Here is a 55022-nt window from a genome sequence, read left to right on the forward strand (position 1 = left end):
CCCGGTCCGTGGTACTCATGGCATGTCCCTCATGCGACGCGGCCGGGCGACGAGGCCGGCGAGCAGCCGGCCGGCGGTCGCCGCAAAGTGCGGCCGTCTATACGGTTCGATGGCGGCCGGGTCGACCCGTCCCCTGTCGAGCATGGCCAGCACCGCCTCGACGAGGGCCTGACGGTCCCGGGGGTCGACCAGCAGCCCGACCCGCTCGTCCGGCACCGCATCGCGGCTGCCGCCACCCGCGCCGCCGACGACGCGCAGGCCGCAGGCCGCCGCCTCGAGGTAGACGACCCCGAATCCCTCTTCGGCGCTCGGCATGACATAGAGGTCGGCCAGCCGGTACAGGTCGGGCAGCTCGGCGTCGCTGACGTAGCCGAGGAAGCGGACGGCGTCCGCCTCGCCGGCAAGCTCCGCCGCGCGACGCTCCAGCCGGGCGCGGTCGTCGCCCTCGCCCGCCACCAGGTACACCAGGCCCGGATGACGGGCTCTCAGTGCCGGCAGGGCCGAGAAGACCAGCTCATGGCCCTTGTAGCGCTCGCTTGCCGCCAGGCGGCCGACGGTGAGGAGCAGCGGTCCCGTGCCCACCTTCAGCCGGTCCCGCAGGGCCGCCGGGGGCGGCCCCGGCGAGAAGCGATCGTCGACCGTGTTGGGCAGCACCCGGACGCGCTCGGGCGCCAGATCGACCCATTCGAGGAGACGCTGCCGCGTGGCGCGGCTCACCGTGGTCACCATGTCGGCGCTCTCGATGGCACGGCGGATAGAGTCGCGCCGATCGCTCCAGATGTCGATGCCATGCGCCTGCAGCCAGCATCGCGCGCCCGTCAGGCGCCCGACCAGGATCGCGAGGGGCGCCATGAACACATGGCCGCAGAAGACGATGTCGACCGGGCGGCTGCGCCAGGCCTCCGACAGTGCCGCCAGGGCGAACCGCAGCCGGCCGAGGATCGCCGGCCGCTGGGCCACGCCTGCCGGCAGGGCCTCGCGCGTCGCATCGCCGATGCGCGGCAGGACCAGGATCTGCGCCCCGGTCCCCGCCAGAGCGCCGAGCAGGTCGCGATTGTAGCGGGCGATGCCGCCACGCGCGCCGTAGCCGTCGGTGACGAGAGCGAGAATGCGCACGGTCATGGACGTCTCAGGCCGTCACCGGACCCATCCAGCCGTGCTGCCAGACCCGATGGGCCCATCGCCGCGAGGCGGCGGAGAAGTCGGTGGTTGCCGGCAGTGGGCCGCCGGCCACCGAGTCCAGCCAGCGCCCGACCGGCGTCACGAAGCCGGTCTTGCGCCTGTTGCGGACGGCCGGCGGCAGCGCCGGGCTCGGCACTCCCCCCACCGAGGCCTTGGCATCGATGCGCGCCAGCACCTCGCCCGGCGGCAAGGCCGCCAGGAAGAAGGGATCGACATAGGGCACGCGGATCTCCAGCGAGTGCGCCATGCCTGCCCAGTCGGCGTCGCGCAGCAACTGGTTGCGCATGTACAGGGTCGACTCGAGGGCCGCCACCCGGTCGAAATCGCCGAGCGCCCGGCCCGCCCGCAACTCGGAGGCGATGTGACTGAGCGGCGCGAGACGCCGCAACCCTTCGCGCAGCATCTCCGGGTCGAGCAGCGTCTCGAGCTCCCACGGCATGTAGATGCTCCGCCGCAGCAGATAGGCGCCGGCCCAGCTGCCGCCATACTCGAGCACGCCCGGCGTCTTGGGGTGCATGGCCACGCCGGCCCCACGGGCCGCCGAGAGCGTCCAGCGCGCCGCCTCGCCCAGGCCCGGAATCCACGACAGCGGCCGCAGCCAGTGGACGCTGCGCGGCACATCGGTGAAGGACGGATAGCCGCCGAAGCACTCGTCGGCACCGAGCCCGCTCAGCGCCACCTTGATGCCCGCCTCGTGCGCCGCCTTGGCGACGAACCAGGTGTTGATTCCGTCGATGGTCGGCAGGTCCATGGCATCGAGGATGGCGGGCAGGTCGCGCTCGAACTCGGCGCGGTCGACGGTGCGGACGACATGACGGGCGCCATACTGACGGGCGACCTCGGCGGCCAGCGGCGCCTCGTCGACGGGAAGGTCCTTGAACTCCGCGAAGGACAGGGTGACGGCCGTCACCGGTCCCGCGCCCAGCTCGGCCATGGTGCCGAGCAGCGCTCCCGAATCGAGCCCCGCGGACAGGAAGACCGCTACCGGCACGTCGGCCACGAGATGGTGGCGGACGGAGTCGCGGAGGGCATCGGCCAGCCGCCGTCTCGCCGCGTCCTCCCCGCCCCGCCCCTCGGCGTCGGCGGCGCGGTCCGCCAGCGCGCCGGCAACGTCGTAGTAGCTCTGCGGCGTCCCCGGTCCCGCGGCATCGACCGTCAGCGTCGTGCCGGCCGGCAGCGCCCGGATGCCGCGCCATACTGTGAAGGGCTCGGGCACGCTGCCGAACAGATGGAATCCCACGATGCCGGCCGGATCGGGCTCGCGATCGATCGCGCCTCCGGCCAGAAGCGCCTTCGCCTGGGACGCGAAACGCAGCGTCCATCCGTCGTCCGCCCAGTAGAGCGGCTTGATGCCGAGCGGATCGCGGGCGAGGAACAGCGACCTCTTCTCGGCATCCCAGATCGCGAAGGCGAACATCCCGCGCAGCCGTCCGACCATGTCGGCGCCGGCGTCCGCGTAGAGTTCGAGCAGAACCTCCGTGTCCGACTGGGTGCGGAACCGCCGCCCGCTTGCCTCGAGCTCGGCGCGCAGTTCGCGGTAGTTGTAGATCTCGCCGTTGAAGGTGATGGTGAAGCGGCCGCAGCCGCTGTGCATGGGCTGCGCGCCATTGGCGCTGAGATCGATGATCGCCAGCCGGCGGTGGGCGAAGCCGATGCGCCTGTCGGCGTCGAACCAGAATCCATCGCCGTCAGGCCCACGCGGGGCCATGCGCTCGTTGATCCTGGCCAGCTCGCCGGCGTCGACGGGGGGCGCGACGCCGAGATAGGCGTGGATACCGGCTATGCCGCACACGGGACCGCTCCGTCGAATCGGGTCACCGCGCGCCCGTGCCGCGGAAGACCACGGCAAAGGTCCGCAGGACGATCATCAGGTCGAGCCACAGCGAGCAATGCTTCAGGTAGTAGAGATCGTATTCCAGCTTCGAGCGCATCTCGTCGTGATCATGCGCGTAGCCCTGGTTGATCTGCGCCCACCCCGTCACGCCGGGCCGCACGATGCTGCGCAGCGCGAAGTACTCGATCTCTCGCACATATCCGCGCTCCAGCGATTCCGCCTCCGGCCGCGGCCCGACCCAGCTCATGTCGCCGCGCAGGACATTGACGAGCTGCGGCAGCTCGTCGAGGCGGCAGCGGCGCAGGAAATGGCCGACCCGGGTGATCCGCGGATCGACCGTGGTGGTGAAGCTCGGGCCGCCGGCGCCGTGGAACATGGTGCGGAATTTGACCATGCGGAACGGCTGTCCGCGCCGGCCGATGCGCGTCTGCATGAAGAAGACAGGTCCCGGACTGTCGAAGCGCACGACGGCCGCCACGCCCAGCAGCAGCGGCAGGAGAAGCGGCAGCAGCAGGATCGTGAACAGGAGCTCGATGCCGCGCCGGACGAGCAGGTACTGGCGGGACGGCAGCAGGGCGCCGAACTCGTTCGGCGTCAGGCCGCCCAGCGGCGTGCGACCGGTCAGGGTCTCGACGATGTAGCGGCGGTCCAGCACCGGGACACCGGCGATCGCCGCATCGGCGAGGGCCGACAGCCGTCCGGGCCCGAGCTCGGCGGAAAGATCCGCCACGATGGCGTCGACCCGCAGGCCGCGGGCGCGAACGTCGTCGAAATCGAGCCAGCGGCAGGTCGCCAGCTCGGGCATCTCGTGGATCGTGCTGCGCGGCATCACGGCATAGGTACGGACGAGAAATCGGGCCCGCAGATGGGTCACGCTCGCCATCCAGAACAGCGTGAGAATGCCCGATCCGATGAACTGGACACGGGAATAGTCGGCGCGCACCAGCAGGAGCAGCGCCGCGATCAGCCCGTAGGTCAGGATCGCCACCGGCGCGACGTAACCCATGTTGCCGCGCAGGGAACCGCGCGGAAAGGCGTCCAGCCTGCGCCCGCAATACCAGACCACCGAGTAGGCCACGGCGGTGGCGATGATCGTGAACTCCGTGCCGGCCATCTCGTGCTCGAACGGCCGGCCCGTCGCGTAAAGCGGAATCGGGAGAATGACGCAGAAGAGGAAGCCGACCGCGGCCTCGATCCAGATCTCGAGAAAGCGCTGGGGTGCCGATCGCAGACCGCGTCCCCGCGACGGCGACGAGTCCGCTGCTGCGGCGACAGAGCCGCGCGCCATCGATCTGTCCACGTCCAGCATGGTTCCTCGCCGGCCCCCCAAGGGCAGGGCGAACCTTCCCGCCTCTCGAAAAGAGGCGGAACAGCCCGCGTTATTGAGGCATGTCTCCGAGCCCACCACCAGCCCGGACATTCCTTGCACCCTCGATGTGTATAGTTGAACTAGGCCCAGGGTGCAAAGTCGGCTCCTTCGCTCTGCCTGCGACCGAATGCCTGAGTCCAACCCATCCCGAGCACGGCACTCACCACGAAGGCGATCGCCGGCATCTGCAGGCTGAAGTCGATCATCGAATGGAGGATCGGCACGGCCGACACGCAGAAGGCCGCCCCGGGCAGGTAGCGCCGGGTGCGGCGCCGGAACAATGCCCCGTACAGGCTCACCCCCCAGGGGATGAGGACGATGGCGAACCCGACGCCCGCGGCGACGACGCCCACCTCCACCACGGTCTCCAGAGGGGTGGAGTGAGCGAGGTCGTTGGGAAGCGGGATGCTGATCGGCTGCAGGATGGCATAGATGTCGGCGTAGCTCCCGAGGCCCCATCCCAGCCATGGCGACAGGCCGACCGCCTCCAGGGAAGTCATCCAGATCACCACGCGATTGTACGAGTCCGAGGCACCGATCGCCTTCTGGAGAATCGTGCCCCCGGCGATCAGAATGACGACCACGACGATCACGGCGACGACGACGAACAGGCGGACGAGATCGGGCCTCGCCCGCCAGCGCCCCCGCATCATCAGGAAGGCGAGCATGCCGGCGCTCGCCACGGTCGCGGCAAAGCCCGCGCGGGATGCCGAGAACAGCAGGCCCCCCAGGAAGAACAGGCTGATGGCCAGCATCGAGACGCGAAAGCCCGTCAACGAGGCCAGAAGCCCGTCCTGCTCCTCCTCGTCGAAGCCGTAGGGCATCTCCGCGCGGCGCCGACGGCCTGCGAACGTCAGCGCCATCGCCGCCACGATGCCCATGCCGCAATAGCTCCCGAAGGAATTGCTGCTGGCGAAGGTGCCCGACATGGCGCACCAGTCGTAGGGTGCGTTGTAGTCGCCGGCCTTCTTCAGATAGCTGCCGACATAGCAGGAGTGGGTCGTCACCTGAGCGACGAAGGCGTAGAGCACGACCAGCGCCACGCCGGCGACGAAGATGAGGAGAAGCAGGCGGGCGCGGGCGCGATCCCGGCACAGCGACCGGGCGATCAGGAAGATGGCGCCGCAGGTCAGGATCTTGAGCAGCGCGTTGCGGGCAGCGTCGATCGCGAGGTCCGGCACCGGGGCGTGCGCCTTGCCGAGGATGCGCGTGGCCGCTTCGTAGAGCCAGGCGCTCCCCGACAGGGGCGCCAATGTCGACATCTGGAACAGGCCGAACAGCACGAACGCGGCGAAGCAGGCGATCAGCGCGATCAACGGCCGCCGTTCGGCGGCGTGGACCTCGAAACCGCCGCGCGAGCCTGCGCCCGCGGCAACCGCCACGGCCATCAGGCCGACGATCACGGCGATCGGCGCCCACGCCCAGTCGCGATTGCCGCCCATCGGGACCGCAGCCAGGGCAACCAGCGCGAAGAACAGCACGGCGACCGTCCAGTCGACGGCGTGCCGCAGCAGCGACAGGGCCCGGCCGGATCGCGGCCGCGCTTCGTCGGCGTCGGAGACTAGTCTTTCTTCCGACGCTCGAGCCATTTGGTCAGCTCCTCCTGGGCGTTCGGCTCGTCACGCACGAAGTAGCGCACGAAGAGCTCGTCGATGGGCGAGCGGATCGCCTCGGCGAACCACCGGCGGTCGGCGCTGGCGCGCCACGTCATCGCCACGTAGGTGGCGATCCGGGCGCGTTGCTCGGGCGTGAAGAATTTCCAGTTGTCGAGGATCAACTGCATCCGCGCCGGCCACAGCGATTCCATCGACGGCGCGGTGTCGAGCGACATCATGATCGGGGGGATCACGCGCTCCGACGTCCCCCCGAGGGCCTGGTACACCGCCGCCAGCCTCGCCCAGGCGACGCCCCGCGCGGGGGCATTGGCAAGGCCGAATTCGAGATCGGAAAGGGCGACCTTGAGCCATTGCGTTCGCTGTTCGGGCGTGAGCGGCAGGTCGAGCCTGAGGGCAGCGCCCACCAGGAACTCCGACCGTCCGATCCGCCGTCCGGCCACGGGATCGGCGGCGACGGCGCGATCGAGCGCCCGCGCGGCCGCATCCACCGCCGCAACGTCCAGCGGCCGATTGGTCCGCAGGGCGTAGACCACGGTATCGGCCTTCTGGGCCTGCCAGGCTCCCTGGGCGACCGGCCACGCCACATACGCGAGGACGGCACCACCCAGACCGAGCAGTCCGCGCAGCATCCAGCTTGTCGCAGTCAAACGCCTTGTCCCTTCCCGAGCGCCATCGCACGGCGATGGCTGCTGCCCCCTAGCTTATCGCATTCTACCTGTGATCAATGCCGAAGGCGCGCCCTTCTGCGTCGTCGGCCCTTCAGGCGGCGTTGGCCGCCGGCGGGGACGGTCCATCGGCCGCCTGAACAGGCGCCGCGGCGGGGGGAGTGGCAGCCTCGAGGCGCGGTCCCTCGATGTCCGGTCCGACCAGGGTACGCACCTGCACGTCGACCAGGGCGGTGACGACGACATCGGCCGGTCCCGTGAACGTCCCCTTGATCGGCATGGCCTGCTCGGGATTGCGGGCCACCGCCACGCGGATCAGCCTGTCGGACCCGATGATGCCGTTGGTCGGATCGAACTCGACCCAACCTGCGCCCGGCAGATAGACCTCCATCCACGCGTGGGGATGGGCGGGGGTCGCCGCGCCGCCGGCCGCCTCATCGCGGCCGGATCGTAGAGGTAGCCCGTGATGAACCGGGCGGCGAGTCCGAGGGAGCGGGCACCTTCCATCATCAGCAGGGCGTAGTCGCGACAGGTCCCGCCGCCACTCTCCAGAGTCACCGCCGGCTCCTGGGTGCCGACCTCGAACCGAATGGCGTAGTTCAGCTGTTCGCGAATGCCCGTGCACATGCGCGTGAGGGTGGCGAAGGTGTCCGCGCCGCCCTCCCCCTCGAGGAACTGCCGGGTCCAGCCGCTCACCGCCGCCTTGGGATCCGGATAGTGGCGCTCGACGTAGCGCGCGAGGTCCGGCGCCTCCTCGGCCAGGTAGCTGAACGGCAGGGTGCGGGCATACTCCTCGATCGGCGGCAGGTCCGGCGGCAGCCCGAAATGCTCCAGCCGTATGGTGCTGACCAGCTCCAGCGCGTCGGTCGTCCCCTCGAACTGCGCGATCGCGATCGAATTGCCGAACGGATCGTGGATCCATCGCACGGAGCCTGCGGGATCGATGAGCAGGCCGGTGTGGAGCAGGCGCAGGTCGTGGCTGTCGCGCGGCCGGAACATCAGCCGGTGCTCGCCGAGCGTCACCGGCGCCGAGTACTCGTAGCGCGTACGATGAACGATCTCGAGAGTGCGCATGGGCGGGACAATGCACCATCGCGTCGATGGTTGCAGCAACGCCCCGACGGTCAGTCCTGCGCGTCCCCCGGACGCGCGTGCAGCGCGAGGCCACGGCGGCCGGCCGGTGTGATGGCATAGACACCGCGTTCGACGCGCTCGAACCAGCCGTACACGTCGCTGCGCAGGATGCTTGCCGCCCGCGGCGAATCCGCGCCGGTGCGCACGGCGGCGAGCTTCGTCGGCCCGTTGCTGGCGAGCAGCGCCGCGCAGCGCAGAGCCTCCTGCCGATAGGCGGTCATCAGCGGCGCCCGCATCGCCATGCCGCCGAGGTTCGGATCGCCGACTCGGCGCCGGTGCTCGCCCAGCAGGCGCCCCGCCTTCCGCTTGTTGAGGCGCGGCCGGTAGGGCAGCGGATCGAGCGCGACATCGGCCCGCCCCTTCGTCACCACCAGCAGGCCCAGCCCGAGGCGCCGGCAGAGCTTGCGGATGTTCTTCATCTGCCGGGGCCACTGGCCGACCGCGAGATAGACCCGGTCGCTGAGCGCAAGGCGATCGATTCCCTGAAGCACCAGCGCCAGCCCGAAGGACTGCTTGAGCTCGACGATCACCGGCGGCTCCTCGCCGCGCACGCCGACCACGTCGCAGCCGCGCACCTCGCCCTTGACGACGTATCCCTGTTCCTCGAACAGCGCCTTGACCGGCCCGTAGAGGTCGCTCTCCAACGGCATGACGCCGCACCGTATCATGCTATGAAGCACGCGACGGGGGATAAGCATGACAAGGCCGATGGATCATGAAGCACAGGCGACCGCAGCGACGGTTCGCCCGAGCCGCGCACGCGATCGCAACGGTCGATGACGGCCCCGTTTGGCGTCGACTGGACGGCGCTCCTCATCACCGGCGGCGCCACGGCCATCGTGGCGGTCACCCTGCGTCTCTACCTGGAACGGCGGCGCCGGCGCCCCGTGGAGCATGTCCATGCCGCGTTGATGAGGCGGGCCGCTTCGGTCGCCGACCGCAGTCCCTTCCTGCGCAACGTGTGCCGCGAGTTCGAGGCCAACGGCCATATCTCGGAGCGCCAGGCCGAGGCCGTGCGCAAGGCGATGGCTCGCCTGGAAGCCCGCGAGACGCCGAGGGGACGCAATGCCGTGGCCGACTGAGCCGCCCGCCGCTGCCCGACGAGCCGGCCGACCGATTGCGATGCGGAAGCTCCTGGCCTGGATGCCCGCGCTCCTCCTCTGCGTATCGTCCATCGACGCCGCCGCCCAGCAGTTCGGCGGCGCCCGTCGCGTCGAAGAACCGATGGCCTATCCCTACTCCGCGGTCGGCAAGTGGATTTCCGGCGGCGGCGGCGGCCGCGGACTCTGCACTGCCTTCCTGGTGAACGGCTGCACGCTGGTTACTGCATCGCGCTGCGCCCAGGGCGGATCGGGGCGCTACACGTTCGAGGCCAGCGACGGCCAGCGCTTCCGCGTGCGCAACATCGTGTACGAACCCGGGCGCTACGCCGCCGCCGCCGGCGAGGCGGGCGACGCGGCGAAGAAGAGGACGAACAAGAGCAAGAAGACGACGCACGGGGTGCCGGGCCTGGACGTCGCCTTCGGCCAGATCGCGCCCAAGCCCGGCAAGCCGCTGCCAGGGGACCAATATGGGCGCTTCGGCTTCGATCCACAGGATCGGGTCACCGAGGTCGCCGGCTTCACGCCTCACTGCAGCTTCGGCTTCAGCCTCAACGAGGAGGGCAAAGGCGGCCGCGGAACGCTGGATCCCGACGTCTACGTATGGGGTCCGCTGCGACGCAACGCACCGGGGAAGGCCTCGTCGGACGAATTGTTCCTGCACATGGCGAACGGCGTCTACGGCGCATCCGGCAGCCCGATCTATCGCTGCGAACCCCGCTTCGAGGACGGCAAGCTGGTCGACGTGCAGGTTTCGGCGCCGGCCCGCCTGATCGGGGTCTTCGTGCGGCTGACGAACGACAGGGACAACCTGAAGTTTCCCGACCGTCTGCGCGTCGATCCCGACGACATGGCGCTGGGGATCGGCGGACAGGAATTCTATCCCCAGCTCGCGGACTACGTTCGCGAGCATCCCTGCGAAGACTTGCAGTAGGACTCGCCCGGTCGAGAGCATGGCCCGCCAATCGACGTCCCTCTCTGCCTCGCAGGCCCGCAGGATCGCACTCGCCGCGCAGGGCTTCGACGTCGGCCGCCCCGCCCGGCCGCCGAATGCCGGCCCTCTCAAGCGTACGGTCGATCGGCTCGGCCTGCTGCAGATCGACTCGGTGAACGTGCTGGCGCGGGCTCACTACCTGCCGCTGTTCTCCCGCCTCGGCGCCTACGATGCCGGCTTGCTCGATCGACTCGCCTGGGGTCCGCGCCGCCAACGGAGCCTCTTCGAGTTCTGGGCGCACGAGGCTTCCCTGCTGCCGCTGTCGGCGCAACCCCTTCTGCGCTGGCGCATGCAACGGGCGCGCGACGCCGTCGCGGAGATCAAGGGCAAGCTGCACACGTTCCGCCGCGAGAAGCCGCAGTATGTCGACCGCGTGCTGCGCGAGATCGCCGACCGTGGGCCGCTCGCCGCCTCGGATCTCTCCGACGGCGGCGAGAAGCGCGGCGCCTGGTGGGGCTGGAACGACGGCAAGCTGGCGGTGGAATGGCTGTTCTTCGCCGGGCTGGTCACCACGGCGACGCGGCGCGGCGCCTTCGAGCGGGTCTACGACCTGACCGAGCGGGTGCTGCCGGCCGACATCCTGTCCCTGCCCACGCCGCCGGCCGACGAGGCGCAGCGCGAGCTGCTGCGCCGGTCGGCCCAGGCGCTGGGCGTCGCCACCGAATTCGACCTGCGCGACTACTTCCGCCTGCCGGTCGTCGACACCAAGGCCCGCCTGGCCGAGCTGGTCGAGGCGGGCGACCTGCTGCCCGTGACGGTCGAAGGATGGGACCGGCCGGCGTTCCTCGCCCCGGACGCGCGCCTGCCGCGCCGCATCGAGGCGCGGGCGCTCCTCGCGCCCTTCGACCCGCTGATCTGGGAGCGCGACCGTACCCATCGGATCTTCGACTTCTTCTATCGCATCGAGATCTACACGCCGCTGGCCAAGCGCAAGCACGGCTACTATGTGCTGCCCTTCCTGCTGGGCGACCGGCTCGTCGCCCGCGTCGACCTGAAGGCCGACCGGGCCAACGGCAAGCTGCTGGTCCATGCCGCGCATCTCGAGCCCGGGCAGTCGGCGGGCACCGTGGCCGGTCCGCTGCGCGACGAGCTGCGCCTGATGGCCGACTGGCTGGCGCTGGAGGGCGTTGCCTGGCCGCGTGCCGGAGCGCTGGCGAAGGCGATGGCGGGAATGCGATAAGGCCGGAGGTCATCCGAGAGCGAGCACACATGAACGACCTGGTGTTGAAGGGTGGAAGGATCGTCGATCCGGCGCAGGGACTCGACACGGTGGCGGACATCGCCTTCGCGGACGGCAAGGTGGCGGCGATCGGCCAGGGACTGTCGGGACAGGATGTCCGCGACGTCGCCGGGAAGATCGTCACACCCGGCCTCATCGACCTCCACACCCATGTCTACTGGGGCGGCACGTCGCTCGGCGTCGAGGCCGAGCTGCTGGCCCGCAGCGGCGGCGTCACGACCTTCGTCGACGCCGGCAGCGCCGGGCCGGGCAACTTCCACGGCTTCCGCCGGCACGTGATCGAGCCCTCGCCGGTGCGCATCCTGCCATACCTCAACGTGGCGTTCCCCGGCATCTTCGCCTTCTCCAAGACCGTGATGGTCGGCGAGAACGCCGACATGCGGCTGATCGACCCGCGCGAGGCGGTCCGCGTGGCGCGCGAGCACAAGGATCTCGTGCTCGGCATCAAGGTGCGGGTCGGCCGCTCGGCCAGCGGCGATTCCGGCATCCAGCCCCTCGACATCGCCCTCGACGTCGCCGAGGACCTCGGCCTGCCGCTGATGGCCCATCTCGATGCGCCGCCGCCGTCGCGGCGCGAGGTCGTCGACCGGCTGCGGCCGGGCGACATCCTGACCCACTGCTTCCGCCCCTTCCCCAACGCGCCGATTCGTCCCGATGGCAAGGTGCGCGAGGAGATCCTGGCCGCCCGCGCGCGCGGCGTGATCTTCGACATCGGCCATGGCGGCGGATCCTTCGGCTTCGGCACGACGCGGGGCATGCTGGCCGCCGGGTTCCTGCCCGACGTCATCTCCTCGGATGTCCATGTGATCTCGATCGAGGGTCCGGCCTTCGACCTGCTCACCACCATGTCCAAGTTCCTCTGCCTCGGCGTCGACCTGCCGACGGTGATCAAGCTCGCCACGGTGAATGCCGCCGCCGCGATCAAGCGGCCCGATCTCGGCACGCTGAAGGTCGGGAGCATCGGCGAGGCGACCGTGGTCTCCGAAACGACGGGCTCGTTCGACTACGCCGATTCGATCGGCGAGCAGTTGATCGGCACGAAGCGGCTGGTCTCGGCCGGCGTGGTGCTGGCCGGCCGCTGGTGGCATCCGGCGTGACGGACCGCCGCCCCGACCCGGCTTCGCCGGCGTGCAGCGCCCACCTCGCCGACGACGCCTACATGGGCTTCGCCGGCCCGGCGGAGGTCAGGGCTTTCCTGACCGAGATCGACGCGGACGAGCGCGCCGGCCGGCCGATTGCCGGGAAAATCGAAAAAATGCTGCCGCGGATCCGCGACGACGGCCTGCATCGCGCCCTTGCGGAGCGCCTCGACGCCCGGAAACGTGCCGAATCAGACGCTTAGCGTAGCGAGAAAAATCCTCGGCAGTCGCGGCAACCAATCACTTTCCGGGTCGTTGATCACACATAGGTCGGGTACCGGTATCGCCCTGCCCCCGCTCCGCGGTACCAACTCTCCCCACCCGGCCTTCAGCCCCCCTTCGGGACCTCCCGGAGGGGGGCAGCCTGTTTCAGGGCCTGTCGTCAGGGGCTTCCAGGTACACGACCGCAAACAACCGTTCGGCGTCGCTCCAGAAACGCCCGATCCTGAAATCCGCGCTGGCCGCCAGCGCGCGGATTCCCGCCTCGTCGTACTTGTAGGAGTACTCGGTGTGGATCCTCTCGCCCTCGGCGAGTGTGAAGGTGCGGCCCGCCACCGTGACGGCCTGGGTCCGCAGGCTGCGCACGTAGATCTCGATCCGGCCTTCCACCGGATTGTAGAAGGCTTCATGGGCGAAGCCCGAGAGATCGAAATTGGCATCGAGCTCCCGGTTCATGCGGCGCAGCAGGTTCAGGGTGAACTCGGCGGTCACCCCGGCAGCGTCGTTGTAGGCATCGTGGAGCCGGCGCGGATCCTTCCTGAGGTCGACGCCGAGGACCAGGGCGCCACGCGTTCCGAGCAGGCGCCGCACGCGCTTCAGGAAGGCCGTCGCCTCCCCGGGAGTGAGGTTGCCGATGGTCGATCCGGGAAAGAAGCCGATGCGGCGGCGGGCCGCGCTCACCTCGTCCGGCAGTCGTTCGAGCGCCATGTAGTCGGCGCAGACCGGCTCGACGTTGAGGCCGGGATAATCGCGCCGCAGGCGCGCCGCCGTCTGATCGAGATGCTGGCGCGAAATGTCGATCGGCACGTAGGCGACCAGCCGGTCCATCGCCTCGAGCAGCAGGCGCGACTTCACGCTCGACCCGCTTCCGAATTCCACGAGCGCGCAGCCCGGGCCGGAGAGCGTCGCCACCTCGCCGGCGCAGGCGCGGAGGATGCCCGTCTCCGTGCGCGTCGGATAATATTCCGGCAGGTCGCAGATGGCGTCGAACAGGGCCGAGCCGCGTGCATCGTAGAGGAACTTGGCCGGAATGGCGCGTGGCCGCGCCGACAGGCCGGCGAGCACCGCGTCCCTGAAGTCGGTTCGATCGTCCTGGGTGTCGCGGTCGAGAAGAAGAGCCGAGCCGTTCATCGAAGATCCTCTGCGAGACGGATGCCGCCGAACAGCCAACGCGCGTCGGGCGGAAAGAAATTCCGGTAGGTCGGCCGCACATGGCCCGCGGGCGTCGCGCGGCAGCCGCCGCGCAGCACCATCTGGTTGGCCATGAACTTGCCGTTGTATTCGCCGATCGCGCCCGCAGGCTCGCGGAACCCGGGATAGGCCACGTAAGGACTGGCGGTCCATTCCCAGACCACGCCGGTCTGCTCGAGCGCCGGCGCAGCGACCTCCCACTCCGCTTCGCGCGGCAGCCGCTTGCCGGCCCACTTCGCGAAGGCCGCGGCCTCGAACCCGCTGACGTGACAGACCGGCGCATCGACATCGACGGGCTGCAGCCCCGAGAGCGTGAAGACGCGCCAGGCCTCTGCGTCCCTCTCCCAGTAGAGCGGCGCCTGCCAGCCGCGCTGCTGGACGCAATCCCAGCCGGCCGACAGCCAGAACTCGGGGCGGCGGTAACCGCCGTCCTCGATGAACGCCAGGTACTCGCCGCACGTCGTCGGACGCGAGGCCAGCGCAAACGGGTCGAGCCACACCTTGTGCCGCGGCCCCTCGTTGTCGAAGGCGAAGCCCGGTCGGTCGTGACCGACCTCGTGCAGTCCGCCCTCGAAGCCCAGCCAGCGCAGGGGCGCGGCCTTGCTCGCGACCGGACCTGCCGGCCGGTACGCGGGCTTGAGTGGGTTGAGCGACAGGAGATGCTTGGCGTCCATCAACAGCAGTTCCTGATGCTGCTGCTCATGATGGAGACCCAGCTCGACGATCGGCTCGACCGCGTTGTTGCCGCTGTCGAGGAGTTCGGCCGTCGCGGCGGTGACATGATGCCGATAGGCCTGGACCTCGGCCACACCAGGACGCGTGATCATCCCGCGCTGCGGGCGCGGGTGCCGTGGTCCCACCGCTTCGTAGTAAGAGTTGAACAGGTACTCGTACGCCGGATCGAACGGCCGGTAGCCCCTTGCATGCGGCTTCAGGACGAAGGTCTCGAAGAACCAGGTCGTATGAGCGAGATGCCACTTCGTCGGGCTTGCGTCCGGCATCGGCTGCACCGTCTGGTCCTCGGCGGAGAGCGGCGCGGCAAGCTCTTCGGTATGGGCTCGTATGTCCTGGAATTGCGAAGTGCGGGAGCCGTTGGTCGGCGCGCCCTGCATTATCGGATCGGTCACGGTACCTCCGCACCGTCTGGAACGGCGGCAACGATAGCCGGTTGCAATGCCCCCGTCTCACCCTCACCTTGCATAGCGTCTTCTTCACCCCGCGAGGGTTGCAAGTGCCGATTTGCGAGATCGATCCGTGGCGTACTCAATATTTCGCGAGCATTCCCTGCCCCGATACCGTCTTCATCCCGACTGAGGACAGCGACGCCTGGAACTGGAATCCGCGCCATCGATGGGTCTACGACAAGCTTTCCGTGGCCCTGAGCCAGGGACTCGAGGCGGCACCTCACGGCGTCGAGCCGTCCGACTATCCGCGATTCTCCAAGCCGATCTACAACCTCAAGGGCATGGGCGTCGGCAGCCGTCTCATCGCCACGCGAGACGACTACATCGACGCCTACAGGCCGGGCCACTTCTGGATGACCTTGCTCGAGGGAGAGCATGTCAGCAGCGATGTGGCGCTGGTCGACGGTGAGCCCCTCTGGTGGCGGCACGCGCGCGGCCATGCCAGCGGTGAAGGCACGTTCGACTACTGGGAGATCCAGGCCGCTTCCGCACCGGCGATCGAAGAGACGTGCGGCGCGTGGTGCCGCGAGCACCTCGCGGGCTACACGGGTCTCATCAACCTGGAGACGATTGGCGGCAGGATCATCGAAGTTCATCTGCGGTTCGCCGATCAATGGCCGGACCTCTATGGCAGGGGATGGGTCGAAGCGGTCGTACGCCTCTACGCTGACGGAATCTGGCAGTATGATGATCCGGCGCGGCGTCCCGGCTACAGCGTGGTGCTCTTTGCGCCGCACGGCTGGCGATACCGCCATCCGACGGCCGACCTCCGGCAAGAGATTGTCTCCACGCCCGGTGTTTCAAGTCTTCAGATCACCTTCCACGAAGAAGTTCCGCCCGGACGACACGCGATGCCTCCGGGCGGTTTTCGTGTAGCGATCGTCAACTGCTGGGACCGCGCCGCGGGCAACGCGGCCCGGGACAGACTGCGCCGCCATTTCGAGGCGACGCGCGCGCCCACTTGACGGTCCTTAAAGATTGCGCCGCATGAACCCGGCGAACAGGCTGACCAGGAACAACACCAGCGCCACGACGAAGAGGATCTGTGCCATGCCGGCTGCGCTCGATGCGATGCCGCCGAAGCCGAACAGCGCCGCGATCAGGGCAACGACTAGGAACATCAGGGCCCAGTACAACATCATCATGCTCCGTTGATTGCGTGTCTTGAGCGTTCGCTCATCGATACGAACAACGGCTGTCAGATCAGGCGGTTGCAGACCGGCAACCCCGTGGGACGGGGCGGCGTTGTCTCTGTCCAAACGCGACACTGGAGCTTGCCATGGAACGCGAACTGTCCCCGACCGAGGCGCGAAGCGGCGCCGTAAGCGGACGCATCCTGACGATCCTCGTGACTTCGTTCGTGGGCGCGGCCATCGCACTGGGCCTTGCCTGGCTGTTCTTCTTTCCCGGCTGACGCCGCGACACGAAGCGAGCGCCGTCAGCCGTCCGCATACTCCGGGTGGCGACGCACGTAGGCCGCCACGAAGCTGCACGCCGGCACAATCCTGAAGCCGCGGCGTCTTGCGTCGGCCAGCGCTTCAGCAACGAGACGCCCACCAATGCCCTTTCCTTCGTCGGCCGGCGGGACTTCCGTATGGGTGAAGATCATGCGGTCACCGTCTAGCTGATAGACAGCGAGGGCAAGACCATGGTCGGTCGGCAGCTCATAGCGACCGGCGCGTTCGTTGTGATGGACGGTCATGGGATCCTCCTTCGCTTGCACCGCCGCTCCATCAACCCTGAGTGCGGAATGCGTATTCGTTGCTGACGCAACGCGGAAAACGCTCCTGTTGTGGCGTCAGCCCGTAGGCCCGGCATTTGGCGAGCGCCTCCTGCCAGAGACGGGACGGGCTCATCGCCGCCCCACACTGTCCGGGCTGCCCACCAGGCTGATCGGCGCAGGGAACGTCTGCCGTCGGGCCCGCCGACGCACAACCAACGAGGCCGGCAATCGCCGCGGCGAGAGCCAACAAGCGGAAAGACATTCCTTCTTCCTCGACCGAAGGGGACGACGCTGCTGTCCCAACGCCGCTTCCCATCGGCCGTTGCCTCGCTGCTAGCGGTCGACCTCCCAGAACATCGGGTAGGACGACTGGATCAGACCCTTGAGGTCGGTGCGGTAGCCCGCCGGAATGGTGAACTGGCCCCACATCACCGAAGGCACCAGTTCGTAGGAGATCGCCTGGATCTCGGCCGCGATCTTGCGCCGCTCCTCGAGGGTGGCAGCCCGCGTGAAGGCCTTCATCAGGTCGGGGACACGGTTGTCGCAGGACCAGCCCGGGAAGTCGTTGCACGTCGCCGCGACATAGAAGTGGGTGAGCGGCGAGTACATGTCGGTGCCGTTGGAGTAGACCGGGAACATCGACCAGCCTTCCTTCTTGGCACGCCGCGCCAGGACGGTCGGCCAATCCCTCGGCTGCTCCTCGACCGTGAAACCGACGTCGCGCATGTTCTGGACCAGCACACGCGACGCGGTCTGGCTGATCGATCCGGCGACCTCGAGAATGATGACGGGCTCGCCCTTGTACCCGGCGGCCTTGAGCTCCTCCTTCGCCGCGGCGAGGTCGAACTTGGCCCCGGCCGAGCCGGCATCCGTCGAGAGCGGCGTGCCGCACATCCAGAACGACGGGCAGGACTTGGCACGGTAACGCTCGGGCACGCCGATGGCCGTCAGGGTCGCGTCCTGGTCGACCAGCTTCCACATCACCTTGCGCACCGCCGGATTGTCGAAGGGCGGGAAGGCATGGTTCAGGCGGAAGTTGCCCTGGAACTGGTGCTTGCCGCCCAGACCGATCATCTTCACCGCCCGGTCCTTCTCGAGCAGCGGGAGCATGTCGAACGGCAGGTACTGCATGTAGTCGATCTCGCCCGCCATCAGGGCGTTGGCGCCCGTCGACTGGTCGGGCATCACGCGCAGCGTGAGCTGATCGATCTTGACCGTCTTGCCGCCGGCCAGGAAGTCCGGGGGCTCGCGCCGCGGCACGTAGTCGGGATTGCGCTCCAGCACCATCGCATTGCCCGGGCGCCACTGGTCCTTGAGGAAACGGAAAGGACCGGATCCGACCGGGTCGCCGATCCGCTGGCTGGCCGGCGTCGCGGCCAGACGCTCCGGCATCATCACCGGCAGAGGCGCATTGGGCTTGCCGAGCACTTCGAGCAGCAGCGGGAAAGGCTGCTTCAGCACCAGCTTGAAGGTCTTGGCGTCGGTCGCCTCCAGCGAGGCGGTGTCGGCCATCATCATCTTGCCGAGCGGATCGCGCTGAGCCCATCGCTGCAGCGAGGCGACGCAATCCTTGGCGGTCACCGGCGCGCCGTCGTGCCATTTCAGCCCGTCGCGCAGCACGAATGTCCAGGTCAGCTTGTCCGGGCTCGTGTCGAAGCTGTCGACCATCTGGGGCTTGATGTCGCCGGCCTCGTTCATGGCGAACAGCATGTCGAAGACATGGAGACCGAACGTCCGGGTGATCGTGGCGGTGATGACGTGCGGATCGAGGATCGTCACCTCGGATTCGAGCACGACGGTCATCGTCTTGGCCGCGCGGGCCTCCCGCGGACGGATCAGCGAGGCCGTCGCCAGCGCCAGCCCTCCCCCCAGCACGGCCCGGCGCCCGGCAAACCCTCGACTACGCATACGCATACTCCTTCCCCTCATGGCTGAGAGGAGCGTAGCGCCCTGCCGGAAAAAGAAAAGCGGGCCGGAGACTACCGGCCCGCTTATCAGCACTGTCCTGGATCGCGACGCCTCAGGGCGTCAGCACCCGGCAGAGGACGCGATCGACGAACGTGTCGGTGCGCGGACCGTAGACCGGCAGGCCCAGCCGCTGGCCCGGGCCGGCGGTCGGGACGATCACCCGCGTCTCCTGGACCGAGTTCCCGTTGTTCGTGAACGTGCAGCCGACCTGTGAATCGGCCGGGGCGCCGCTGTTGTTGGTGATGTAGAGCGCGGCGATCCAGCGGTCGCCCGGGATGGCCTGCAGCGTCGGCGTCTCGGCGACGACGATGGGCACGGTCGGGCCGGCCGTGATGGGGACGCTTCCCATGATCGTCGCGGCCGGACGCTGGATCACGATCGGCGGCGCCGATGCCACCTGCGACTTCGGATCGAACGCCTTGTCCGCCGGGCTGGTCGGCTCGTTCGCCGGCCGGAGCTGGTTGTCCTTGCCGACATTCTCCGGCGTCCAGACCTTGCCGGTCTTGGCGTCGCGGAACTGCGTCGGGCCGGTCTGCGCGAGCGCCGCAGACCCCACGGCCACTGCCGCGGCCGTGGCCAGCAGCACGGAGAGACTCAGGTTCTTCATCGTCATCTCGGCCTCCCTCACATGTCCCGCAGACGCTTGTTTTCCCAGGTGCTCACCTGGGCCTCGGCCTCTTCCTGCGAAATGCCGTAGCGGGCCTGGATCTTGCCCACGAGTTGGTCGCGGCGACCCTCGATCTCGAGCAGGTCGTCGTCGGTCAGCTTGCCCCACTGCTCCTTGACCGTTCCCTTGGTCTGGCTCCAGCCTCCCTGGATCTTCTGCCAGAGCGAGTTGGCGTCGGCCTCCACGGTCGTGGTGGTGCTGGTGGACTGTGCATGCACAACCGCCGGCAGGGCGGCCGAGACGGCGGCACAGGCGGCGAGGACGGCGATCGAGCGAATCATGGCTTCTCCCTGAGGGACTGGAGTCGCGAGCATCGGGCTCGCGAACATGTGCGCAATCGAACGCCTTGCCGGCAGCGAAGGTTGCGCCGCAGCGCGATCCGCCGGGCCCGGACCCCGTTCAGACCCAGAGGGATTTGAGGAAGAACGCCAGGGGCACGACGATGAGAAGCGCCACGTAGAGATCCGCCAGCTCGCCCTCGAAGGGCCGGGCCGGCTGCTCCGACGAGGACTGCGACGGCTTGAGCGGATGCACGGTTCGCATGGCCAACTCCATCTTGATGCTGCGGAGATGCCACAGGAACGCCATCAAGCCGTCGGCGGTTGCACTCCCCGCGAAATCACGACGCCAGCGCCGTGCGGCTCGCGTGCTCAAGAGCCTGCTGCAGGTCGATCGAGGAGTAGGGCTTGGAGATGAACTGCAGGCCGTCCACCTGGCCCCCTCCCTGCCCGGACGGCCGGCCATAGCCGCTGGCCACGACCACGGGAAGGCCGGGGAAACGGCGCGTCACCTCGGCGGCCAGCTCCTCCCCGCTCATCCCGGGCAGGCCGAGATCGGTCACCAGGAGGTCGAACGCGCCGCCGCTGCCCAAGAGCTCCAGAGCCTGTTCGCCGCTGCCGACCCCGGCCACCATGCAGCCGAGCTGCTCGAGCATGTCCGTGGTCGACATGCGCAGGACGACCTCGTCCTCGACCAGGAGGACGCGGCGCGGCTGTGACGGCGCGCTCCCTGCCCTCGCTGCTGCCTCGGTGCCGGTCCGCGATGCCGTCGCGACGCCCGACCTGTCCGGCCGGTGGGCGGCGAGCACGCTGCGGACCTTCTCGCGCAGCTCGTCGCCCCGGTAGGGCTTGGCGATCAGGGGATAATCCGGCCGGTCTCCGGCCGGGATGAGGTCGCGCGTGAACCCCGAGGTCAGCAGCACGGCAATGCCCGGGCGGAGCTGCTGGGCCATGGCGGCGAGCTCGATCGCGCTGATGGCGCCCGGCATGACGATGTCGGTGAACAGGAGGTCGAAATCGAGGTCCTTCTCGAGCACCGTCGACGCGACGTCCGGGTTCTCCGCCGCCACCACCCGGTAGCCCCAGCCCGTGAGCATGTCGACGACGGCGTGGCGCACCTCGTCATTGTCCTCGACGACAAGGATGCGTTCCCGGCCGGCCGCGGCATCGGCGGCGTGCACCGGCGGCTCCACCAGGGGATCGAGCGTGCGCGGCAGGTAGAGCTTGACGCTCGTGCCCTGCCCGATGGCGCTGTCGATGCGGATGTGGCCGTTCGACTGACGGACGAAGCCATAGACCATGCTCAGCCCCAGCCCCGTCCCCTTTCCGTCGCGCTTGGTGGTGAAGAAGGGATCGAAGGCCTGGGCGGCGACCTCGGGCGGCATCCCGGTGCCGGTGTCGTCGACGGCGACCAGCACGTAGGGACCCGGAGTGACGTCGGGATGCAGGGCCGCGTAGCGCCGGTCCAGCGTTGCGTTCGAGACCTCGACGGTCACCGTGCCGCCATCCGGCATCGCGTCGCGCGCATTGATGGCGAGGTTCAGGATCGCGTTCTCGAGCTGCCCGGGGTCGATCTTGGCGTTCCACGGCTGGTCGGCGACCTGCAGCCTCATCGCAATGCGCTCGCCAAGCGAATGACGCAGCAGATCGGCCAGGTCGCGGACCAGGCGGGCGACATCGGTCGGCTGGGGCGCGAGCGGCTGGCGGCGCGCGAAGGCCAGCAACTGTCGCGTCAGCCGCGCGCCCCGGTCGGCCGCCGCCGCGGCCGACGAGAGGCGCTCCAGCACCTTGGCATCGCCGCCGACCGCGCCCCGCACGAGGTCGAGGTTGGCCTGGATGACCTGCAGGATGTTGTTGAAGTCGTGGGCCATGCCGCCGGTGAGCTGTCCGGTCGCCTCCATCTTCTGGCCCTGGCGCAGCGCCGTCTCGTTGCGCAGCTTCTCGGTGATGTCGACGCAGCGGAAGACGAAGCCGCCGCCCGACATCGCGCCGCGGGACACCTCGTATTCCCGGCCGTCGTGGGAGGCGCGCGCCGTCAGCGACCGGTCGGCGGGCTCGGTCGCCAGCCGCAGGGGCTGCAGCAGGGCGCGCATCGCCGGCAGCCGGTCCGACAGCAGGATGTCTCGCGTCAGGAGCGTCTGCTTGGCCGGATCCCAGCCGGCCAGGCGCACGAAGGCCTCGTTCCAGGCCACGACGATACCGTCCGGATCGATGACGAAGATCGGATCGCGCAGGCTTTCCAGGGTCGCCTGCAGCAGCTGCGACCGGGCGGCGAGATCGCGCCGCGCCTTCTCCAGATGCCCGGCACTGCGCACGACGAGGTACATGCCGACGACGACGCAGAGGAAGGCGCCGGCCAGCAGGACGAGGCCGGCGGCGTCGGACTGCTCCTGCTCCGAGCGCAGCATGGCGAGGCGGCGGGCCAGCAGCAGGCGCTGGCCCTCGATGAACGAATCGGCGATCTGGCGGATCTGGTCCGTGGTGGCGCGACTGCTGCCCGCCCGGTCGAGCGCCAGCGCGGCGTCCCGGCCGTCGCGCTGCAGCGACCTCACGGTGAGGTTGATCTGGTCGAGCTTCTCGGCCGCCGCCGCCCGGAACTCGCGGATCTGGCGCGTCGAATCCGGATCCTCCGCAGCCGCCGCCTCGAGCTGACGAAGCCCCGTCTCGATGCGGACCCGGGCCCGCTCGTAGGGCTCGAGGTCCTGACCATCGCCGCTCAGCAGGTAGGCGCGCTGCGCGATCTCGCTGTCCTGCAGCGCGATCACCGTCTGGCGCATCAGCGACAGCATCTCGTAGCTGCCGACCACCAGGCGCTGCTGCCGGGACGCCGACGTCGAATGGGTGATCGCCAGGAGCGCCGCCGCCCCGATCAGGACCGCGATCGCCAGCCCGACGATGACGCCGGTCGAACGCGCGGTCCTCGTCGCCACCCTAAGCATCGGCCTCGGGGTCCTGCGGCATCGGGAAGGTCACCGCGACGCGGACGCCGCCGCCCTCGCGGGCCGTGATCACGGCCTCGCCGCCGAGCTGCATCGAGAGCCCGCGGATCAGGGTCAGGCTGAATCCGCCCTGGGAATCCGGCCGGATCGACCCGCCGGCGCCCGCGCAGTTGTCTTCGATGGTGAGCTCGACCATGCCGTCGCGATCGGCCGCCTCGATGCGGATCTCCGGTGCCGTCGTGCCGTTGCTGCGGTTGAGCGCGCTGCTGACCGCCTCGGTGACGATCAGGCCGATCGGGATGGCGACGTCGGGCCCGACCGCCATGATCGGCGCCCTGATTTGGTATCGCGGTTGCGGCCGGTCGGCCGCCCGCCGGCCCACGGTGATCTGGCGCACCAGGTCGCTGATGAACTGCTGGAAGTCGACCAGCGCCCAGCTCGACCGTTCGTAGAGGTGGCGGTGCAGGATCGACAGGGTCAGCACGCGGTTCTGGGCGTCGCCGAAGAAGCGGCGGATGCGCGGCGACCGGATCTCGCCGGCTTGCAGGTTGAGCAGGCTCGAGATCATCTGGAGGTTGTTCTTAACCCGGTGATGGATCTCGCGCAGCATGTGGTCGCGCTGCTCGAGGCCCGCCCTGAGCTCGGCCTCGCGGCTGGCGATCGCCTGCGCCATCGCCTTCACGGCCTCGCCGACGGCCACCATCTCGGGGCCCCAGGCGGTCATCGGATCGAGCTTGAGCTCCTCGCCTCGCGCCACGCGATCGGCGAATTCGCGGATGTAGTTCAAGGGACGCGTGCACCAGCGATCGGCCCCCACCGCCACTGCCGCCAGCGCGGCCGCCAGCGCGAGCGCGGCCAGCAGCAGGGACGCCCAGTCGGCCAGGAACGAGCTCCACTGCTCGGCGACGGGCATCCCCGCCACGACGAAAAGCGCCGTGTCGGGCAGCGCGCGCAGGCGGAAATCGTAGGGCTGTCCGTCCTGCCCGTACTCGCGGAACAGGGTCTGCCCGCCGACGATCGCAGCGGCGAGCCGGGCCGCCACGGGCAGCGTGCGCGTCGCCTCGGGGCTCCCTCCGACGGCCGTTCCCTCCCGGTCGACCAGGGCCATGGCGATCTTTCCGGCCGGTCCGGGTGCCGAGAGGTCCGACAGGCTCTGCAGCGTGATGCCGACCGCGCACATGCCGGCGAAGCCGCCGGCGGCGCGGATGGGAAGGGCCGCCGGAATCACCGTGCTCGGAACGACGCGGCTCGCGGTCTGCGGGCCGACGACGAAGGTCCGGCGTTCGCGGACGAGCTTGAAGAACGGACGGTCCGCCACGTTCATGCCGATCGTGCCGGGGACGTTCGAACAGCGCACGACGCCGCCCGCGTCCGTGACGGCAAGGGACGCATAGTCGTTCGGGAAGGCGCGCAGAACCTCGCCGAGATAGGCGCCGCACCGTTCGGCCTGCTCGGGCAGCGCCGTCACGGCGGCGCCGGCCCTCACGGTGTCGTTGGCACAGACCGCCTCGAGCAGGCGATGCGCCGACGCCACCGTCTCGCGTTGCCGCGCCGCCCCCAGATCGGTGGCGACGGCCAGGTCCTCGGCCCGGTTCGCCTCTCCCCGCCATTGGGTGTCCAGCGCGTTCCACAAGGACAGGGCGAACACGGGCACAAGGGCGAGGACGACGGCGGCGAGCAGCCTGGTGCGCAACGACCAACGGGCCAGCATCGCCGTCCCGAGGTCAGATGGCGACGGTGTCGAGCGCCTGGGCGATCGCCGCGCGAAGGAGGTCCGGATCGAACGGCTTGGAGATCACGAAGGCCGGCTCGACCTGCTTGCCCGTCAGCAGGCGCTCCGGGTAGCCGGTGACGAAGATCACCGGCACGGTCATGGAGCGCATGATCTGATTGACGGCCGAAATGCCGCTGTCGCTGCCGCGAAGCTGGATGTCGGCCAGGACCAGATGGGGCGAATGCTGCTTGGCGAGTTCGACCGCGGTCTTCTCCGTCGCGGCGATGCCGATCACCTGATGGCCGGCGCTGCGCACGATATCGGCGACATCGAGCGCGATCACCGCTTCGTCCTCGATGACGAGGATGCGAACCGACGCCACCCGCTGCAACTCGCGGCGGGCCTCCTCGAGGCTCCGTTCCGCGGTCTCGACATCGATCCCGAGGATGTGGGCCGCATCCCCGACCGTGAACCCTTCGAGCACGGTCAGCAGCAGCACCTGCCGCTGCAGGGGCGCCATGTCGGTCAGCGACTCCTTCAGACGGCCGCTGACGCTGTTCTCGCTGCCGGGGTCGTCGAGCGCCCCGAACGGCTGCTGCAGGCGATGGAACAGAGCGAACACGCCGAGCTTCGTATCCTGCGCCCCGGCAACGAGCTCGGGCTGCTGCAGGACGACTTCGGCGCAAAGGCGCACCCATTCGTCGCCGCGCTTCTGCGAGCCCGTCACCGCACGCGCATAGCGCCGCAGGAACGGCAGCGCCTTGGTGATCGCTTCTGAAACCTTGTTGGTGGCTTGGCCGTCGGCCACGGTATCTCTCCCTCACAGACGATCGGCGGCCGGCCCGACTGACGATCCGGCCGACCGCCGTACTTATACGATACGCCTGACCCTAGATAGGGCCAACTCTACGCCACACAACGGTGGACGGCCCGCGGCCTAGCGCTCCGGCGCCGTCACGGCGCCGATCGTGGCACCGGCCGCGCCGCCGACGACCGCGCCGGTCAGCGGCGAGCCTACCGTCGAGCCCACCACGGCGCCCGAGGCAGCGCCGATCGCACCGCCCGTCAGGGCGCGATCGCCGGGCCGATCGCCGCAGGCCCCGACCATCAGGCCGAGCACGCCGACAGCGACTGCCAGCTTCGTCGTCTTGCCGCTCATTTTTTCTTCTCCACGTTTTCGCCGATCCGAGGGGTACGAAAAGACAAAGGCGCGGGCCGGCTTCTAGTGAAGCCAGCCCAGCGCCCACATCAGCAGGAGGACCGGAATCGGAACCCCCAAGAACCACAGTACCGCCGCGCGTCCCATCTATCGTCTCCTTGGCATCTCCTGGGAGACAGAAACGCTGGTCCGCGCGGCAGGTTCCCGTGGTGGCTACATGCCCTTCATCCAGGTATCGACCTGGCGCTCGGCCTCGTCCTTGGCGATGCCGTAGCGCTCCTGGATGCGACCGACGAGCTGGTCCTGCTTGCCGGCGATCACCGTCATGTCGTCCTCGGTGAGCTTGCCCCACTTCTCCTTCACCTTGCCCGTCATCTGCTTCCAGTTGCCTTCGACGCGATCCCAGTTCATGGCTCACTCCTTCAAAATCGTTGCGATGGTCCATGCAGCGCAGCGTGTGCAGTGCAGTCACGGGGCAACGTCCTCGTTTCCGCCCGGTTGCCTCGGAGCGGCGCAGGCTGACCTGCGGATTTTTCCTTTGCGGCGGTCCGGGCCGTTCCCCACATTGAATCGACCAGGGAGGCAACGGCATTTGGACGGAACGGCAGCTCCGCGCACGACGATCCGGGACGACATCGCGGCGCTGCTCCCCGATCTCAGGGCATTCTCCCGCTTCCTGTGCCGCGAGCGCGAGAGCGCGGACGACCTCGTCCAGAACACGATCCTCGCCGCTCTCGACAAACAGGAGCAGTTCACGCCGGGCACCAACCTCAAGGGCTGGCTGTTCACGATCATGCGCAACCGATTCTATTCCGACCTGCGTACGCAGCGCCGCCGGCCGGTGACGGTGGACGAGGAATCGGCGCCGAACATCGCGGCCGTCGACAATCCGGAAGCCGCCCTCGCGCTCCGCGAATTGTCGTCGGCTCTCTTCGAGCTCAGTCCTCATGCGCGAGAGGCGCTCGTGCTGGTCGGCGCCGGCGGCTTTTCCTACGAAGAGGCGGCCGCACTGTGCGGCTGCGGCGTCGGCACAATGAAGGCGCGCGTTTCAAGAGCGCGGCGGCAACTCGCGGGACTGCTGGAATAGTCGTTCATTATCAATGAGTTATTCGGAAGACAAAAAGCGCTGTAACCTTTTTGCGGGCGCAGCATTGGTCAGGGTGTGATGGGCAATTTGGAGAACGACTTTATGGCCACCGACACCCGCAACGACACCGGCGACTTCCACGAGCAGCTCAAGGCGATCCTGCCGCGGCTGCGGATCTACGCTTTGTCGCTGACGCGCGATCGCGACGCCGCCGACGATCTGGTGCACGACACCGTGATCAAGGCGCTCACCGGCCGTCACAGCTTCCAGCCGGGCACCAACCTCGCCGCCTGGTTGTTCCGCATCCAGCGCAACGAGTTCATTTCCGGCCTGCGGCGCCAGCGCCCGACGGTGCCGGTCGACACGGCCATTGCCGAGTCGCTGTCCCATCCCGCCCATCAGGAAAGCGGCCTGGTGATGCGCGAGTTCGTCAGCGCCTTCGCCAAGCTGTCCCCGACCCAGCGCGAGGCGCTGCTGCTGGCGGTGCTCGAGGGCCAGCCCTACGAGGTGATTGCGGCGCATACCGGCGTTTCGGTTGGCACCGTGAAGAGCCGCATCTCGCGCGCGCGGGATACGCTGGAGCGCCTCCTGCTGGAGGGCGACGCCCAGCCGCGTGCGTCGGGCGCAGAGCGTCCGCGCGCCCACGACGATGCGCAGACCCCGCGACTCTCGCGGGACGGCGTCCTGTAATTTAGGCTCCCGAACCCGCGGGCAGGTTGTAGTATGACGATGTTCAGTTCTTTGGGGAGAAGCCGATGGCAGACACGGGATCCCGAGGAATGTCTGTCATTCCCCGCGGAGAACGTCATGCCTTCTGACGAAAAGGGAAAGAACCCGCCGCGTAAGGCTGGCTCCCAGGAAGCACGCCAGAAGGGCAAGGCACCGGCGGATCGTCCTTTCGACATGTGGCTGCAGAAGCAGCTTCATGCGATGTACGACGAGATCGCCGGCGAACCCCTGCCCAACGACCTGCTGGACATCATCGACCGGGACGCCGCTCGCAGCGATGACGACGCTGCATCGAAGGCCAAACCCGACGACAAGAAATCCTGATTCCCCACGACCTCGGCGCGCCGTTCTGCACGGCGCGCCGAATTTCTTTCCCGATACTTCTGGCCCGATGCCACGGCCCCGATCCAGGGCACCGGCACGAAAATGGCGGCGGTCTTGCGACCGCCGCCACCTCGTTCGTCATCCCTCGGTCAGCCCGGCCGACAGACAACGAACTATCCCTGTATCGGCGCCGCCCCGGCGGCGCCTCGTGTTGCGGTCAGACAACGGCGGGTTCCGTGCTAGGTTCCCCGCCCTGGTTTTAGGCCAGCAAAGGGGGAGGCGCTGAAATGGATCTGTTCAACCTGTCGGGCCGGGTCGCGATCGTGACGGGTGGCAATGGCGGCATCGGGCTCGGCATGGCGCTGGGCATGGCGAAAGCCGGCGCCACGATCGTTGTCGCGGGCCGCGATGCCGCGAAGAGCGCGGCGGCGGTGAAGGAGATCGAGGCAGCGGGCGCGAAGGCGAGCGCGATCCCGGTCGACGTGCTCAAGGAAGAGTCCTGCCGGGAGCTGATCGCCGCCACGGTGAAGGCCCACGGTCGCCTCGACATCCTGGTCAACAACGCCGGCATGAGCATCCGCAAGCAGCCGGAGGAGTTGACGCTCCAGGAATGGCACACCGTGCTGGACAGCAATCTGACCAGCGCCTTCGTGTGCAGCCACGCCGCCTATGCCGAGCTGAAGAAGGCCGGCGGCGGCAAGATCATCAACATCGGCTCGATGATGTCGATCTTCGGAGCCCCCTTCGCGACCGCCTATGCCGCGAGCAAGGGCGGCATGGTCCAGATGACCAAGGCGATGGCGACGGCCTGGGCGAAGGACAATATCCAGGTCAACGCCGTGCTGCCGGGGTGGATCGACACCGCCCTCACCCGCCGGGCGCGCGAGCAGATCACGCATCTGCACGAATCGGTCCTGCGCCGCACCCCGGCCGGCCGCTGGGGCGAGCCCGGCGACTTCGCGGGCATCGCCGTCTTCCTCGCCGCGCCCGCTTCCGACTTCGTGACCGGCGCCGCCATCACCGTCGACGGCGGCTATTCGGTTCTCGGCTGAGTCCGGTCAGGGCGACTTCACCGCGCAGCGTGCGTTGTCGACGAACAGATCGGTCGTGGGGCCATAGATGACCATGCCGACCCGCACCCCCGGGCCGACCGCCGGCACCAGGGCGTGGGTGTCTTCCACAAGCTTGCCGCCGTTGGTGAACCGGCAATCGATCACCGGGACCACCGTGTTGCCGCTGTTGTTGTCGAGGTAGAGCACGACCTGCCATCGCTTGCCGGGAACGGCGCTGAGCGAGGCATCCCCCAGGTTGACGATGGGAACGGTCGGCCCGGCCGTGATGGGTACGCTGGACAGCGGCACGATGCCCGGCCGCTGCGTCACCACGCCCTTCACCATCACGGCCTGTCCTCGGGGATCGAAGGCGAGATCGGCCGGCGTCGGCGGGCCGCTCTTCATGCCGACATCGAGCGGCGTCCAGATCTGGCCGGTCTTGGGATCGCGGAACTGGGGCACGGCCGCGCTCGCCGGCGCCGCGCTCGACTGACCCGCATTCGGTCGAATGTCGACGCCGCTGCGCGGCACCTGGCCGAAGCCGTCCGCTGAGATCGCCATCATGGCAAGGCCGGCCAGCAAGACACTCGAGAGACCCGTTCGAGACAACTGCATGGAACTCCTCCGTACGGGCAGTCTACTCATCGGCAATCCCCTGAGAAGCGAGGTTCGACCGCCCGTGGCGGCCCGCGGTCAGGAGCCGGCGAGCATCGCCACGACCCAGAGGCTGGCGCCGGCGATGGCGGGCCCGTACGCCACCCGGCGCCCCCGTCGCGCCGGCGCGGCGTCGCCTCCGCCCCCAAGGGCCGCAATCCGGGCGGGCGTGAGCAGGGCTGCCAGCCCGAGCAGGCCGCCGGCCAGGGCCGTGACCGCCAGGAAATCCATCATCAGGGGAAGGCCCGCGAAGAGGCTCGACGCCGCCAGGAGCTTCGCGTCTCCGCCGCCCACGACCCCGCCGGCGAAGGCCAGCACCGCGAGAAGGCTCACGGCGCTCGAGGCCATCAGGGCCAGCATCAGGGCGTGCGGCTGCACGGCACCCGCCGTCCACGCGCCGGCGGCCCAGCCCGCGAAGACCGCCAGGATCGCGGCGGGAATCGCATTGGGGATCGTCAGGGTACGCCAGTCCCACCAGCCAGCGAGGACCACCAGCCCCGCGAACGCCATGAGGCAGAAGGTTTGGACGAGGGACCCAGCGCCGATGACCCAAGGCAGAGACATTGCTGACGCGTCCCACAGATATTTGAGAGATTAGTTTAGGATATCACGCCAAATGGCTGGATAAAAAGAAAAAGGCGGCCTGTTGCCAGGCCGCCTGAGTTTCCCGTCGAGCGAGTTCAGTTTATTGCGTTGGTTACACTGCTCAACACGTTGGAGACTTTTCCACTGACAGAACGCATCGACGCGATCGCTGCGACGGCAATCAAGGAAACGATGAGCGTGAATTCGATGGCCGTCGCGCCTTCCGTGTTCTTCATCAGGCGCCGAAACAGGGACAACATAGGCTTCTCACGCTCCCCAAAAACATCGCGATCCAGTAGCCGCAAACTACCAAGGCCGGATTCTCCCGTCAACTAAAACATTAAATAATTGGCATAACTATCTGAATTTATTGATTCACTACTTGAGGTGCCGGGCATCGATCAGGCGAGCCACGGCGGTGACGAAGCAGAAGAGCGCAAAGGTGCCGGCCAGCCAGGAAAAGGCCGACGGGAACAGGCAGAACAGCACGAAGGCGAGGATGGTCTCGCTGCCCTCGACGAGCCCTGCGGCATGGAAGAACGACTTGCGGCCGCGGCGGCCGTCGTCGGGTTCGGCCCGCAGGCTCGCCAGGACGGCCCGGCCGAGAAAGGACGACGCGGTGCACACGAAGGAGGCCAGCAGGATCGCCGCCCAGAGGGCGTTCCCGGGGACCGCGAGGGCGAACCCCACCGGGACGGCGGCATAGAAGGCCATGTCGCAGAGGATATCGAGATAGCCGCCGAAGGCGGTCGGCTGGCGGTGCCGGGCGATGGCGCCATCCAGTCCGTCGATCAGGCGGTTGAGAAGGATCGCCGCCAGGGCCGCGCCGTAGAGCTGGCCCGCCAGGAATGGCACGGCCAGCAGCCCTACGGCGAGCCCCGCTAGGCTCGCCGCATTGGCGGTCATCCCGGCCCGGGCGAGCCAGGCGCCCGCGCGGTCGAGCGGTGGATCGATCAGCGGCCGCAGGACGGGATCGAGCATCCCTCGCGCGGGTCCTGTCAGTCCTGCCCGGACGCTCCCCGGTCGACGGGGCGAAGGTTCACGATCTCTCCGCCGTCGCGGCTCTGCCGGGCCTGGCGGCGGTAGCTCACCCAGCTGTAGGGAATGAGGGACATGTAGGCGAGACCGAGCAGGGAAAGCCCGATCCAGGGGGAGCTCGCGATGACGCCCATGGCCAGGGCCGCGCCGAGCAGCGCGGGCAGCACGAGGTGGCGCGGCACCCTTCCCTTCTTGAACGAGAAGGTCGGCAGGCGGCTCACCATCAGCCCGCCCACGACCACCAGCGCGACGCCGGACACCAGGGCGTGCCGCGGCCACGAGGCCTCGATCTCGAAGCTCACCATGAGGGGGATCAGGGCCAGCAGGGCGCCGGCCGGCGCCGGCACGCCCGTGAAATAGGATCCCGTCCAGGCCGGCGGCGGCGTGTCCGCGACCAGCGCCGTGTTGAAGCGCGCCAGGCGCAGCGCCGAGCACATCGGGAACATCAGCGTGACGATCCAGCCGAGCGAGCCCGCGCCGTTGAGCGACGAGAGATAGAGGACGAGCGCGGGGGCCACGCCGAAGCAGAGGAAGTCCGACAGCGAGTCGAGCTCGGCGCCGAAGCGGCTGGTCACGCCCAGCCGGCGGGCGACGCGACCGTCGAGCGCGTCGAGCACGGCGGCCACGAAGATCGCGATCACGGCCAGCTTGAACTGGCCCTGCAGGGCGAAGCGGATCGCCGTCAGCCCGGAGCACAGGGCCGCCAGGGTCAGCACGTTGGGGATCAGGCGGTTGATCGAAAAGCCGCGCAAGGGGCCGCGGCGGGCGTGCAGGTCGCTGTCCAAGGCCAAACTCCCGGTCACGATTCCCGCCCCCTGCAGAAGCGGGGCGAGAGGTCCTTACAACGTCAAAGGTCGATGGCCCGCCGCGGTTCCCCGACGGCCGGGTCGAGTTCGGCGATCACGGTCTCGCCGCCGATCATGCGCTGGCCCGGCGCCACCAGCAACCGCGCGCCCGCCGGCAGGTAGAGGTCGGTGCGGCTGCCGAAGCGGATGTGGCCGAAGCGCTCGCCGGCCTGTACGGCCTGGCCGGGCTTCACGCGACAGACGATGCGTCGCGCCACCCATCCCGCGATCTGCACGAACGCCACCGACCGCCCGTCCGCCCGCTTCAGGGAGATCGCCATGCGCTCGTTGTCGTCGCTCGCCTTGTCGGCGGCGGCGTTGAGGAAGCGCGGCCGGACGATAGGCCACGACGTCGATCGTGCCCGTGCACGGCGTTCGATTGATATGGACGTCGAACACGCTCAGGAAGATCGAGACCCGGGTCAGCGCGGCGTCGCCGAGGCCGAGCTCGGCGGGCGGCACCGCGTCGACCACCATCTGGACCAGCCCGTCGGCCGGCGCCAGCAGAACGCCGTCGTCCTGCGGCACGCCGCGCGGCGGGTCGCGAAAGAAGTAGATCGACCAGAGCGTGAGGACCATCATCGGCCAGAACAGCCATGCCACGCCGGTCAGCGCCGCCAGGAAGGTGACGGCGGCGAAGGCGGCGATGAACCGCCAGCCGTCGTCGAGGATCGGCACGAAGAAATTGGCCAGCATGACGCTTTCTCTGGACGGACTCAGTTGACCTTGTCGGGCAGGCTGAAGACCTGACCGGGGTAGATCAGATCGGGGTCCCGGATCTGGTCCTGGTTGGCGCCGAATATGACGGTGTGATGGTAGCCCGCCCCGTAATGCGCGTGCGCGATGTTCCACAGATTGTCGCCCCGCACCACGACCAGCCGGCGCCCGTTCTTGGCGCCGGGCGGCACGGTCACCCGGTCGAACGGCAGCTCGAGCCGCGCCACCGGTTTGCCGTCGCTGGCCAGCCGGTCGAGGCGCAGCGTGTGCTTGCCGGGCGGGACGGCGTCGGGCGGCTTCAGTCGCCAGTGGCCATCCGAGCCGGCGGCGCCTTCGGCGGCAAGCTTGTCGTCGACATAGGCGCGCACGACCGTACCCGGGGACGAGCGGCCGCTGACCGTGATCTGGCCGCGTTCGTCGTAGTCGAGCGTCGACATCACGAGGTCGCCCGACTTCGGCACGCCCGCCTTGCTCGGCGCCTGGACCAGCGTCGACCCGCCGGCAGGAGGCGAGATCATCACCAGCGTCTCCTCGCGGGGACGCTCAGCCCCGGCGCTGGCTCCAGCGGACACGGCCGGCCTGGCGGGCGGCTCGGGCACCACCGCGACGACGACCTGGTCGGAAGTCACCGGCGCCCGCCCCTCGATATGCTCGACGACGCGCAGCTCGTGCTGCCCGGGCGGCAACGGCGGGTCCTGGGCGATCAGGACCCATTCCCCGCGGGAGTCGGCCTGGCCCTGGGCGATCTCTTTGCCGCCGTTCAGCAGGACGATCTTGGCGCCCGCCGTGGCGCGGCCGGCAATCACCGCCCGGCCGTCGGGACCGATCCGGGCGACGTCGAAGGTGGGCGGCACCGTCGGGCGCTGGGGCTTGGCGGTGTTGTCGGGCGCCGGGCGCTTGCTGTCGGCTGCCGCCGGCACGGACGACGAGGCTCCCGGCAGGATGCCGACGGCGGACGCACCGGAGGGCTTCGAGGCCGCGGCCGCGGCGGGCGGCGCCGCCGGCGCGGGGGTCGCGGATGCCGCCGGCGCAGCGGCCGCGGCTGCCGGTGCCGCTTCCGGGGCTGCCGCCGGCGTGATGACACGGTCCAGCGCCGCCTGCTCGCTCCGCTGACGCTGCCAGGCCACGCCAAGGCCCAGCGCGATCACGATGGCGCCTGCGACCACCAGCCAGATTACAGAACGTGACATCGACCTCCCGGCGGTGCGACCACCGGTCCCCATTGGCGTCGCGACCTTCCTCTGCGAAATGATACCATGTCATTCCGGTCCGGAAAGCTGCCGGATCGCCTGTAAATTGAAGCAATTGTCCGCGAGATCCGTGCCCCCGACCGTCCCCTCCTCCCTTTGCGTCTTCTGCGGCTCCCGATTCGGGACCGACCCCGCCACCCGCGACGTCGCCCAGCGCCTCGGCACGATGCTCGCCGAGAAGGGCATCACGCTCGTCTACGGCGGTGGCGGCGTGGGGCTGATGGGGGTCGTTGCCAACGCGGCTCTTGCCGCCGCGGGCCGGGTCGTCGGCGTGATCCCGAGCTTCCTGCTGCGCCGCGAATCCGGCCATCCCGATCTCACGGAGACCGTCGTGGTCGAGACCATGCACGAGCGCAAGCTCACCATGTTCGAACGGTCCGAGGGCATCGTCGTCCTTCCCGGCGGGATCGGCACGCTGGAGGAACTGTTCGAGGTCCTGTCGTGGCGCACGCTCGGCCTGCACGAGAAGCCGATCGTGATCATCGACCAGGGCGGCTACTGGCAGCCCCTCGCGGCGCTGCTGCGCGGCGTCGTGGACGGTGGTTTCGCGGAACGGACCCACCTCGACCACGTCGCCTTCGTGACCGACCTCGATCAGGTCCTGCCCGCGATCGCGGCGATGCCGCGCTCGGCCGGTCTCGAGAACCGGCTGGACCGCGTCTGACGCCGCTTCGGAAGTTGCGCGACACGATCCCGTTCGCCGTCGCCTCGAAACCGCGATGAATCGCAGCGCAAAGTCCTGCGCTCTCGCGGCCGAATGTCCGGGCGACGTCGCCGTGCCGGAGATTGCCTTTGCCTCGCGGCGGTGCAACAAGACAGGCCCGAATCAGCATTAGATCGGCTCAGCCGAGACGAAAAGCGGCGCACGGAGGTGCAGGTATGTCAGATCTCGAGATCGTTTGGACGAAGGTGGATGAAGCGCCCGGGCTCGCAACGTTTTCCCTGCTGCCGATCGTCGAGGCCTTCGTCGGGACCGCCGGCGTGAAGATGAAGCTGAAGGACATCTCGCTGACGGGCCGCATCATCGCCAACTTCCCCGAGAAGCTGAAGCCCGAGCAGAGGATCAACGACGAGCTGGCCGAGCTCGGCAAGCTGGCGATGCGGCCCGAGGCCAACATCATCAAGCTTCCCAACATCTCCGCCTCGATCCCGCAGCTCAAGGCCGCGATCAAGGAGCTGCAGGGCAAGGGCTACGACATTCCGAACTATCCCGACACGGACGCCACGCCGGCCGACAAGGAAATCCGCGCCCGCTACGGCAAGGTGCTGGGAAGCGCCGTCAATCCGGTGCTGCGCGAGGGCAATTCCGACCGCCGCGCCGCCAGCGCCGTGAAGCAGTTCGCCCGCAAGCATCCGCACAAGATGGGCGCCTGGAGCAAGGACTCGAAGACGCGCGTCGCATACATGTCGGGCGGCGACTTCTATGGGTCGGAGGTCGCGACGACTGTTCCGGCCGCGACCAGCGCCCGTATCGAGCTGGTCGCCGACGACGGCGCGACCACCGTGCTGAAGCCGAAGGTGCCGCTCAAGGCCGGCGAAGTCATCGATTGCTCGGTGATGAACGTCAAGGCGTTGCGCGCCTTCTATGCCGCCCAGATCGAGGCCGCGAAGAAGGACGGCGTCCTGTTCTCGCTGCACGTCAAGACGACCATGATGAAGATCTCCGATCCCATCCTGTTCGGCCATTGCGTGTCCGTCTTCTTCGCCGACGTGTTCGAGAAGCACGGCGCGACGCTGAAGCGCCTCGGTGTCGATCCCGACACCGGCGTGGCCGACATGATGGCCCGGATCGAGACGCTGCCCGAGGCCGAGAAGGCCGCCATCAAGGCCGACATCCAGGCCGAGTACGCGAAGCGGCCGGGCCTCGCCATGGTCAACTCGGACAAGGGGATCACCAATCTCCACGTGCCGAGCGACGTGATCATCGATGCCTCGATGCCGGCGATGATCCGCGAATCGGGCAAGATGTGGGGCCCCGACGGCAAGCTGCACGACGTGATCGCCGCGATCCCCGATCGCTGCTACTCGACGCTGTACCAGGCCGTCATCGACGACTGCAAGGCGCACGGCGCGTTCGATCCGAAGACGATGGGATCGGTGCCGAACGTCGGCCTGATGGCGCAGCAGGCCGAGGAGTACGGCTCGCACGACAAGACGTTCGAGGTCGCCAGCGCCGGCACGGTGCGCGTGGTCGCCGAGGACGGCACGGTGCTGATGTCGCAGAAGGTCGAGGCCGGCGACGTCTTCCGCATGTGCCAGGTCAAGGACGAGCCGATCCGCGACTGGGTCAAGCTCGGCGTGCGCCGCGCCCGCCTGACAAGTACGCCGGCGGTGTTCTGGCTCGACGCCAAGCGGGCGCACGATGCCCAGCTCATCGCCAAGGTCGAGAAGTACCTCAAGGAAGAGGACACCAAGGGCCTCGACATCCGCATCCTGGCGCCGGTCGAGGCGATGAAGGTCTCGCTCGATCGCATTCGCAAGGGACTCGACACGATCTCCGTCACCGGCAACGTGCTGCGCGACTACCTGACCGACCTCTTCCCGATCATGGAGCTGGGCACCTCGGCCAAGATGCTGTCGATCGTGCCGCTGCTGGCGGGCGGCGGCCTGTTCGAGACCGGCGCCGGCGGCTCGGCGCCCAAGCACGTCGAGCAGTTCCAGAAAGAGGGCTACCTGCGTTGGGATTCGCTCGGCGAGTTCCTGGCGCTGGGCGCGTCGCTGGAGCACCTGGCCCAGCAGACCGGCAACGAGGACGTGAAGGTCCTGGCCGAGACGCTGGACGAGGCCAACGGCAAGATTCTCGAGAACAACCGGTCGCCCGCCCGCAAGGTCGGCGAGATCGACAATCGCGGCAGCCATTTCTACCTCGCCCTGTACTGGGCCCAGGCGCTGGCCCGGCGCGACAACAGCACGGCGCTCTCGGCCCGCTTCAAGCCCCTGGCCGAGAAGCTGGCGGCCGAGGAGGCCAAGATCGATGCCGAGCTGATCGCCGCGCAGGGCAAGCCGGTCGACACCGGCGGCTATTATCAGCCCGACCAGAGCAAGACCTCGGCGGCGATGCGGCCGAGCGCGACGCTGAACAAGGCCCTCGCCACGCTCTGAGGCCTGATCTGCGCCGACCTCGCTCTTTCATATTCCTCCCCCCGCCAGGGGGAGAGGTTAGGAGAGGGGGAATCGACGTGCGCTGCCCCCTCACCCAGCCTCTCCCCCTGGCGGGGGAGAGGAGCATGAGAAGGGAATGACCGAACAGATGGTCGGCGGCGCCGATGGTTGCCGCACCGGCTGGGTCGTCTGCCGGCGCGGCGCCCGGGGCACGCTGGACCTGCGAGTCGTGAAGACCCTCGCGGAAGCCTGCGAGGGTCTTTCGATTCTGGCCGTCGACATGCCGATCGGTTTCGTCGACCGCCCTCGCCCCCCGCGCCAGTGCGAAGTCGAGGCCCGCCGGCTTCTGCCCGGCAAGGCCAGCTCGGTGTTCCCGACGCCGTGCCGACCGGCGCTCGCCTGCACCACGCACGCCGAGGCCAACGCGCTCAGCAAGAGCCTGGGCGTCGGTATCACCCGCCAGACCTTCAACCTCTTCCCCAAGATGCGCGAGGTCGACGAGCTCCTGTGCGCGCGCCCCCGCCTGAAGCGCATCGTCCGCGAGGCTCATCCCGAGCTCGCCTTCGCGCGCATGAACGGCGGCAGGCCGGTGCTCAGCCGCAAGCGCCGGCCGGACGGCTACGCCGACCGGGCCCGCCTGCTCGAAGCGCACGGCTTCCCCTGCCCCGTCGACCGCCTGCCGGGCGCGGCCCGCGACGACATCCTCGACGCCATCGCCGTCTGCCGCACCGCGCTCCTGATCACGAAGGACCAGGCCACCTGCCTCGGCCCCGCGAAGGAGCGCGACAGCCGCGGCCTGCCGATGAACATCTGGTTTTGACTCTTGCCGGACCTCGGGCCTCCAGGCCCGCTCATCGCTGTCGTCCTGAGCGAAGCGAAGGACCTCATCGCCGCCTGCAACCGGCATGAGATCCTTCGCTACGCTCAGATTCTATGGGGCGACGAGAGGTCGAGAGGTAGGCTTGGAGCGTGACCCACCGAACCTACAGAGGAGCCAATGAAGTCCCCATACATCTTCGACACCCTCGCCGCTGGGGTGGAGCATCGCACAGTGTTCGTGGCGTTTGAACTGGGCAAGGCGAAGTGGAAGCTGGGCATCGTGGTCCCGGGCCTCGGCAAGCTGAGCCAGTACACGGTGGCCGGGGGTGATGTGGCTGCGGTGTCGGAGTTGATCGGCAAGGCCCGTGCCAGAGCCGCCAAGAAGCTCGGCGAGGCCGCGCGGGTCGTGAGCTGCTACGAGGCCGGCTACGATGGCTTTTGGCTGCATCGCTGGCTCGAGGCGCAGGGGATCGAGAGCCGGGTCCTCGATGCGGCGAGCGTGGAGGTCGACCGCCGGGCGCGGCGCGCCAAGACCGACCGGCTGGACCTGGAGAAACTGATGCGTGCCCTGCTGCGGCTGGAGGGTGGCGATCGCCTCGCCTGCAGGGCGGTGCACGTTCCGACGGCGGCGCAGGAAGATGAGCGGCGGCCGTCACGCGAGCGACAGCGGCTGGTCAAGGAGCGAACCAGCCACGTCAATCGGCTGAAGGGCCTGCTGCACGGCCAGGGCGTTCGCCAGACCTGGGGCCGGGCCAAGGACTTCGCGGCGTGGCTGGCGACGCTGTGCACCGGCGACGGTCGGCCCCTGCCGGATCATCTGGTGGCTGAACTGAGGCGCGAACATAGCCGGCTGCTGCTGGTGGAGGAACAACTCGACGAGATCGAGGCGCAAGCCCGGGCGGTGCGCAAGGTCGCTCCCGTCAGCAGCATGGCGGCCAGGGTCAACCAGCTCCTCGAACTCAGGAGCCTGGGCCCCGTCGGCAGCCAGATCCTGGTCGGCGAGGCCTTCTTCCGCGACTTCCAGAACCGCCGCCAGGTCGGCAGCTACTTCGGGCTGACCGGCACGCCCTACAACAGTGGCGACAGTCGTCATGAGCAGGGCATCAGCAAGGCCGGCAATGCGCGCGCCCGCACCATCGCGGTGCAGCTCGCCTGGCTGTGGCTGCGCAATCAGCCCGCCAGCGCGCTCAGCCGCTGGTTCCGTGAACGCGTCGGCCAGCAGAAGGGGGCCGGCAAGCGCATCGCCATCGTCGCCCTGGCACGCAAGCTGATGGTCGCGCTGTGGCGCTTCCTCCACCATGGCGTGGTGCCCGACGGCGCCCAGCTGCGCGCCGTCTAGCAGAGGAGCAGAGGGTGCCTTGAAGAGGGACGGATGATGACCGTTGTCATCCAAGGACCGTACGGCGCCGCCGTCTCAGAGGGGTCTCATCGTCTCTTGGGCAAAGCCTCACGCGTGCATGAGGAACCAGGGTACCGGCTCAACTGTCGCCGGACCGTATGTAAGGTGATGCCGTCCAGCGACGAGCGCCCCAGCAATGCCCAACGTCCCAACGCAAGCACCCAAGACGTCATCCTGTCACCGGCAAAAAAACCAGACGGCAGAACCGTGACTACCTCTTGACTTCTCAAGCCCCATGTAAGGATGACATGCGGCGGAGCTGGACGCCCGCCCCTACTCCGGCTTGATCCCCGCCGCCTGCAGCACCGGCCCCCAGACGCCCGCCTGCACGGCCGTCCAGTCGGCCAGCGCTTGGGGCGTGCCGCCCATGGCGACGAAGCCGCGCTTGCGCAGCTCTTCCTTCATCTCCGGCGTCGACACGCTGGCGTTCAGCGCCTCGTTGAGCTTGGCGACGACCGGCGCCGGCGTGCCGGGCGGCGCGATCAGCGTGTAGACGATGGTGCCGTCGACTTCCCCGAACCCCTGCTCCTTGAAGGTCCGGATGTCGGGCGCCGACGGCGCACGCTCGGGCGCGGCCATGCCGTAGGCCTTGAGCTTGCCGCTCTGCAGGTGCGGCAGGACGCTGGTCAGGCTCGACATGCCGAGCTTGACGTGCCCGCCCAGCAGGTCGGTGACCAGCGGGCCGGTGCCGCGGAACGGCACGTGGGTGAGCTTGATCTTGTTCAGGATCGCGTAGCGCTCGGTCGACAGGTGCATGGGCGTGCTGACGCCGGCCGTGCCGAACTGGACCTCGCCGGGCGCCTTGCGCGCGGCCTCGGTGATGGCGGCGAGATCGGCCCACGGCGCATCGGCGCTGCCCACGAACACCGATTCCTGCTTGGCGACGAAGCCCACCGGAACGAAGGCGGCGGGATCGAAGCCGAGGCGCGCCACGAGGTACGGGAACAGCATCTGGTTGTTGCTGCTCACCAGGACAGTGCCGCCGTCGGACGGCTGCTTGGACACGTATTCGTGTGCCAGCGCGCCCCCCGCGCCGCCCTTGTTTTCGACGATGACGGTCTGGCCCAGCGCCTTCTGCAACGGATCCTGGATCGCCCTCGCGAGCGCATCGGTGCCGCCGCCCGGCGGAAAGGGCACGACGACCTTGACCGGCTGGCCGGGCGCCTGCGCTCGCGCGCCGCCCGCGCCCGCCATCACGAATGCCAACGAGCCGACGAACGTCCGGCGATACACGGTCACTGCGCTTCCTCCTGGTTTTGAGGAAGCCTAAGACAGCAATGGCCGGCAGGAAACCGATGGTTGTCCCGACGGGCGGAACGAGCTTTCGCGCGAAGCCGCGCTCAGGTCATCCCGAGCGCGTGCTTGTAGGTATCGAGGAGCGTCTCCTCCTCGGCGCGGTCGGCGGCATCCTGGCGGCGCAGCGAGACGATCTTGCGCATGATCTTCACGTCGTAGCCCACGCCCTTGGCCTCGCTGTAGACGTCGCGGATGTCGCCGCCGATCGCCTTGCGCTCCTCCTCGAGCTTCTCGATGCGCTCGACGAAGCTCTTCAGCCGATCCGCCGAGATCGGCCCGGCCTTGGTCTTCTTCGAAATGGCGCTGCCGTCGGGCATGTCCATACTCCTTGGTCCCCTGGGGCGGACCATAGGGTTTCGCCCCATGTCGGCTCAATGACGGCGAGCCGCTGAAACATGGGGATATCGGGAATGGTCTTTCCGCCCGCCCCGTGCAGGGGCGTGCCGGCAGTCAGTGCTTGTGCTGCGCCTTGTCGAACGCCTTCTTCTGGTCGGCCGAGGCGTCCTTCTGGTGCTTGGCCTTCCACTCTTCGTACGGCATGCCGTAGACGACCTCGCGCGCCTTGGGATCGGCGATCTCGATGCCACGGGCGCCGGCCTCCTCGCGGTACCAGCGGGACAGGCAGTTGCGGCAGAATCCGGCCAAATTCATCAGGTCGATGTTCTGCACGTCGGTGCGCTCCTGGAGATGCGCGACCAGGCGCCGGAAGGCGGCGGCTTCGAGCTCGGTGCGGGTCTTGTCGTCCATGAGGATCTCCTACAGCCGTGTCCGGGGATATAGGCTGAGGCCGCAGTATAAACCAGCCGGCAGGGGCGCATTGGGGCTGCGCAGCCGCCCCTCCTTGAGGTGCTGCGGCAGCAGGTGGCTGTGCGGGCCGGCCGGCGAACGGCCGCCCGGCGGCGGGATCGGCTGGTGGACCTCGAGCGATGCCAGCGCCGAGCGGAAGATGCGGGTCGGGCTCGCCCGGCCGATCGCCGGGCCGGCCGGGTTGCCGGGCTCGAACAGCGGACGCCCGAGACCCGCATCGATGGCCTCGCGCGTCGCCTGGTCGCCCGGCGCCAGCCGGACCAGCATGTCGACATGCGGCGCCCCGATGCCGAGGTCGAAGGTGCCCTCGCCGACGGCCGCGATCGCCGTTCGCCCCGCCCCCTCGCGCGGCGAGCAGAAGGCGATCTCGCGCAGGCGGCCGTCGTCGCCGGTGAACGCGAGCGCCGTCGCCCCGGAAAGATCGCCGATGTGCAACGCGCCCCGTCGCGTGCTGACCGAGAGAGCGTCGAGGTCGAGGACGAGGTCCGGCTCGTCCGGGTCGTACTGGAACTCGCCGATCGCGCCCCAGGTCCCGACGCTCCAGCCATGGGCCGCCTCGGCCAGATGGCGGCGCGCGACCGCACGGGGATCCTCGGCAAGCGGCTGGCAATTCATGAAGGATGCCTCCAGGCGATGGGCTGAACGATGCCGTCGACGGTAACGGAACGGAAGCTTACGCCATAGGCGGCGTCGATGACCTCGGGTCGCAGCGCCTCCCGCGGCGGGCCCTCGGCAACGACGCGACCGGCGACCAGCACGACGATGCGCTCGGCGTAGCGGGCGGCCAGGCCGAGATCGTGCAGGCTCACGACCACGCAGGCGCCACGCCGCGCCTCACCGCGCAGGATCTCCATCGCATCCAGCGCATAGGATGGATCGAGGCTGGCCACCGGCTCGTCGGCCAGCAGCACGTCGGCCTCGGTCGCGCGCGCGCGCCCCAGCATCAGCCGCGCCCGCTCGCCCTGAGACAGCGTATCGATCGCCCGTTCGGCGAAAGCCGCGCCATCGACGCGTTCGAGCGCCCGGGCGATGGCATCGGCGTCGCCGGCGCTGAGCGGCCGCCCGAGATCGGCGCCATGCGGCAGGCGGCCCAGCGCCACCAGGTCTCGCCCGAGCAACGGCCAGTACACGGCGGCGCTCTGCGGCAGGTAGGCGATGCGCCGAGCGCGCGCTCCCACCGTCAGCTCGGCGAGCGGCCGGCCCGCCAGTTCGACCGTGCCCTCGCGCGGCTCCTCGAGTCCCGCGAGATGGCGCAGCAGCGTCGTCTTGCCGGCACCGTTGGGACCGACGATGGCGACGATCTCGCCGGCGGCGAACGACAGGCCGACGCCGTCGAGCACCGCCCGCCCGTCGCGGCGGCAGACCAGTCCGCGCGTGGCGAGCAGGCTCATGTCGCGAGCCAGGCCGAGCGCGCGCGCCGCACGACGCGCACCAGGAACGGGGCGCCGACCAGCGAGGTGAAGACGCCGAGCTGAAGCTCGAAGGCCGTGGGCAGCAACCGGACCAGGATGTCGGCCGCCAGGACCAGCACCGCCCCCGCCAGCATCGAGGGCACGAGGGTGGCGCCGGGGCGGAACCCCACCCGCGAGCGCACGAGATGCGGCGCCACCAGGCCGACGAAGCCGATGACGCCGGCGACCGAGGTCGCCGCCCCGACCATCAGGCCGACGCCCAGCGTCAGGCGCAGGCCAAGCCGGCCCGGATCGGCGCCGAGGCTGCGCGCCGCCTCCTCGCCCAGCGACAGCGCGTCGAGCCAGCGGCCGGCCCCGAGCACGATCGCCGCGCCGGCGATGATGAAGGGCGCCGAGAGGGCGAGGCTGCGCAGGTCGCGGTCGGCGATCGAGCCCGCGAGCCACAGCGAGATCTCCTGGTAGGCGAAGGGGTTGGGCGAGGCCGCCAGCACCAGCGCGATCAGGGCGGCGGCGACGGCATTGATGGCCACGCCCATCAGCAGCAGCGACACCGTCCCGGTGCCGGCGCGCACCGCGGCCATCAGCAGCGCCACCGCGACGGCGGCCCCGGCGATGCCGGCCAGCGGCAGGGCGAGGCCGATCACCGCGGCGAGGCCGCTGTAGAAGGCGCAGACGGCGGCGAAGCTCGCGCAGGCCGACACGCCGATCACGCCGGGCTCGGCCAGCGGATTGCGCAGCCAGCCCTGCAGCACCGCGCCGCTCAGCCCGAGGGCGCCGCCGATCAGCAGCCCCAGCGTGGCCCGCGGTACACGCAGCTCCAGGAAGATCGCCCAGCCGACCTCCGGACCCAGCCGCCACGGCCACAGCGCCGGCCCGACGGAAAGCGAAACCAGGTAGAGCACGAGGACCAGGACGAGCAGCCGCCGGATCATCGCCGGGCCTCGGCCAGCCGCCGCAGGACCTCGATGTTCTCCGGCCCAGCGCAGATCGAATACTTCAAGGGGATGGAGACCAGCTTCGCCTTGCCCGCGAGGCTCGCCAGCGCCTGATGGTCGACGAACTCGGTGGCCCGGGCCGGGCTGCGGTTCGCGCCCCCGTCCAGCACCAGAAGGTCGGGTCGGCCCGCGAGCACCGCCTCGATCGGCAGGCGCCCGTAGGCCCGGATGCCGAGCTCGGCGGCGAGATTGCGATAGCCGGCGAGCCGCAGGAGCTCGTCATAGAGGCTGCCCCGCCCGGCCGTGCCGCGATTTGCCTGCAGGACGGCCGCCAGCGGATCGGGCGGCTCTGGAGGCACGAGGGCGCGCTGCCGCTCCTGCATTCCCTGCACCAGCGCCTCGCCCTCGGCCTCGCGTCCGAGGGCACGCGCGATCGCGCGGATCAGCGACTGCGACTCTTCGAGCGACGCCGCCCACGGCACCTCGAGAATGGGCACACCGGCCATCCGCACCAGGCGCTTCACCGCGGCATGTGCATCGCGGTCGAAGATGACGAGATCGGGCTGCCGGTCGAGGATCGATTCGACCCGGGCGCGCACCGCCGGCACGTCGCGCGCCTGCTCCGCCAGCACGGAGATCCGCGGATCGTGCGCCAGGTAGCTGACGCCGACGAGCTGGCCGGGGGCCGCCAGCCGCAGCGCCATCTGGTCGAGGCACAGGTTCACCGTGATCACGCGCCGCGGCGCCTGCGCCCCGGCCGGCGCGGCGATCACGAGGCCGAGAACCGCCAGCAGGACGCGCAGCGTCATCCGCATGGGACCGGACGCCAGTTCGAGAGCTGCCGCGACCGGCGCTCCCAGTCCACCAGGACGAGCGCCGCTTCCGCCGACGCGTGGGCAAAGGTGAGGCTGCCGCCGGCGGCGGCGACCGAGCGCGCGCCGGTGAAGTCCAGCGCATCGACGCCGGTGCGATTGCACACCAGCACCGGACGGCCGGTCCGCAGCGAGGCCCGTTCCCATTCGCCGCTGGGACCGTGCTCGCCGGGCGCCCAGGCCGCCGACGAAACCAGCAGGTCGACACCCTGCTCGGCGGTCTCCCCGACCAGCCGTTCCGAGTACATGTCGGCGCAGACGAACAGGCCCAGCCTTCCGATGTCGCCGGCCGCGACGACGGTCGCCCGGTCGCCGGCCGTCGACCACGATTCCGATCCGGCCTTCAGCGCCAGCACCTTGCGGTGATGGCCCCGCCGGGCACCGTCCGGGCCGAACAGGATCATGCTGTTGAACAGGTGATCCCCCGCTTCGGGCGTGCCCAGCAGCAGGAAGAGGTTCGCCTGCCGGGCGAGGTCGCCGGCCCATTCCAGCAACGCCGCCTGCCCTTCGGCGATCCAGGCGGTGCCGATGCGGTCGCGGAAGCCGTAGCCGCTCACGGCGAGCTCCGGAGTGACGGCCAGCCGGGCGCCGAGGCTCGCCGCCCGGCGCACGGCATCGCCGATCAGGCGCTTGTTGTGCCCGATCTCGCCCGGCCGCGGCGCCAGGTGAAGGAGCGCCAGGGTGGCCGGCGCCTCGGCTCTTGCGTGGCTCACGGGAGCCGAGACTATCGCACCCGCCGACGCCTTCATCAGCTTTCGTCGGCCGGGACCGGTCAAAACTTGGCCTTCACGCCGAAGAAGGCCTGGAAGTACGGGGCCTGGAAGCCCTCGGGCTCCTCGTAGACCTGGTTCAGCACGTTCTCGGCGCGGGCGAAGAGCTGGACGCTCTTGATCACGTCGTACTGCGCCGTGAAGCGCAGCAGCGTGTAGGGCGAGGGCTGCATGATCGCCCCGGTCACGGCGTTGAAATCGTAGCGGCTGCTGACCTGCAGGACGCCGACGCCGAACAGGGTGCTCTCCCACGGCCGCACCTCGGCGCGGACGTTGAAGACATCCTGCGGCCGGCGCACCAGCGGTACGTTGGCATCGACGTTGCGCGCGATCGTGTAGGTGTAGTCGAACCAGAGGTCGAGCCACTTCACCGGGCTCAGCTGCACGAAGGCCTCGAAGCCCTCGCTCTGGGCGTTGGCGACGTTCTGCAGCGTGGTGAAGGGCGGCGGGCACTGGATCAGGTTCGAGTAGGTGTTGAAGAAGTAGGTGATGCCGGCCTTGACCTTGCGGTCGAACAGCCCCTGCTCGACGCCGACCTCGTAGCCGCGGCTGTACTCGGGCTGGATGTTGCGGTTGCCGCCGCAGAACGCGCCCGGTCCGTAGAGCTCGAACAGCGAGGGTGCCTTGAAAGCGGTACCGTACGACGCCTTGAGCTTGGTGTCGGTCGGCGCCCAGAGGTAGGACGCGCCGGCTCGCCATGTGCCTACGCTGCCGAACGTGTCGTTGAAATCGACGCGCCCGCCGAGGTTGAGGTTGAATCCCTCGAAGGGATTGAGCCGGAGCTGGCCGTAGAGGCCGGTCTGCACCATCGTGCCCCAGGCCTGCGTCGCCGGGGTGAACGGCCCGACCGAATTGGTGTAGGCCCACTGCCGGTCGTAGTCGAGACCGGCGATGACCTCGACCTGGTCGATGATCGAGATCAGGTTCTTGAAGTCGCCTTGCAGGCGGCGGCCGTTGAACCACGAATCGGTCGTGAACGGGAACGGCACCTGGGGGCTGGCATAGTCGAGATCGTGCCGCGTGATGGTGCTGTAGTTGATGCCGAGCACCGGCTTCCAGCGGCCGTCGAAGTAGTTCCCGTCGATCTCGGCGCGGGTGAAGAACTGCTGCGAGTAGCCGTTGGCGTTGGGATCCTCCTGCCCGACCTGGTCGTAGTTGATCCGGGCGTCGATGTAGCGGCCGTACCAGTTGAGCTGCGTGTTGTCGTTGATCTCGAAGCCAAGCCGCGCCGCCAGCGTGATGTTGCGGTAGGGATCGATGTCGACGAAGCCGCCGTTCGGCGTGAAACGGGCGGGCACCGGCGTGTCGTTGGGCGTGAACATGCCGCCGAACGTGAAGTTGTAGTTGAAGCGTCCCTCGCTGCCGCGGACGTAGGCGCCGCTGTTGCTCCACAGGCGCGTGCCGAGCTCCGTGAAGGCAGCGCCGTTCATCGGCCCCTTGCCGGCCTTGGTGACCAGGTTGATGACGCCGCCGATCGCCTGGGAGCCGTACATCGTGCTCATCGGGCCGCGCACGATCTCGATCCGGTCGAGGTTCTCGGTGAGCAGGTTGGCGAAGTCCGGCGCGCCGTTGGGCGTCGACGGATCGTTGACCGTGATGCCATCGACCAGCACCAGGACGTGGTTGGAGTTGGAGCCGCGCACGAACACCGAGGTCTGGGTGCCGGGGCCGCCCGACTGCTGCACCGAGACGCCGGGCACCGTCTTCAGCACCTCGCCAGCCGTGCGCAGCTGCCGCCGCTCCATCTCCTCCCGCGGCACCACCGTGTAGCTCGACGTGATCTTGTTCGGGTCGGTCGGGAAGCGGTCGGCGGTCACGACCGTGGCCGGCATCATGCCGTCCGGCTCGGTCTGGGCGAGGGCCGGCAAGGGCAAAAGAAGAAACAGGACAAGCAGAAGGCGACGGAATGGCGTCATCGGACGATCCCCCAAAGCAGAACACGCACAAGGCGCGTCACCGCTCGGTTGACCGTCCCGTCGGAACATCCCGTCCGCGGAAGAGCGACGCTATCGCCGGCAGGTCTTCTGGCTCGCGGGTCGTCGCTCCTGCCCGCCTTCCCGGCCTCCCGCGCTCGTGCTGGAGGTCCAGTGGCCTGTTGGGCAGTCGCTCGCCGCTCACAGCTGCGGGTACAGCCGCCGATTAGGCCCTCGCCTCTTCCGAGGTTGCAGGCTGCACGGCGTTCCCTTTTCGCCTCCGGTAAGGAGGACCGACGATGGCGGCATCAATAGCGATCTGGCGGCCGCCGTCAAGATTCCGCCGCAATGAAATCGAGCTGTAGGCAACTATTCGCGAAAATGCATACTGAAGCGTGCTCATGAACGCCGACCGCGGCCCGCGCCGTTCCCTGATCCTCGTCTACGGCGTGCTGCTGGCGGCGAACCTTGCCGCCTGGGCCTGGGCGTTCCTGTTGTTCCACGACCAGCCGCTGCTCCTCGGGACGGCGCTGCTGGCCTACGGGTTCGGCCTGCGTCACGCGGTCGATGCCGACCACATCGCCGCCATCGACAACGTCACGCGCAAGCTGATGCAGGAAGGCCAGCGCCCGGTCGCGGTCGGCTTCTTCTTCGCGCTCGGCCATTCGACGGTCGTGGTGCTGGCCGTCGCCGGCGTCGCGGCGACCGCGACGCTGCTCGCCGACCGGTTCGGCGCCTTCAAGGCGGTCGGGGGCATGATCGGCACGCTGGTCTCCGCCTTCTTCCTGTTCGCGATCGCGGCCGCCAATATCGTCATCCTGCGCGGCATCTGGCGGACCTTCCGCCATGTGCGCGCCGGCGGCGACTACGTGGCGGAAGACCTCGACCTGCTCCTCAACGAGCGCGGCCTGGTCGCCAGGTTCTTCCGGCCGCTGTTCCGGCTGATCCGCCGGAGCTGGCACATGTACCCGCTGGGCTTCCTGTTCGGCCTGGGCTTCGACACCGCGACGGAAGTGGCCCTGCTGGGCATCTCGGCCAGCCAGGCCGCGCAGGGCCTGTCGATCTGGTCGATCCTGGTGTTCCCTGCCCTGTTCGCCGCCGGCATGGCGCTGGTCGACACGACGGACGGCGTGCTGATGCTCGGTGCCTACCGCTGGGCCTTCGTCAAGCCGATGCGCAAGCTCTACTACAACCTGACCATCACCCTGGTGTCGGTCGTGGTGGCCGTGGTGATCGGCGGCATCGAGGTGCTGGGCCTGGTCGCCGACCGCCTCGCGCTCTCGGGCGGGTTCTGGGAGGTCGTCGAGCAGCTCAACGACAATTTCAACGAGCTGGGTTTCATCATCATCGGGGTCTTCATCGTCGCCTGGATCGGCTCGGTCCTCGTCTATCGCTACTCGGGACTCGACGGAGTCGAGGTCACGCGCGCCGGCGACTGAGGCCGCCGCGCCGCAATCAGCGGCCTGCTGCGGCCGATCGCGGCTCCTCTCCTGCAGCTGCGGCCCGCCCGGACGCGACGGATATCTTGCGCGCCGCCTGCGCCTGCATTCCTGGAGCTGCGCTCCGCACGCCCTCGCTCCCTGTCTCCACGGATGCAGCTTGACCGCCCCGGTGCGCCACTCTACGAGGACGCATCGACGGTCCTCCTTAACGGAGGCGAACAGGGAATGCCGTGACGCTCCCTTCAGGAGCCAATCGGCAGCTGTACCCGCAGCTGTAAGCGGCGAGCGAATGCCCATACGTCACTGGATTTCGGTCCGGGAAGACGGGCAGGAGCAAAGACCCGCAAGCCAGAAGACCTGCCGGCGATAGCGTCGCTCTTCCGATGGACGGGATGTTCCAGCGGGACGGTCAACCGAGCGGTGACGCGCTTGTGCGTGAACTGCTTGGGAGATCGTCCGATGACGTCGATCCGTGGAATCCTGCCTGTGTCCTTCTCGGATGCCGATGCATCCGGCAGCGAAGCCGGTTCGCGGCTGCGCTACGCCTGCACGCTCACTGCCAATGCCGCGCGCGGAGCCGCCGCGCCGACGCCGACCGCCAATGCCGCCCTGCCCTTCCGCCGCGGCGGCTTCGCGAGCCTCGCCGCGGCGCTCGACTACGCCGCCGGGGGTGAGACGGGGCTCAACTTCTTCGATGCAAGAGGACGGCTGACCGGACGCCTCGCCTATGCCGATCTGCGCGGGCAGGCGCTCCGCTTCGCCCGTCGCCTGCTCGGCGCCGGTGTCCGACGCGGCGAACGGCTGGTGATCGTAGCCGACACCTGGCCGGGCTTCTGCGTCGCCTTCTTCGGCGCCCAGTACGCAGGCGTGCTGCCGGTGCCGGTCTCGGTGCCGGTCGGGGTCGGCGCCAAGCAGACCTACCTTGCGCAGCTGCGTCGGCAGATCATCGCGGCCGGCGCCGTCGGCATCCTCGCCCCGGACGAGCTGGCCGCATTCGCCGCCTCCGCCGCGGACGGAACGTCGGCGCGGCTGGCCGGCGGCATGGCGGCCTTCGAGGCCCTGCCGGAAGCGCCGATCGACGGATCTCCGCTCGGCGCCGGCGAGGGCTGCTACGTGCAGTACTCCTCGGGGAGCACGCGCCTGCCGATGGGGATCGACATTCGCCAGGACCAGCTCATGGCGAACATCGACGGCTCGCTCGCGAGCCAGGAACTGAACGAGCGCGATGCCGGGGTCAGCTGGTTGCCGCTCTATCACGACATGGGCCTCATCGGTTTCGTGCTGGCGCCGATGTGCGGTCAGCGCAGCGTCGACCTGATGCCGCCCCGCGAGTTCGCACGCCGTCCCTTGCAATGGCTGTCGCTGATCTCCCGTCGACGGGCCACCATCACCTACAGCCCCGGGTTCGGCTACGAGCTCGCGGCGCGGCGGGCCCAGAGCGGAATGCCGACGGACATCGACCTGTCGTGCCTCCAGTTGGCCGGGATCGGCGCCGACATGATCCGGCCCGCGGTGCTGCACCGCTTCGCCGAGACGTTCAAAGCGTGCGGCTTCGACCCGCGCGCCTTCATGGCGAGCTATGGTCTCGCCGAAGTATGCGTCGGCCTGAGCTTCGGCAAGCGCTTCGCGGGCTTCAGGACGGACAACCGGGCCAATCGGGAGTTCGTGCTGTGCGGCCGCGCCCTGCCCGGCCACGATGTCGAGATCCGCGACAGTGCCGGCCGGCCGCTCGATGGGCCCGCCATCGGCCGCCTGTTCGTCCGCGGCCGCAGCGTGATGCCGGGCTACGTCGGACAGGCCGAGGAAAGCGCACGCGTGCTCGGCGGCGGCTGGCTCGACACGGGGGACCTCGGCTACTGGCGAGACGGCGAACTGGTCATCACCGGCCGGGCCAAGGACCTGATCATCGTCAACGGCCGTAACATCTGGCCGCAGGACATCGAATGGGCGGTCGAGGCGCTGCCGGGACAGCGGCGCGGGGACGCCTGCGCCTTCTCGATCGAGAGTCCGGAGGGCGAGGAAGTCGTCGTGATGGTCCAGGGCGTAGCCGGCGACGAGGCTGAGCGCGACCGGCAACTCGGCAGCATCCGCCAGGCCGTCAAGGAGTCGGCCGGCGTCGACTGCCGCATCGAGCTGATCCCGCGCTCCATAGGCTTGCCGCTCACCTCGTCCGGCAAGCTGAGCCGCAGCCGTGCCAGGGCGATGCTGCTGGCCGGCGACTACGCGGTCCCTTCGCCGTCCACCTGAACCCGCGGTCGCCGCATCAGTCCAAGGCCCCGCTGTCGCGCGGGATGTTGCGGGGAGGCCTGCCGGTCGGTACATTGGCGTTGCGAATGGTTCGCAACAAGCCGCAGCCGCCGATGACCTAGCCGACCGCCACGGATCACGGAATCGCGCCGGGCAAGGATCAGGACGGAAGGCATCTTGGCGGAGGACAAGTCGAACCTCGACCTCTTCATGGCGCACCGCGGCGCGCTCGTGGACTATGCCAGCGCCATCATTGGCAGCCGGGCTCGCGCCGAGGACGTCGTGCAGGAAGCGTGGCTGCGCTTCAGCAACGCGACCTCGACCCGCTTCCTCGAGCATCCGCTGGGCTACCTCTACCGCATCGTTCGCAACATCGCCCTCGACGGACGGCGCAAGATGGCGCGCGAAAGCCGTTACCTTGTCACCGCCCAGGACAGCACGGTCGACCAGCAACCTGCCGGCGAGCCCTCGCCCGAGGCGCGATCCCTCCAGCGCGAACAGCTCGCCCGCCGCGCAGCCGTCGAACCGCCGCGCGGCGATGGTGGCTGGCCGCCGCCACGGCGGCCGTGGCCGCCAGCGTGGCGCTCGTGGCCCTGCCCGGACTGATGCTTCGTCTCGGCGCCGACTACGCGACGTCGACAGGCGAATGGCGCGAGGTGCGGCTGGCCGACGGCAGCCTGATAGACCTCGCACCCGGCGGCGCCATCGACGTCGCGCTGACGAGCGACCGCCGCGACATCCGGCTGCTGGTCGGACAGGCCTTCTTCGAGGTGGCTGCCGACCCCGCGCGGCCGTTCGAAGTGAAAGGGCATGGCGTCACCGCCACGGTGCTGGGGACCGGCTTCTCGATGCGGCTGGGCGGCGATGCGGCGGACATCGCGGTCCGTCACGGCCTCGTGCGGGTCGACCACGAATCCGTGACACCTCCCGAATCTCGACGGCTCGAGTCCGGCGACTGGTTGCACGTTCCGTGGACAGGACCGATGACCGGAGGACGCCGGCCCGTCGACGAGATCGGGGCGTGGCGGGTGGGCCAGCTCGTCGCGCATAACCAGCCGATCGCCGACATCGTCGAGGAACTGCGACCCTGCTTCGACGGCCTGATCGTGATCGCGAACGCCAGCGCCGGTCGCCGCCGTGTTAGTGGAGTCTACAATCTCCGCGAGCCGGTCGAGGCCCTGCGCGCCGTCGGCCGCGCCCATGCCGACATCACGGTAACGCGGCTCTTGCCCTGGCTCGTCGTCATCTCCGGCGGCTGAGCCGCTCGGGAAGAAAGAGTCGGCCCGCTCGCATTTTCTTTTGAAAGGACGGAAGCGACCGTCGTTCTCCCCACGACAAGCCGAGAGACTATGATTCCGAACTGAAGGCGCTTGGGGACAAGGCGAAAGACCTCAAAACTCGCAAGGTGCAGCAGCTTGGCGAACTGGTGATCGCCACCGGCGCCGATGCGCTCAACGCCAACGAACTGGCGGGCGCGCTGGTCGTGCTGGCGGAAACCACCGATGCCGGAAAGCGGGATGCGTGGGCGAAGCGTGGGGTCGCGTGGTTTCAGAGTAAATCACGGCGGTCTGCGCGCGTTGAAGACCGCAACAACGGCAGCAATCCGACGCAATCGGGCGGCGCGCAACCGGCAATCAGGCAGCACGGGCGCGGCATGATATGCGGACGTGGCAGGCCGAACGCCGGCAGCGCACGAAACATCTGATCGAACTCGGCGGCCTCGTCGTCAAGTCCGGCGTCGTTGACCTGACCGGCGATGACCGCGCCACTTTTTTCGGCGCGCTCATATGGATCGCCGAAAATCTCAAGAACGACGAACGGGCGCGACAACTGTGGGCCGGAAAGGGGAAGCAGGCGTTCAAAAATGACGGAGCATCAGCGTCGCAAAGGGCTCATGATTAGTGCATGGCTGCTACAGAGCGTTTGTCTGGCACGCTGATTTGCCTAGCGCTCGCCACGCCTGCATGAGCAATTGCCACGCTGCCCCTACAACTTCCTTGACTCACAGGCATGTTTGAGGAGCGCGAAAGTGTCGCGTGCGCCGGTCAGGTCGAAAGTCCCCGCCGTACCCGCCACTTCGACGACGAGAAGGGGCGCTGAGGTTTCGGCATTGCCATCGATGAGACTGATCGCACGCGCGGCATCAGTGAGGGCCATGCCGATGGTGACACGATTGGTATTGGCCGTGTAACCTCCGGTGAGCCTTCCGGTCACTCGTACACGGTCAATGGTAAGCGAGCTTTTGGTTTCTATTCGAAAGACCATCGGGATCAGCACGTCGAAACGAAGCTCCTGCAAACGGGCATTCGGATTGTCGATCGAGATGTAGATCGACGGACCGCTGCCGCGGCACTCGGCGGACATCCTGAAACCGCGACTGATCGGCCCGACGTATTGCGCCCTGGGTATCAGCGCCGATCCACCTGCGGTCGGCGCCTCCCAAAACGTCCAAGCGGACGCAAGAGCGCCACCGAACGCTTCCACTCGTGACCGAGGTTTGGACAATGGTGGAGGATCAGCCCGCGCCGGACTGCCGAGAAGTCCGACACTCCACACCAGCGCAACGACATGAATGAGGTTCGGCCGGGTGACAATTCTGAGCAGCGTATGCCGAGCGGCAGACGCACTGACGATCACCGGTACGGTCTCCGAGATCTCGCGCGGTTGCGCACCAGTTCCAGATTTGCCCGCCGATGCGCGACTGCCACGCGCCGAGCCTGGCGATGACGACATTGTGCTCATTTTTGTAAACCCTTGCTGCGCAACGCGTCGCGGACCTCCATAATGACCCTGCCCGCCCAGTTGAGGCCAGCGCCGTCGGGGCCCGTGCCCCAGAAGGGCTCGCCTGGCGAGTCCTCGATCAATTCCGCATCATTGGTCGTCAATAGCAGAAGCGCCAGGTCTGCGGTCTGCGTAAATTTGGCGTGGTCCGCTCGACGCATGATGTCGAGCTTCACCTCATGCCAGTCGGCGCGCGGGTGCTCGCCATTCTTGCGAAACCATGAGTTTTGCGAGATGCGGCGCGGTGCAGACGGGGGTGCGTCGAGACGCTTAGCGAGGCCGGGATGGATGGCCTCCCGGATCGCGGCTTTGTATTCCGGGTTGGCTGACTTCTGTGACTGATAATAGTGCTCCACGGTCGGCCAGCTTTCGCCATTCATGACGATCGGACTGGCGTGGAAATGCGAGAGGAAGCGGAACCCTTTCCGATCGCGACCGAAGTAGAGTATCCGGTTGTCCGATGGAACGATCATGCTCATTTCGTGTCCTTACCGACTGCTATGTTCGCGATCGCAGAACAAGCCGCCGCAGCGATCAGGCCAAAGAGCGAGAATATTATGATCGCTATAATTGTTAGCTTGTAATTGAGAAATACCAAGCCGACCACGAAGCACGGCCACATCAGCGCGACCTTCATTTCGTGCCCCTCGGAGCGGGCCAAATCAACAGCGTCGGTCTTTGACGCGACCGCACAGGCCTATCGTGCGGTAAGCCTTGACTGTGCTATTTAATGATTGTGAGTCCGCCGCCTGTAATCATGCTGTATCCGCCTTCATTGAAGACGACGTTGTAAGTCACGTCATTGCAGACGACTATCCAGATGTTCTCGGAAACGGTGCTCACGGAAGGCGATGGTGTCGTACAGGTTGCGCCGCGAGACATAATGTAGGTTGTCAGCGCCACCCTCAATTCTTTTTCCCTTAGACTCTTGAAATATTGCTGCGGCTTTTCTGGCGGCAACGCATTCAGCGCCGTGTAAAAGAGACGGGTGGGTTTAGCCCCGACCAGTTGCTGCTCAAGGGAAGATAGTTGCTCGCGTTTGATGATCCCCGCAAGCTGTCGCGGACCTCCCACCGCGTCAAGCATTCTGCGCAATAACTCGTCATTGATCGTGCCCGTAGGGGGGCGACCAATTTCAGATTGAAAAGCGCCTATGGCAGTTCGTGTGGCCTCGCTGAGGGAGCCATCCGCGGCCTCCTTGAAAAATTTAAGTGACTGCAAGGCGATCTGTGCAATCCAGACTTGATCGAAACGGAGATTGGCGGCGTTATCCGATGCGCGGCCGTTGGATGAGAACGTGACGTTTGTCCAGCACAGAGAGTTGACCGCCGATATGCAGCCGATCAAGGCAGCCATTCTTGCCGACCGTTCATCGCCGAGACACGCGGCGCCAAATCCCCGTGCCGGCCGTTCGGCAAACGCTGTGGCGCCCGGACCGACGCATCCAACGACAATCTGACATGCGGTTCCGCCCTGCTTTTGACAATGCTGCTGCGCGCAACGATCCGCCCGTCCTGGTGCATATCCGGCGCACCAGCCGTAAACGTTTTCCGGGGCCGAGTGAGATATGGCGGATTCGGCCAACGCCGGGGCGGAGACGGCAAGCGCAAATCCGATTTGCGCTGCTAGCA

At 68.5% G+C, this 55022-nt stretch carries 61 protein-coding genes, 1 pseudogene and 2 riboswitches (1 of these 64 running past the window's edge); of the genes and pseudogenes, 21 read left to right on the forward strand and 41 right to left on the reverse strand.

Annotation, left to right across the window (positions count from 1 at the left end; translation table 11 throughout):
• The 9 genes from ACO073_RS17775 to ACO073_RS17815 all read right to left on the reverse strand — a co-directional run.
• On the reverse strand, nt 1–19 hold the beginning of the coding sequence (locus tag ACO073_RS17775) for an ABC transporter permease (RefSeq protein WP_421999014.1). It extends 827 nt beyond the left edge of the window; 19 of the gene's 846 nt are visible here — the first part of the coding sequence; it begins with the start codon at nt 17–19; its stop codon lies beyond the left edge, outside the window.
• Entirely contained in the window at nt 16–1122 is a 1107-nt protein-coding gene (locus ACO073_RS17780) for a glycosyltransferase family 4 protein (protein WP_421999015.1), read from the reverse strand. Before ACO073_RS17780 ends, ACO073_RS17775 begins: the two co-directional genes overlap by 4 nt.
• Nucleotides 1123–1129: 7 nt before the next feature.
• The gene (gene asnB, locus ACO073_RS17785; protein WP_421999016.1) at nt 1130–2974 is read right to left on the reverse strand and encodes an asparagine synthase (glutamine-hydrolyzing); all 1845 of its coding nucleotides are present in this window, start codon (nt 2972–2974) and stop codon (nt 1130–1132) included.
• A gap of 22 nt (nt 2975–2996) precedes the next feature.
• A complete protein-coding gene (locus ACO073_RS17790; RefSeq protein ID WP_421999017.1) occupies nt 2997–4304 on the reverse strand; it encodes a sugar transferase in 1308 nt (435 codons plus the stop codon).
• 161 nt (nt 4305–4465) lie between these two features.
• A complete protein-coding gene (locus tag ACO073_RS17795) occupies nt 4466–5974 on the reverse strand; it encodes an O-antigen ligase family protein (RefSeq protein ID WP_421999018.1) in 1509 nt (502 codons plus the stop codon).
• Nucleotides 5947–6630: a hypothetical protein gene (locus ACO073_RS17800; RefSeq protein ID WP_421999019.1), complete on the reverse strand. Its 684-nt coding sequence runs from the start codon at nt 6628–6630 to the stop codon at nt 5947–5949. The genes ACO073_RS17795 and ACO073_RS17800 overlap by 28 nt, the downstream gene beginning before the upstream one ends.
• Nucleotides 6631–6760: 130 nt before the next feature.
• Entirely contained in the window at nt 6761–7057 is a 297-nt protein-coding gene (locus tag ACO073_RS17805) for a hypothetical protein (RefSeq protein ID WP_421999020.1), read from the reverse strand.
• Complete coding sequence (locus ACO073_RS17810; protein WP_421999021.1) at nt 6982–7740, reverse strand: transglutaminase family protein; 759 nt, start codon at nt 7738–7740, stop codon at nt 6982–6984. Before ACO073_RS17810 ends, ACO073_RS17805 begins: the two co-directional genes overlap by 76 nt.
• A 50-nt stretch (nt 7741–7790) precedes the next feature.
• Nucleotides 7791–8450 carry a DUF2161 family putative PD-(D/E)XK-type phosphodiesterase gene (locus tag ACO073_RS17815; protein WP_421999022.1) on the reverse strand — a complete coding sequence of 220 codons (660 nt, stop codon included), beginning with the start codon at nt 8448–8450 and terminating at the stop codon, nt 7791–7793.
• Nucleotides 8451–8576: 126 nt separating this feature from the next.
• Here ACO073_RS17815 and ACO073_RS17820 point away from each other — a divergent pair, with 126 nt between their 5' ends.
• The 5 genes from ACO073_RS17820 (at nt 8577) to ACO073_RS17840 (ending at nt 12476) form a co-directional block, all read left to right on the forward strand.
• A complete protein-coding gene (locus ACO073_RS17820; RefSeq protein WP_421999023.1) occupies nt 8577–8882 on the forward strand; it encodes a hypothetical protein in 306 nt (101 codons plus the stop codon).
• A gap of 61 nt (nt 8883–8943) precedes the next feature.
• Nucleotides 8944–9834 carry a hypothetical protein gene (locus tag ACO073_RS17825; protein ID WP_421999024.1) on the forward strand — a complete coding sequence of 297 codons (891 nt, stop codon included), beginning with the start codon at nt 8944–8946 and terminating at the stop codon, nt 9832–9834.
• Nucleotides 9835–9853: 19 nt separating this feature from the next.
• The gene (locus ACO073_RS17830) at nt 9854–11074 is read left to right on the forward strand and encodes a winged helix-turn-helix domain-containing protein (protein WP_421999025.1); all 1221 of its coding nucleotides are present in this window, start codon (nt 9854–9856) and stop codon (nt 11072–11074) included.
• A gap of 29 nt (nt 11075–11103) precedes the next feature.
• Nucleotides 11104–12231, forward strand: coding sequence for an amidohydrolase/deacetylase family metallohydrolase (locus ACO073_RS17835; protein WP_421999026.1), 1128 nt, complete (start codon nt 11104–11106; stop codon nt 12229–12231).
• On the forward strand, nt 12216–12476 hold the full coding sequence (locus tag ACO073_RS17840) for a hypothetical protein (protein ID WP_421999027.1): 261 nt from the start codon (nt 12216–12218) through the stop codon (nt 12474–12476). The genes ACO073_RS17835 and ACO073_RS17840 overlap by 16 nt, the downstream gene beginning before the upstream one ends.
• 166 nt (nt 12477–12642) lie before the next feature.
• Here ACO073_RS17840 and egtD read toward each other — a convergent pair whose 3' ends face one another.
• Together egtD and egtB are read right to left on the reverse strand one after the other, a co-directional pair.
• Nucleotides 12643–13623: an L-histidine N(alpha)-methyltransferase gene (gene egtD, locus ACO073_RS17845; RefSeq protein ID WP_421999028.1), complete on the reverse strand. Its 981-nt coding sequence runs from the start codon at nt 13621–13623 to the stop codon at nt 12643–12645.
• The gene (gene egtB / locus ACO073_RS17850) at nt 13620–14810 is read right to left on the reverse strand and encodes an ergothioneine biosynthesis protein EgtB (RefSeq protein ID WP_421999029.1); all 1191 of its coding nucleotides are present in this window, start codon (nt 14808–14810) and stop codon (nt 13620–13622) included. The genes egtD and egtB overlap by 4 nt, the downstream gene beginning before the upstream one ends.
• A 68-nt stretch (nt 14811–14878) precedes the next feature.
• On the opposite strand from egtB, the gene ACO073_RS17855 reads away from it, so the two are divergent.
• Nucleotides 14879–15832, forward strand: a complete 954-nt coding sequence (locus tag ACO073_RS17855; RefSeq protein ID WP_421999030.1) for a hypothetical protein — start codon at nt 14879–14881, stop codon at nt 15830–15832.
• A gap of 6 nt (nt 15833–15838) precedes the next feature.
• Here ACO073_RS17855 and ACO073_RS17860 read toward each other — a convergent pair whose 3' ends face one another.
• The gene (locus tag ACO073_RS17860; RefSeq protein WP_421999031.1) at nt 15839–16006 is read right to left on the reverse strand and encodes a DUF1328 domain-containing protein; all 168 of its coding nucleotides are present in this window, start codon (nt 16004–16006) and stop codon (nt 15839–15841) included.
• Between the two features lie 140 nt (nt 16007–16146).
• Here ACO073_RS17860 and ACO073_RS17865 point away from each other — a divergent pair, with 140 nt between their 5' ends.
• Nucleotides 16147–16281: a hypothetical protein gene (locus ACO073_RS17865; protein WP_421999032.1), complete on the forward strand. Its 135-nt coding sequence runs from the start codon at nt 16147–16149 to the stop codon at nt 16279–16281.
• A 24-nt stretch (nt 16282–16305) separates the two neighbouring features.
• Here ACO073_RS17865 and ACO073_RS17870 read toward each other — a convergent pair whose 3' ends face one another.
• The 10 genes from ACO073_RS17870 to ACO073_RS17915 form a co-directional block, all read right to left on the reverse strand.
• Nucleotides 16306–16569, reverse strand: coding sequence for a GNAT family N-acetyltransferase (locus ACO073_RS17870; RefSeq protein ID WP_421999033.1), 264 nt, complete (start codon nt 16567–16569; stop codon nt 16306–16308).
• A gap of 354 nt (nt 16570–16923) precedes the next feature.
• Nucleotides 16924–18498: an ABC transporter substrate-binding protein gene (locus ACO073_RS17875; protein ID WP_421999034.1), complete on the reverse strand. Its 1575-nt coding sequence runs from the start codon at nt 18496–18498 to the stop codon at nt 16924–16926.
• A 112-nt stretch (nt 18499–18610) separates the two neighbouring features.
• On the reverse strand, nt 18611–19171 hold the full coding sequence (locus ACO073_RS17880; protein ID WP_421999035.1) for a hypothetical protein: 561 nt from the start codon (nt 19169–19171) through the stop codon (nt 18611–18613).
• An 11-nt stretch (nt 19172–19182) separates the two neighbouring features.
• Nucleotides 19183–19410: a CsbD family protein gene (locus ACO073_RS17885; RefSeq protein ID WP_422002170.1), complete on the reverse strand. Its 228-nt coding sequence runs from the start codon at nt 19408–19410 to the stop codon at nt 19183–19185.
• 214 nt (nt 19411–19624) lie between these two features.
• Nucleotides 19625–19768, reverse strand: a complete 144-nt coding sequence (locus ACO073_RS17890; protein WP_421999036.1) for a hypothetical protein — start codon at nt 19766–19768, stop codon at nt 19625–19627.
• Between the two features lie 76 nt (nt 19769–19844).
• Entirely contained in the window at nt 19845–22433 is a 2589-nt protein-coding gene (locus ACO073_RS17895; protein WP_421999037.1) for a response regulator, read from the reverse strand.
• A gap of 1 nt (nt 22434) precedes the next feature.
• The gene (locus ACO073_RS17900; RefSeq protein ID WP_421999038.1) at nt 22435–24153 is read right to left on the reverse strand and encodes a sensor histidine kinase; all 1719 of its coding nucleotides are present in this window, start codon (nt 24151–24153) and stop codon (nt 22435–22437) included.
• Between the two features lie 13 nt (nt 24154–24166).
• Complete coding sequence (locus ACO073_RS17905; RefSeq protein WP_421999039.1) at nt 24167–24964, reverse strand: response regulator; 798 nt, start codon at nt 24962–24964, stop codon at nt 24167–24169.
• Between the two features lie 129 nt (nt 24965–25093).
• Nucleotides 25094–25315 (reverse strand): YMGG-like glycine zipper-containing protein, encoded by a 222-nt coding sequence (locus ACO073_RS17910; RefSeq protein WP_421999040.1) that lies wholly within the window; start codon nt 25313–25315, stop codon nt 25094–25096.
• Nucleotides 25316–25528: 213 nt separating this feature from the next.
• On the reverse strand, nt 25529–25726 hold the full coding sequence (locus tag ACO073_RS17915; RefSeq protein ID WP_421999041.1) for a CsbD family protein: 198 nt from the start codon (nt 25724–25726) through the stop codon (nt 25529–25531).
• Between ACO073_RS17915 and ACO073_RS17920 the strand changes: the two genes are divergently transcribed.
• The 4 genes from ACO073_RS17920 (at nt 25725) to ACO073_RS17935 (ending at nt 28507) form a co-directional block, all read left to right on the forward strand.
• Nucleotides 25725–26402 (forward strand): sigma-70 family RNA polymerase sigma factor, encoded by a 678-nt coding sequence (locus tag ACO073_RS17920; RefSeq protein ID WP_421999042.1) that lies wholly within the window; start codon nt 25725–25727, stop codon nt 26400–26402. The two genes, ACO073_RS17915 and ACO073_RS17920, sit on opposite strands and share 2 nt — an antisense overlap.
• 102 nt (nt 26403–26504) lie before the next feature.
• Nucleotides 26505–27092 carry a sigma-70 family RNA polymerase sigma factor gene (locus ACO073_RS17925; RefSeq protein WP_421999043.1) on the forward strand — a complete coding sequence of 196 codons (588 nt, stop codon included), beginning with the start codon at nt 26505–26507 and terminating at the stop codon, nt 27090–27092.
• 117 nt (nt 27093–27209) lie between these two features.
• The gene (locus ACO073_RS17930; protein ID WP_421999044.1) at nt 27210–27455 is read left to right on the forward strand and encodes a hypothetical protein; all 246 of its coding nucleotides are present in this window, start codon (nt 27210–27212) and stop codon (nt 27453–27455) included.
• Between the two features lie 287 nt (nt 27456–27742).
• Nucleotides 27743–28507 carry an SDR family NAD(P)-dependent oxidoreductase gene (locus ACO073_RS17935; protein WP_421999045.1) on the forward strand — a complete coding sequence of 255 codons (765 nt, stop codon included), beginning with the start codon at nt 27743–27745 and terminating at the stop codon, nt 28505–28507.
• 6 nt (nt 28508–28513) lie between these two features.
• Here the strand turns inward: ACO073_RS17935 and ACO073_RS17940 are convergent, their stop codons facing one another.
• From ACO073_RS17940 to ACO073_RS17970, 7 genes and pseudogenes are all read right to left on the reverse strand, one after another.
• Complete coding sequence (locus tag ACO073_RS17940) at nt 28514–29071, reverse strand: hypothetical protein (RefSeq protein WP_421999046.1); 558 nt, start codon at nt 29069–29071, stop codon at nt 28514–28516.
• A gap of 129 nt (nt 29072–29200) precedes the next feature.
• Nucleotides 29201–29671 (reverse strand): prepilin peptidase, encoded by a 471-nt coding sequence (locus tag ACO073_RS17945; protein WP_421999047.1) that lies wholly within the window; start codon nt 29669–29671, stop codon nt 29201–29203.
• 170 nt (nt 29672–29841) lie between these two features.
• Nucleotides 29842–30078 carry a Flp family type IVb pilin gene (locus ACO073_RS17950; protein ID WP_421999048.1) on the reverse strand — a complete coding sequence of 79 codons (237 nt, stop codon included), beginning with the start codon at nt 30076–30078 and terminating at the stop codon, nt 29842–29844.
• Between the two features lie 46 nt (nt 30079–30124).
• The gene (locus ACO073_RS17955) at nt 30125–30727 is read right to left on the reverse strand and encodes a CDP-alcohol phosphatidyltransferase family protein (RefSeq protein WP_421999049.1); all 603 of its coding nucleotides are present in this window, start codon (nt 30725–30727) and stop codon (nt 30125–30127) included.
• Between the two features lie 17 nt (nt 30728–30744).
• Complete coding sequence (gene pssA / locus ACO073_RS17960; protein ID WP_421999050.1) at nt 30745–31569, reverse strand: CDP-diacylglycerol--serine O-phosphatidyltransferase; 825 nt, start codon at nt 31567–31569, stop codon at nt 30745–30747.
• Between the two features lie 62 nt (nt 31570–31631).
• Nucleotides 31632–32325: pseudogene (locus ACO073_RS17965) on the reverse strand (phosphatidylserine decarboxylase).
• A 20-nt stretch (nt 32326–32345) separates the two neighbouring features.
• Nucleotides 32346–33536 (reverse strand): LysM peptidoglycan-binding domain-containing protein, encoded by a 1191-nt coding sequence (locus tag ACO073_RS17970; protein WP_421999051.1) that lies wholly within the window; start codon nt 33534–33536, stop codon nt 32346–32348.
• A gap of 115 nt (nt 33537–33651) precedes the next feature.
• On the opposite strand from ACO073_RS17970, the gene ACO073_RS17975 reads away from it, so the two are divergent.
• The 4 genes from ACO073_RS17975 to ACO073_RS17990 all read left to right on the forward strand — a co-directional run bounded on the left by ACO073_RS17975 (nt 33652) and on the right by ACO073_RS17990 (nt 38856).
• A complete protein-coding gene (locus tag ACO073_RS17975; RefSeq protein WP_421999052.1) occupies nt 33652–34260 on the forward strand; it encodes a TIGR00730 family Rossman fold protein in 609 nt (202 codons plus the stop codon).
• A gap of 215 nt (nt 34261–34475) precedes the next feature.
• Nucleotides 34476–36698, forward strand: a complete 2223-nt coding sequence (locus tag ACO073_RS17980; protein WP_421999053.1) for an NADP-dependent isocitrate dehydrogenase — start codon at nt 34476–34478, stop codon at nt 36696–36698.
• A gap of 136 nt (nt 36699–36834) precedes the next feature.
• Nucleotides 36835–37518 (forward strand): DUF429 domain-containing protein, encoded by a 684-nt coding sequence (locus tag ACO073_RS17985; protein WP_421999054.1) that lies wholly within the window; start codon nt 36835–36837, stop codon nt 37516–37518.
• Nucleotides 37519–37695: 177 nt separating this feature from the next.
• Nucleotides 37696–38856 (forward strand): IS110 family transposase, encoded by a 1161-nt coding sequence (locus tag ACO073_RS17990; RefSeq protein WP_421997200.1) that lies wholly within the window; start codon nt 37696–37698, stop codon nt 38854–38856.
• 333 nt (nt 38857–39189) lie between these two features.
• Here the strand turns inward: ACO073_RS17990 and ACO073_RS17995 are convergent, their stop codons facing one another.
• The 9 genes from ACO073_RS17995 to ACO073_RS18035 form a co-directional block, all read right to left on the reverse strand.
• On the reverse strand, nt 39190–40155 hold the full coding sequence (locus tag ACO073_RS17995; protein ID WP_421999055.1) for a Bug family tripartite tricarboxylate transporter substrate binding protein: 966 nt from the start codon (nt 40153–40155) through the stop codon (nt 39190–39192).
• 101 nt (nt 40156–40256) lie between these two features.
• Nucleotides 40257–40529 (reverse strand): DUF2312 domain-containing protein, encoded by a 273-nt coding sequence (locus ACO073_RS18000; RefSeq protein WP_421999056.1) that lies wholly within the window; start codon nt 40527–40529, stop codon nt 40257–40259.
• Nucleotides 40530–40662: 133 nt separating this feature from the next.
• Complete coding sequence (locus ACO073_RS18005; protein ID WP_421999057.1) at nt 40663–40959, reverse strand: DUF1244 domain-containing protein; 297 nt, start codon at nt 40957–40959, stop codon at nt 40663–40665.
• 9 nt (nt 40960–40968) lie between these two features.
• A complete protein-coding gene (locus tag ACO073_RS18010) occupies nt 40969–41634 on the reverse strand; it encodes a DUF6925 family protein (protein WP_421999058.1) in 666 nt (221 codons plus the stop codon).
• Nucleotides 41631–42410, reverse strand: coding sequence for an ABC transporter ATP-binding protein (locus tag ACO073_RS18015; RefSeq protein WP_421999059.1), 780 nt, complete (start codon nt 42408–42410; stop codon nt 41631–41633). The genes ACO073_RS18010 and ACO073_RS18015 overlap by 4 nt, the downstream gene beginning before the upstream one ends.
• A complete protein-coding gene (locus ACO073_RS18020) occupies nt 42407–43363 on the reverse strand; it encodes a FecCD family ABC transporter permease (protein WP_421999060.1) in 957 nt (318 codons plus the stop codon). Before ACO073_RS18020 ends, ACO073_RS18015 begins: the two co-directional genes overlap by 4 nt.
• A complete protein-coding gene (locus ACO073_RS18025; protein WP_421999061.1) occupies nt 43360–44175 on the reverse strand; it encodes an ABC transporter substrate-binding protein in 816 nt (271 codons plus the stop codon). The genes ACO073_RS18020 and ACO073_RS18025 overlap by 4 nt, the downstream gene beginning before the upstream one ends.
• On the reverse strand, nt 44172–44951 hold the full coding sequence (locus ACO073_RS18030) for a carbon-nitrogen hydrolase family protein (RefSeq protein ID WP_421999062.1): 780 nt from the start codon (nt 44949–44951) through the stop codon (nt 44172–44174). The genes ACO073_RS18025 and ACO073_RS18030 overlap by 4 nt, the downstream gene beginning before the upstream one ends.
• 59 nt (nt 44952–45010) lie before the next feature.
• On the reverse strand, nt 45011–46876 hold the full coding sequence (locus ACO073_RS18035; protein WP_421999063.1) for a TonB-dependent receptor plug domain-containing protein: 1866 nt from the start codon (nt 46874–46876) through the stop codon (nt 45011–45013).
• A gap of 129 nt (nt 46877–47005) precedes the next feature.
• Nucleotides 47006–47234: riboswitch (cobalamin riboswitch) on the reverse strand.
• 88 nt (nt 47235–47322) lie between these two features.
• Here ACO073_RS18035 and ACO073_RS18040 point away from each other — a divergent pair.
• The 6 genes from ACO073_RS18040 (at nt 47323) to ACO073_RS18065 (ending at nt 52512) form a co-directional block, all read left to right on the forward strand.
• Nucleotides 47323–48360, forward strand: coding sequence for a HoxN/HupN/NixA family nickel/cobalt transporter (locus ACO073_RS18040; RefSeq protein WP_421999064.1), 1038 nt, complete (start codon nt 47323–47325; stop codon nt 48358–48360).
• Nucleotides 48361–48542: 182 nt separating this feature from the next.
• Nucleotides 48543–48743: riboswitch (cobalamin riboswitch) on the forward strand.
• Between the two features lie 79 nt (nt 48744–48822).
• On the forward strand, nt 48823–50610 hold the full coding sequence (locus ACO073_RS18045) for a fatty acyl-AMP ligase (protein ID WP_421999065.1): 1788 nt from the start codon (nt 48823–48825) through the stop codon (nt 50608–50610).
• A 177-nt stretch (nt 50611–50787) separates the two neighbouring features.
• Nucleotides 50788–51216 (forward strand): sigma factor, encoded by a 429-nt coding sequence (locus tag ACO073_RS18050; protein ID WP_421999066.1) that lies wholly within the window; start codon nt 50788–50790, stop codon nt 51214–51216.
• Nucleotides 51177–51869 carry a FecR family protein gene (locus tag ACO073_RS18055; RefSeq protein ID WP_421999067.1) on the forward strand — a complete coding sequence of 231 codons (693 nt, stop codon included), beginning with the start codon at nt 51177–51179 and terminating at the stop codon, nt 51867–51869. Before ACO073_RS18050 ends, ACO073_RS18055 begins: the two co-directional genes overlap by 40 nt.
• Nucleotides 51870–52015: 146 nt before the next feature.
• Nucleotides 52016–52315, forward strand: a complete 300-nt coding sequence (locus ACO073_RS18060; protein WP_421999068.1) for a conjugal transfer protein TraD — start codon at nt 52016–52018, stop codon at nt 52313–52315.
• Nucleotides 52270–52512 (forward strand): conjugal transfer protein TraD, encoded by a 243-nt coding sequence (locus ACO073_RS18065; protein WP_421999069.1) that lies wholly within the window; start codon nt 52270–52272, stop codon nt 52510–52512. Before ACO073_RS18060 ends, ACO073_RS18065 begins: the two co-directional genes overlap by 46 nt.
• 84 nt (nt 52513–52596) lie before the next feature.
• Here the strand turns inward: ACO073_RS18065 and ACO073_RS18070 are convergent, their stop codons facing one another.
• The 3 genes from ACO073_RS18070 to ACO073_RS18080 form a co-directional block, all read right to left on the reverse strand.
• Nucleotides 52597–53247 carry a hypothetical protein gene (locus ACO073_RS18070; protein ID WP_421999070.1) on the reverse strand — a complete coding sequence of 217 codons (651 nt, stop codon included), beginning with the start codon at nt 53245–53247 and terminating at the stop codon, nt 52597–52599.
• 101 nt (nt 53248–53348) lie between these two features.
• Entirely contained in the window at nt 53349–53870 is a 522-nt protein-coding gene (locus tag ACO073_RS18075; protein WP_421999071.1) for an NADAR family protein, read from the reverse strand.
• Nucleotides 53871–54114: 244 nt separating this feature from the next.
• Nucleotides 54115–54747, reverse strand: a complete 633-nt coding sequence (locus ACO073_RS18080) for a peptidoglycan-binding domain-containing protein (RefSeq protein WP_421999072.1) — start codon at nt 54745–54747, stop codon at nt 54115–54117.
• Between the last annotated feature and the right edge of the window lie 275 nt (nt 54748–55022).

Origin of the sequence: Reyranella sp., from assembly GCF_965229815.1 — a bacterium.
Taxonomy (GTDB): Bacteria; Pseudomonadota; Alphaproteobacteria; order Reyranellales; family Reyranellaceae; genus Reyranella.

Bases quoted from the DNA above. Each gene is read 5' to 3' on its own strand.
- ACO073_RS17860 (WP_421999031.1), bottom strand. From the start codon at position 16,006: ATGTTGTACTGGGCCCTGATGTTCCTAGTCGTTGCCCTGATCGCGGCG.
- ACO073_RS17955 (WP_421999049.1), bottom strand. From the start codon at position 30,727: ATGCTCGATCCCGTCCTGCGGCCGCTGATCGATCCACCGCTCGACCGC.
- ACO073_RS17940 (WP_421999046.1), bottom strand. From the start codon at position 29,071: ATGATGGCGATCTCAGCGGACGGCTTCGGCCAGGTGCCGCGCAGCGGC.
- ACO073_RS18005 (WP_421999057.1), bottom strand. From the start codon at position 40,959: ATGGACGACAAGACCCGCACCGAGCTCGAAGCCGCCGCCTTCCGGCGC.
- ACO073_RS18075 (WP_421999071.1), bottom strand. From the start codon at position 53,870: ATGAGCATGATCGTTCCATCGGACAACCGGATACTCTACTTCGGTCGC.
- ACO073_RS18040 (WP_421999064.1), top strand. From the start codon at position 47,323: ATGAACGCCGACCGCGGCCCGCGCCGTTCCCTGATCCTCGTCTACGGC.
- ACO073_RS17810 (WP_421999021.1), bottom strand. From the start codon at position 7,740: ATGCGCACTCTCGAGATCGTTCATCGTACGCGCTACGAGTACTCGGCG.
- ACO073_RS17930 (WP_421999044.1), top strand. From the start codon at position 27,210: ATGCCTTCTGACGAAAAGGGAAAGAACCCGCCGCGTAAGGCTGGCTCC.
- ACO073_RS17820 (WP_421999023.1), top strand. From the start codon at position 8,577: ATGACGGCCCCGTTTGGCGTCGACTGGACGGCGCTCCTCATCACCGGC.
- ACO073_RS17910 (WP_421999040.1), bottom strand. From the start codon at position 25,315: ATGAGCGGCAAGACGACGAAGCTGGCAGTCGCTGTCGGCGTGCTCGGC.
- ACO073_RS18015 (WP_421999059.1), bottom strand. From the start codon at position 42,410: ATGAGCCTGCTCGCCACGCGCGGACTGGTCTGCCGCCGCGACGGGCGG.
- ACO073_RS18080 (WP_421999072.1), bottom strand. From the start codon at position 54,747: ATGGCTGCCTTGATCGGCTGCATATCGGCGGTCAACTCTCTGTGCTGG.
- ACO073_RS17890 (WP_421999036.1), bottom strand. From the start codon at position 19,768: ATGCGAACCGTGCATCCGCTCAAGCCGTCGCAGTCCTCGTCGGAGCAG.
- ACO073_RS17990 (WP_421997200.1), top strand. From the start codon at position 37,696: ATGAAGTCCCCATACATCTTCGACACCCTCGCCGCTGGGGTGGAGCAT.
- ACO073_RS17790 (WP_421999017.1), bottom strand. From the start codon at position 4,304: ATGGCGCGCGGCTCTGTCGCCGCAGCAGCGGACTCGTCGCCGTCGCGG.
- ACO073_RS17915 (WP_421999041.1), bottom strand. From the start codon at position 25,726: ATGAACTGGGATCGCGTCGAAGGCAACTGGAAGCAGATGACGGGCAAG.
- ACO073_RS17875 (WP_421999034.1), bottom strand. From the start codon at position 18,498: ATGCGTAGTCGAGGGTTTGCCGGGCGCCGGGCCGTGCTGGGGGGAGGG.
- ACO073_RS18045 (WP_421999065.1), top strand. From the start codon at position 48,823: ATGACGTCGATCCGTGGAATCCTGCCTGTGTCCTTCTCGGATGCCGAT.
- ACO073_RS18010 (WP_421999058.1), bottom strand. From the start codon at position 41,634: ATGAATTGCCAGCCGCTTGCCGAGGATCCCCGTGCGGTCGCGCGCCGC.
- ACO073_RS17815 (WP_421999022.1), bottom strand. From the start codon at position 8,450: ATGCCGTTGGAGAGCGACCTCTACGGGCCGGTCAAGGCGCTGTTCGAG.
- ACO073_RS17830 (WP_421999025.1), top strand. From the start codon at position 9,854: ATGGCCCGCCAATCGACGTCCCTCTCTGCCTCGCAGGCCCGCAGGATC.
- egtD (WP_421999028.1), bottom strand. From the start codon at position 13,623: ATGAACGGCTCGGCTCTTCTTCTCGACCGCGACACCCAGGACGATCGA.
- ACO073_RS17985 (WP_421999054.1), top strand. From the start codon at position 36,835: ATGACCGAACAGATGGTCGGCGGCGCCGATGGTTGCCGCACCGGCTGG.
- ACO073_RS18025 (WP_421999061.1), bottom strand. From the start codon at position 44,175: ATGACGCTGCGCGTCCTGCTGGCGGTTCTCGGCCTCGTGATCGCCGCG.
- ACO073_RS17900 (WP_421999038.1), bottom strand. From the start codon at position 24,153: ATGCTGGCCCGTTGGTCGTTGCGCACCAGGCTGCTCGCCGCCGTCGTC.
- ACO073_RS17800 (WP_421999019.1), bottom strand. From the start codon at position 6,630: ATGCTGCGCGGACTGCTCGGTCTGGGTGGTGCCGTCCTCGCGTATGTG.
- ACO073_RS17865 (WP_421999032.1), top strand. From the start codon at position 16,147: ATGGAACGCGAACTGTCCCCGACCGAGGCGCGAAGCGGCGCCGTAAGC.
- ACO073_RS18065 (WP_421999069.1), top strand. From the start codon at position 52,270: ATGCGGACGTGGCAGGCCGAACGCCGGCAGCGCACGAAACATCTGATC.
- ACO073_RS17870 (WP_421999033.1), bottom strand. From the start codon at position 16,569: ATGACCGTCCATCACAACGAACGCGCCGGTCGCTATGAGCTGCCGACC.
- ACO073_RS17835 (WP_421999026.1), top strand. From the start codon at position 11,104: ATGAACGACCTGGTGTTGAAGGGTGGAAGGATCGTCGATCCGGCGCAG.
- ACO073_RS17780 (WP_421999015.1), bottom strand. From the start codon at position 1,122: ATGACCGTGCGCATTCTCGCTCTCGTCACCGACGGCTACGGCGCGCGT.
- ACO073_RS17825 (WP_421999024.1), top strand. From the start codon at position 8,944: ATGCCCGCGCTCCTCCTCTGCGTATCGTCCATCGACGCCGCCGCCCAG.
- ACO073_RS17980 (WP_421999053.1), top strand. From the start codon at position 34,476: ATGTCAGATCTCGAGATCGTTTGGACGAAGGTGGATGAAGCGCCCGGG.
- ACO073_RS17880 (WP_421999035.1), bottom strand. From the start codon at position 19,171: ATGACGATGAAGAACCTGAGTCTCTCCGTGCTGCTGGCCACGGCCGCG.
- ACO073_RS18000 (WP_421999056.1), bottom strand. From the start codon at position 40,529: ATGCCCGACGGCAGCGCCATTTCGAAGAAGACCAAGGCCGGGCCGATC.
- ACO073_RS17805 (WP_421999020.1), bottom strand. From the start codon at position 7,057: ATGGAGGTCTATCTGCCGGGCGCAGGTTGGGTCGAGTTCGATCCGACC.
- ACO073_RS17935 (WP_421999045.1), top strand. From the start codon at position 27,743: ATGGATCTGTTCAACCTGTCGGGCCGGGTCGCGATCGTGACGGGTGGC.
- ACO073_RS17920 (WP_421999042.1), top strand. From the start codon at position 25,725: ATGGCTCACTCCTTCAAAATCGTTGCGATGGTCCATGCAGCGCAGCGT.
- ACO073_RS18020 (WP_421999060.1), bottom strand. From the start codon at position 43,363: ATGATCCGGCGGCTGCTCGTCCTGGTCCTCGTGCTCTACCTGGTTTCG.
- ACO073_RS17970 (WP_421999051.1), bottom strand. From the start codon at position 33,536: ATGTCACGTTCTGTAATCTGGCTGGTGGTCGCAGGCGCCATCGTGATC.
- ACO073_RS17795 (WP_421999018.1), bottom strand. From the start codon at position 5,974: ATGGCTCGAGCGTCGGAAGAAAGACTAGTCTCCGACGCCGACGAAGCG.
- ACO073_RS17945 (WP_421999047.1), bottom strand. From the start codon at position 29,671: ATGGCGTTCGCGGGGCTGGTGGTCCTCGCTGGCTGGTGGGACTGGCGT.
- ACO073_RS17925 (WP_421999043.1), top strand. From the start codon at position 26,505: ATGGCCACCGACACCCGCAACGACACCGGCGACTTCCACGAGCAGCTC.